At 34.7% G+C, this 57671-nt stretch carries 45 protein-coding genes (1 of these 45 running past the window's edge); 28 read left to right on the top strand and 17 right to left on the bottom strand.

What is annotated here, in order from left to right:
• Positions 1-271: the end of a mannose-6-phosphate isomerase, class I gene (manA, locus tag PL77_RS23835; protein WP_044211029.1), read on the top strand. Its footprint begins 929 nt before the window's first position; only the last 271 of its 1200 coding nucleotides appear in the window; its start codon lies off the left edge, out of view; the stop codon is at positions 269-271.
• Positions 272-347: 76 nt separating this feature from the next.
• Here the strand turns inward: manA and PL77_RS23830 are convergent, their stop codons facing one another.
• From PL77_RS23830 to PL77_RS23820, 3 genes are all read right to left on the bottom strand, one after another.
• Positions 348-1004, bottom strand: coding sequence for an outer membrane lipoprotein carrier protein LolA (locus PL77_RS23830; protein ID WP_044211028.1), 657 nt, complete (start codon positions 1002-1004; stop codon positions 348-350).
• 80 nt (positions 1005-1084) lie between these two features.
• Positions 1085-4006 (bottom strand): DNA translocase FtsK, encoded by a 2922-nt coding sequence (locus PL77_RS31595; RefSeq protein WP_082026702.1) that lies wholly within the window; start codon positions 4004-4006, stop codon positions 1085-1087.
• A 226-nt stretch (positions 4007-4232) separates the two neighbouring features.
• On the bottom strand, positions 4233-5699 hold the full coding sequence (locus PL77_RS23820; protein WP_044211027.1) for a nicotinate phosphoribosyltransferase: 1467 nt from the start codon (positions 5697-5699) through the stop codon (positions 4233-4235).
• Positions 5700-5864: 165 nt separating this feature from the next.
• Between PL77_RS23820 and PL77_RS30975 the strand changes: the two genes are divergently transcribed.
• Both PL77_RS30975 and PL77_RS23810 read left to right on the top strand, forming a co-directional pair.
• A complete protein-coding gene (locus PL77_RS30975) occupies positions 5865-7229 on the top strand; it encodes a GAF domain-containing protein (RefSeq protein WP_052444681.1) in 1365 nt (454 codons plus the stop codon).
• A 164-nt stretch (positions 7230-7393) separates the two neighbouring features.
• A complete protein-coding gene (locus PL77_RS23810; RefSeq protein ID WP_044211025.1) occupies positions 7394-7900 on the top strand; it encodes a hypothetical protein in 507 nt (168 codons plus the stop codon).
• A gap of 144 nt (positions 7901-8044) precedes the next feature.
• Here the strand turns inward: PL77_RS23810 and PL77_RS23805 are convergent, their stop codons facing one another.
• Positions 8045-8458: a hypothetical protein gene (locus PL77_RS23805; RefSeq protein WP_044211023.1), complete on the bottom strand. Its 414-nt coding sequence runs from the start codon at positions 8456-8458 to the stop codon at positions 8045-8047.
• A 204-nt stretch (positions 8459-8662) separates the two neighbouring features.
• On the opposite strand from PL77_RS23805, the gene PL77_RS23800 reads away from it, so the two are divergent.
• A complete protein-coding gene (locus PL77_RS23800) occupies positions 8663-9235 on the top strand; it encodes a cytochrome b/b6 domain-containing protein (RefSeq protein ID WP_044211021.1) in 573 nt (190 codons plus the stop codon).
• 302 nt (positions 9236-9537) lie between these two features.
• On the opposite strand, the gene PL77_RS23795 is transcribed toward PL77_RS23800, so the two are convergent.
• Positions 9538-10236, bottom strand: a complete 699-nt coding sequence (locus tag PL77_RS23795) for a hemolysin III family protein (protein ID WP_044211019.1) — start codon at positions 10234-10236, stop codon at positions 9538-9540.
• 270 nt (positions 10237-10506) lie between these two features.
• Here PL77_RS23795 and hutG point away from each other — a divergent pair, with 270 nt between their 5' ends.
• The 6 genes from hutG (at position 10507) to galE (ending at position 16550) form a co-directional block, all read left to right on the top strand.
• Positions 10507-11496: a formimidoylglutamase gene (gene hutG / locus PL77_RS23790; protein WP_044211017.1), complete on the top strand. Its 990-nt coding sequence runs from the start codon at positions 10507-10509 to the stop codon at positions 11494-11496.
• A 47-nt stretch (positions 11497-11543) separates the two neighbouring features.
• On the top strand, positions 11544-12206 hold the full coding sequence (ung, locus tag PL77_RS23785; RefSeq protein WP_044211015.1) for a uracil-DNA glycosylase: 663 nt from the start codon (positions 11544-11546) through the stop codon (positions 12204-12206).
• 166 nt (positions 12207-12372) lie between these two features.
• Positions 12373-13167, top strand: a complete 795-nt coding sequence (locus tag PL77_RS23780; RefSeq protein ID WP_156152513.1) for an ABC transporter permease — start codon at positions 12373-12375, stop codon at positions 13165-13167.
• Positions 13168-13177: 10 nt separating this feature from the next.
• Positions 13178-13543 carry a translation initiation factor gene (locus tag PL77_RS23775; protein ID WP_044211011.1) on the top strand — a complete coding sequence of 122 codons (366 nt, stop codon included), beginning with the start codon at positions 13178-13180 and terminating at the stop codon, positions 13541-13543.
• A gap of 321 nt (positions 13544-13864) precedes the next feature.
• The gene (locus PL77_RS23770; protein ID WP_044211010.1) at positions 13865-15454 is read left to right on the top strand and encodes a S8 family peptidase; all 1590 of its coding nucleotides are present in this window, start codon (positions 13865-13867) and stop codon (positions 15452-15454) included.
• 61 nt (positions 15455-15515) lie between these two features.
• On the top strand, positions 15516-16550 hold the full coding sequence (gene galE, locus PL77_RS23765) for a UDP-glucose 4-epimerase GalE (protein ID WP_044211009.1): 1035 nt from the start codon (positions 15516-15518) through the stop codon (positions 16548-16550).
• A 67-nt stretch (positions 16551-16617) separates the two neighbouring features.
• On the opposite strand, the gene PL77_RS23760 is transcribed toward galE, so the two are convergent.
• Entirely contained in the window at positions 16618-17496 is an 879-nt protein-coding gene (locus tag PL77_RS23760; protein ID WP_044211007.1) for a YicC/YloC family endoribonuclease, read from the bottom strand.
• A gap of 192 nt (positions 17497-17688) precedes the next feature.
• Here PL77_RS23760 and PL77_RS23755 point away from each other — a divergent pair, with 192 nt between their 5' ends.
• The gene (locus PL77_RS23755) at positions 17689-18525 is read left to right on the top strand and encodes an alpha/beta hydrolase (RefSeq protein WP_044211006.1); all 837 of its coding nucleotides are present in this window, start codon (positions 17689-17691) and stop codon (positions 18523-18525) included.
• Between the two features lie 63 nt (positions 18526-18588).
• Here PL77_RS23755 and PL77_RS23750 read toward each other — a convergent pair whose 3' ends face one another.
• From PL77_RS23750 to tgt, 8 genes are all read right to left on the bottom strand, one after another.
• Positions 18589-20211 (bottom strand): aspartate:alanine exchanger family transporter, encoded by a 1623-nt coding sequence (locus PL77_RS23750; RefSeq protein WP_052444678.1) that lies wholly within the window; start codon positions 20209-20211, stop codon positions 18589-18591.
• 248 nt (positions 20212-20459) lie between these two features.
• Positions 20460-21383, bottom strand: coding sequence for a universal stress protein (locus PL77_RS23745; RefSeq protein WP_044211004.1), 924 nt, complete (start codon positions 21381-21383; stop codon positions 20460-20462).
• A gap of 223 nt (positions 21384-21606) precedes the next feature.
• Positions 21607-24846: a hypothetical protein gene (locus tag PL77_RS23740; RefSeq protein ID WP_156152512.1), complete on the bottom strand. Its 3240-nt coding sequence runs from the start codon at positions 24844-24846 to the stop codon at positions 21607-21609.
• Between the two features lie 142 nt (positions 24847-24988).
• A complete protein-coding gene (locus PL77_RS23735; RefSeq protein ID WP_044211002.1) occupies positions 24989-25243 on the bottom strand; it encodes a hypothetical protein in 255 nt (84 codons plus the stop codon).
• Positions 25244-25462: 219 nt separating this feature from the next.
• Positions 25463-27151 (bottom strand): hypothetical protein, encoded by a 1689-nt coding sequence (locus PL77_RS23730; RefSeq protein WP_044211000.1) that lies wholly within the window; start codon positions 27149-27151, stop codon positions 25463-25465.
• 96 nt (positions 27152-27247) lie between these two features.
• Complete coding sequence (locus PL77_RS23725) at positions 27248-27997, bottom strand: bifunctional 2-polyprenyl-6-hydroxyphenol methylase/3-demethylubiquinol 3-O-methyltransferase UbiG (RefSeq protein WP_044210999.1); 750 nt, start codon at positions 27995-27997, stop codon at positions 27248-27250.
• Between the two features lie 96 nt (positions 27998-28093).
• Positions 28094-28660 (bottom strand): hypothetical protein, encoded by a 567-nt coding sequence (locus tag PL77_RS23720; protein ID WP_044210997.1) that lies wholly within the window; start codon positions 28658-28660, stop codon positions 28094-28096.
• Positions 28661-28871: 211 nt separating this feature from the next.
• Positions 28872-30008 carry a tRNA guanosine(34) transglycosylase Tgt gene (tgt, locus tag PL77_RS23715; RefSeq protein WP_044210995.1) on the bottom strand — a complete coding sequence of 379 codons (1137 nt, stop codon included), beginning with the start codon at positions 30006-30008 and terminating at the stop codon, positions 28872-28874.
• A 424-nt stretch (positions 30009-30432) separates the two neighbouring features.
• Between tgt and PL77_RS23710 the strand changes: the two genes are divergently transcribed.
• Positions 30433-31185, top strand: coding sequence for a hypothetical protein (locus tag PL77_RS23710; protein WP_044210993.1), 753 nt, complete (start codon positions 30433-30435; stop codon positions 31183-31185).
• 129 nt (positions 31186-31314) lie between these two features.
• On the opposite strand, the gene PL77_RS23705 is transcribed toward PL77_RS23710, so the two are convergent.
• Positions 31315-31824, bottom strand: a complete 510-nt coding sequence (locus PL77_RS23705) for a biotin/lipoyl-containing protein (RefSeq protein ID WP_044210992.1) — start codon at positions 31822-31824, stop codon at positions 31315-31317.
• A 174-nt stretch (positions 31825-31998) separates the two neighbouring features.
• Here PL77_RS23705 and PL77_RS23700 point away from each other — a divergent pair, with 174 nt between their 5' ends.
• Entirely contained in the window at positions 31999-32721 is a 723-nt protein-coding gene (locus tag PL77_RS23700) for an outer membrane beta-barrel protein (RefSeq protein WP_044210990.1), read from the top strand.
• A gap of 1 nt (position 32722) precedes the next feature.
• A complete protein-coding gene (locus PL77_RS23695; protein ID WP_044210988.1) occupies positions 32723-33223 on the top strand; it encodes a hypothetical protein in 501 nt (166 codons plus the stop codon).
• 56 nt (positions 33224-33279) lie between these two features.
• Here PL77_RS23695 and PL77_RS23690 read toward each other — a convergent pair whose 3' ends face one another.
• A complete protein-coding gene (locus PL77_RS23690) occupies positions 33280-35718 on the bottom strand; it encodes a bifunctional UDP-N-acetylmuramoyl-tripeptide:D-alanyl-D-alanine ligase/alanine racemase (protein ID WP_044211042.1) in 2439 nt (812 codons plus the stop codon).
• A 365-nt stretch (positions 35719-36083) separates the two neighbouring features.
• Between PL77_RS23690 and PL77_RS23685 the strand changes: the two genes are divergently transcribed.
• The 6 genes from PL77_RS23685 (at position 36084) to PL77_RS23660 (ending at position 47262) form a co-directional block, all read left to right on the top strand.
• Entirely contained in the window at positions 36084-37472 is a 1389-nt protein-coding gene (locus PL77_RS23685) for an MATE family efflux transporter (protein ID WP_044210987.1), read from the top strand.
• The gene (locus tag PL77_RS23680) at positions 37465-38007 is read left to right on the top strand and encodes a 5-formyltetrahydrofolate cyclo-ligase (protein ID WP_052444677.1); all 543 of its coding nucleotides are present in this window, start codon (positions 37465-37467) and stop codon (positions 38005-38007) included. Before PL77_RS23685 ends, PL77_RS23680 begins: the two co-directional genes overlap by 8 nt.
• 92 nt (positions 38008-38099) lie before the next feature.
• Positions 38100-39221 (top strand): phytase, encoded by a 1122-nt coding sequence (locus tag PL77_RS23675; RefSeq protein WP_052444676.1) that lies wholly within the window; start codon positions 38100-38102, stop codon positions 39219-39221.
• Between the two features lie 285 nt (positions 39222-39506).
• On the top strand, positions 39507-44132 hold the full coding sequence (locus tag PL77_RS23670) for a translocation/assembly module TamB domain-containing protein (RefSeq protein WP_156152511.1): 4626 nt from the start codon (positions 39507-39509) through the stop codon (positions 44130-44132).
• The gene (hemF, locus tag PL77_RS23665; RefSeq protein ID WP_044210983.1) at positions 44113-45024 is read left to right on the top strand and encodes an oxygen-dependent coproporphyrinogen oxidase; all 912 of its coding nucleotides are present in this window, start codon (positions 44113-44115) and stop codon (positions 45022-45024) included. The genes PL77_RS23670 and hemF overlap by 20 nt, the downstream gene beginning before the upstream one ends.
• Positions 45025-45465: 441 nt before the next feature.
• Entirely contained in the window at positions 45466-47262 is a 1797-nt protein-coding gene (locus PL77_RS23660) for an SUMF1/EgtB/PvdO family nonheme iron enzyme (protein ID WP_082026701.1), read from the top strand.
• Between the two features lie 261 nt (positions 47263-47523).
• Here PL77_RS23660 and PL77_RS23655 read toward each other — a convergent pair whose 3' ends face one another.
• Positions 47524-48306: a nuclear transport factor 2 family protein gene (locus PL77_RS23655; RefSeq protein ID WP_044210981.1), complete on the bottom strand. Its 783-nt coding sequence runs from the start codon at positions 48304-48306 to the stop codon at positions 47524-47526.
• Between the two features lie 274 nt (positions 48307-48580).
• Between PL77_RS23655 and PL77_RS23650 the strand changes: the two genes are divergently transcribed.
• The 8 genes from PL77_RS23650 to PL77_RS23615 all read left to right on the top strand — a co-directional run bounded on the left by PL77_RS23650 (position 48581) and on the right by PL77_RS23615 (position 57491).
• Complete coding sequence (locus PL77_RS23650) at positions 48581-49705, top strand: ATP-binding protein (protein ID WP_052444675.1); 1125 nt, start codon at positions 48581-48583, stop codon at positions 49703-49705.
• A 245-nt stretch (positions 49706-49950) separates the two neighbouring features.
• Positions 49951-50967: an ABC transporter ATP-binding protein gene (locus PL77_RS23645; RefSeq protein ID WP_052444674.1), complete on the top strand. Its 1017-nt coding sequence runs from the start codon at positions 49951-49953 to the stop codon at positions 50965-50967.
• A gap of 228 nt (positions 50968-51195) precedes the next feature.
• Positions 51196-52413, top strand: coding sequence for a peroxiredoxin (locus tag PL77_RS23640; RefSeq protein WP_044210980.1), 1218 nt, complete (start codon positions 51196-51198; stop codon positions 52411-52413).
• Positions 52414-52550: 137 nt separating this feature from the next.
• Positions 52551-53150, top strand: a complete 600-nt coding sequence (locus PL77_RS23635; RefSeq protein ID WP_044210979.1) for a ribonuclease HII — start codon at positions 52551-52553, stop codon at positions 53148-53150.
• The gene (locus tag PL77_RS23630) at positions 53150-53878 is read left to right on the top strand and encodes a carboxypeptidase-like regulatory domain-containing protein (RefSeq protein ID WP_044210978.1); all 729 of its coding nucleotides are present in this window, start codon (positions 53150-53152) and stop codon (positions 53876-53878) included. Before PL77_RS23635 ends, PL77_RS23630 begins: the two co-directional genes overlap by 1 nt.
• Positions 53879-53881: 3 nt before the next feature.
• Positions 53882-54865 carry a DUF2027 domain-containing protein gene (locus tag PL77_RS23625; protein ID WP_044210977.1) on the top strand — a complete coding sequence of 328 codons (984 nt, stop codon included), beginning with the start codon at positions 53882-53884 and terminating at the stop codon, positions 54863-54865.
• Positions 54865-55449, top strand: coding sequence for a hypothetical protein (locus tag PL77_RS23620; protein WP_044210976.1), 585 nt, complete (start codon positions 54865-54867; stop codon positions 55447-55449). Before PL77_RS23625 ends, PL77_RS23620 begins: the two co-directional genes overlap by 1 nt.
• A 176-nt stretch (positions 55450-55625) precedes the next feature.
• On the top strand, positions 55626-57491 hold the full coding sequence (locus tag PL77_RS23615; protein WP_044210974.1) for a transglutaminase family protein: 1866 nt from the start codon (positions 55626-55628) through the stop codon (positions 57489-57491).
• Positions 57492-57671: the final 180 nt, after the last annotated feature.

Genomic DNA, 57671 nt, shown 5'->3' with positions numbered 1-57671 from the left:
GCAAGCTGACGGTTTAGAGAGAATCTATAAGAGCCCTGCTCCAGATTTTGAATTGTCTAGAATCTCTTTGAAAGATGGAGATACGTATAAGCATACTGCTAAAACGGCTCAGATCATCATTGTTTCTGAAGGTGAGGCAACTATTACTGAAGGCGATGATACTTTAACTTTAACAAGAGGTGAGGTAGCATTGTTGTTAGTAGATGCGAACTATTCGATATCAACTTCAAGCGAAGCGGTATTATTCAAAGCCACTGCTCCAGTAGCATAAAGCTGAGAAATCAGGATATAAAAAAACGTATCAAGGTTACTTGATACGTTTTTTTATGCTTAATATTTTGCATCGACTATCTTAAATCAACTACTTCAACATCAGGGTGAGAAGCAACATTGAATTTGAAATCGCTATCTGAGACTGTAACATTTTTATCGAAGTTGTTAATCACGTAAACATACTTCATTAAGTTTCCTTTTTCGTACATTTCCCATTTTACCAACTCTTTCGTAGAAGACTTGATATACATTCTAATACGGAAATAATTAATATCTAAACTTTTATCAGGGCTAAGATCAATAATATCTAAACCATTCTCTTTGCCAGCATGCAAATACTTAAAGTTTTTTTGATATAAAGTATAAATTTGAGATGGTGAACCTGTTAAACTTTCATCATCTCCTTCAGCAGATTCAATCGTAACTTCTTCCATTTCTTGATCATATCTATAAACATCTTTGGTGTCACTGTAAATAGTTTGACCATCTAATTGAAGCTGATATTTATTTCCGCTGATAATTGCTTTCATATCAATATCACCTAATTTTCCTTCACTTGTACTGATGGCTTCTTGGTGAACGTCAGCACTAAATGCATTAAGTCCTTGATAAAAATTACTCATTTCATCTAATATCTTTTTTGCTTTTTCATCTTGCTGAGCGAATAAAGATTGAGTAGAAATAAATAAAAAAGAAAGTAATACGAATATATATTTTTTTGTGGTTGTCATGCTAAATTATGATTCTATTTTGTTCAGTTTTTTGTTATAGCCTATTTAAACGTAAAAAGAAGGGTAAAATGTTTCAAACTTTATTCTAATGTTCTTAAAAGAACCTCAAGATCCATTTCAGTTTTTACATTTACTTGCCTTGCTTTACTACCTTCAAATGGTCCAACAATTCCAGCTGCTTCCAATTGATCAATAATTCGGCCAGCTCTATTATATCCTAAACTTAATTTTCGTTGAATTAATGATGTACTCCCTTGCTGATGTCTTACGAGTAAACGTGCTGCTTCTTCGAAAAGATCATCTCTATCGTCAACACTTCTTCCTCCTGCATCTTTACCTGCAGGTTGTTCTTCTTCGAACTCTGGTAACATATAAGCTGTAGCGAATCCTGTTTGATCCGCAATGAAATCACAAAGCTTTTCAACCTCATCAGTATCAATAAAAGCACATTGTAAACGAGTAATATCATTACCTGTCGATAATAACATATCACCCATACCGATTAATTGATCGGCTCCTCCGGCATCTAAGATAGTTCTTGAGTCGATCTTAGAAGTTACTCTAAATGAAATTCGGGCAGGGAAGTTGGCTTTGATCATACCCGTAATGACATCTACTGAAGGACGTTGAGTGGCAACTACCAAGTGTATACCAATTGCTCTGGCTAATTGTGCTAGACGAGCAATGGGGCCTTCAATTTCCTTACCTGCTGTCATCATCAAATCTGCCAATTCATCAATTACTAATACAATGTAGGGGAGAAAACGATGTCCTTTTTTAGGGTTTAGTCTTCTACTATTGAATTTTGCATTGTATTCTTTGATATTTCTCACTCCTGCTGATTTCAACAAAGAGTAACGCATATCCATTTCTGTACATAATGAGTTCAAGATATGGATTGCCTTTTTAGTATCTGTAATAATGGCTTCTTCCGCATCAGGTAAACTAGCAAGGAAGTGTCTTTCAATTTTATTAAATAATGAAAGTTCTACCTTTTTCGGGTCTATCATTACAAACTTCAATTCAGAAGGGTGCTTCTTATAGAGTAAACTGCTCAAAAGAACATTGATACCTACTGATTTACCTTGACCTGTAGCACCTGCCATCAATACGTGAGGCATTTTTGCAAGGTCAGTCACAAAAACTTCGTTGGAGATCGTGCGGCCAAAGGCGATTGGAAGGTCCATTTTTGCTTTTGCAAATTTTTCAGTGGCCAAAACTGAAGAAATAGAAACCATCTCTCTATTACTGTTGGGTACTTCAATACCAATAGTACCCCTACCAGGAATAGGGGCAATAATACGAATACCTAAAGCAGCTAAGCTTAGTGCAATATCATCTTCGAGGTTTCGGATTTTAGAGATTTTAATGCCTACCTCAGGTACAATTTCATAAAGTGTTACTGTAGGACCAATCGTGGCACTGATAGATGAAATACCTATTTTGAAATGTCTTAAGGTATTTACAATGCGTTCTTTATTCTCTTCAAGCTCCTCTTTAGTCACCTTCGCTTTGTTTTCAACAGGAGGGTTTAAAAGCTCTAAGCTAGGGTGTCTATAATGACTTAAATCGAGCTTAGGATCATATTCATCCAAATCTTCTACTTGAATGAAATCTTCTTCCTCTTCTTCAAATTGAATATTTAAATCAGCTTTATCTACATCATCAGTGTTAGAGACATTACTCAACTGATGAGGGTCTATCGATTTGTCTACCTTAGGTGCTGGAGCAGGAGGATCTAAGGCGATAGGATCCGACTTTTTATCCTCTTTTTCTAATTCATAAGAAGGAGCAGGCTCTGGTTCTTTAGAAGTAGAAGCGGGAATTTCCTGTTTAGGAGGAACTGGAGGCAGTGGTTCTTGTTTTGACTTTTGAGTTCTATGTTCAGAATAGTTTTGTGAAGGTGGAACCGGAGTTGCTTCACCTACTTGAACATGTTCTACTTGAATATTGACATCAACAGAAATTGGATCGACCTTAATTTGTTGAGGTTCATTTTGCTCTTTTTTCTCCTCAACTACTGAAGGAGTGTTGTCCGAGTGAGGAATAATCTCAGCAGGAGGTGGAGTTGTGTTGTCTTTTTCTAAAATAGTATTGACAATCTCATTTTCTAATGCTGTATCTCTTTCTTCTGTCACTTCTTCCTCTTCAGAAGAAATTTTATCTTCTACTTCTTCTGAATCATCTTCTAAAGTATTATCAATATTGTCTTGAATCTCTTCTTCTTCTGTTTCTTCAATGCTTTCTGAAGATGGGGCTGTTGTTGAAGTAATAGGCCCTTCTACATTATTCTTAGTCACTCTTCCGATCAGAGAAGTGACTTTTTTAAACTTTGTGATATAAACTGTATGGATTAAAACCGATAAAATCAGTAAAATTACGGTTCCCCACCCAATCAAACTGTAAAGTCCGTCAGCTACAGTAAAACCAATTTTGCCACAGAGGAATCCTAGGAAATTAGGAGAATCATTGACAACTACAAAGTAGCCTAATAAAATACTGGTCCACATCATGTAGAACAAACAGATGTAGGAAAGCTTCCTGAATCGGATCAATTTTCCTTTTCCTAAAGTGAACAATTCATATCCACCAATAAAAAGCATTGGAATCAACAATGCAGTACCTATACCAAATAAATTGTAGATCAATAAATGAGATAAGGATGCCCCCAAAAGTCCAAGCCAGTTTTGGACTTCTTTACCCGATGAAATCAAGTTGCTAATCCCCCCTACATTTTCAATTACACTTTGATCAGCTTTACCCGTAAAAATAAAAGAGAATAAAGCGAGGAAGGTGTAGATCGAAAGAAACATTAAAGATAAACCAAGGCTTGTCTTCAATCGAGGATCACTAAACTTATTGTTACTGATAGATATGCTTGGCATTTTCACTCTTGAAGGCCTTTCCGTTCTTTCTTCATGTGGGGTAGCAGAAGTGGGTTGAACGGTAGCATTGGGTTTATATATGTTCTTTCTAATATTTTTTTTTGCTTCTGAAGCCATATAGTAATTTGCTTAACGCTAACAGTTAAAAAAATTAATTACAGAAATAGTGATCTCTTTCAACGCTGGATTATTAACTAAACAGTTTATCGTTAATAAAACTATTGCATTTCACTCTCCTTCCGATATCAAAAAGCAACAATGCAATGTATCTTACAAAAATCCTATCACTATCTACCCAAAATTAGGGTTTTCTACTGTTAATCGAAATTTTCTATGATGATAATTACTTTAAATTATTGATAACCTCTAATTTTAATTCATATAAGCCTTTTTCAAGCCCTACGGGGTATTCATGTGGATTATAAAAACGCTTAATACTATTGTCAAATCGACTTAATTCCGTTAACGTTTTATCTTTTGACGTATGAATACTAGGTTTTTCATAAACTAAACAGCCTTCTTTGAATATTTGTATTAATAGGTCTTCGCCTTGATCTTTTTCAGTGATTTTTTTGGATCTTATACCGTTATTAGGGTCAATTAATGTACAATTTTCACTCATGGTAAATTCTTCATTGTAAATACCATCTGCACTATATTTCCCTTTTTCATCCCTAAACCTTCGAACTTGTAATATTCCTGGAGTTGAAATTTTATTAACTTGTTCTGATAATTTCACTTTGTAATCTAAGTGACCGTCTTCATTTTCAATTGCTCCAAGCTTATAGACACCTCCTAATGCAGGTTGATCGTATGCTGTTACAAGCTTAGTGCCTACGCCCCAAACATTAATTTTTGCTTCTTGTTCTTTTTTCAAGTTGTTGATTAAATATTCATCTAAATCATTGCTGGCGACAATCTTAGCATTTGAGAATCCACCTTCATCCAAAAGCTTTCTCGCCTCAATACTCAGATATGACAAATCTCCTGAATCCAGTCGAATACCAATCATTTCGTATCCTTTTTCCCTTAATTCTAATCCCACTTTGATGGCTTTTTTAACGCCTTCTAAGGTATTATAGGTATCTACCAGAAAAATACAATTTGTAGGCATCGCTTCAGCATAAGCCTTAAACGCTTTTAGTTCATCATCATAAGACATAATCCAGGAGTGAGCGTGAGTGCCTTTAACAGGAATATCTAATAATTTTGCAGCTAATACATTTGAAGTAGCATCAAAACCACCAATATAAGCAGCTCTTGTTGCTGTAATACCTCCATCGATCCCTTGTGCTCTTCTTAGTCCAAATTCTAATAAAGTGTCATCTTGAGCTGCTATTCTTAGTCGAGCTGCCTTTGTAGCGATTAAGGTTTGAAAATTGACAATGTTTAAAATAGCAGTTTCTAATAATTGACATTCAATTAAGTTGCCTTCAATTCTGATAAAAGGCTCGTTTGGGAAAATTGCTCTACCTTCTTCAACAGCGTAAACATTGACAGATAATTTTAGGTTTGATAAATAATCCAAAAAGCCCTTTTCAAATAATGGTTTATCATTATTGTCCTTTTGTTGAGCAAGAAAAGCAATATCATCAGGAGTAAATTCAAACTGATTAATGTAATCTATCACATAACCTAATCCTGCACAAATTGCATAACCGCCTTTAAATGGTGCTTTTCTAAAATAACCATGGAAAACTGCCTTTTGTTCACCTTTATTTTGCTTCCAGTACCCATAGGCCATGGTGATTTGATAAAAATCGGTCAATAAAGTCAGTGATGTTTTGTATAAGTCTTTTGAAATATTCATTTGTGCATGATTTTTATACTAAAGAAAAATGAATTTACGTTTCTTTTTTGAGTGATAAAATAATATAAGTTTTTAAGTACATTTGTTATAAGTACTTTTTAGTTTATGAAATGAGCGGCGAGAGGAGGGGAAGCGAACTATGGCAGAGCGTTTAATTATTTATATATGAACATTTTTCAGCAGATATTTTCAATAGGTTTAGATAAAAATATTCAAGGAATTACCAGAGAAAAGGTGATTACATCCAATCAGTTTGCCTTTTACTTGACCTTTTTTCAGATGTTTTATCTTATACTTTCTATTATGAAAGTTCCTGTACTAATGCAGTGGCCTTTGATGGGTATTCTGGGGAACTTAATTGTACTGACTTTGAACCACCTTCGATTGTTTCAAGTATCAAGGGTGATTTTATGTTTAGTACCAATGAGTGTTGTAATCATTTATAATTCTTTTTTAACACCTGAAGGTGCTAATCCTCGAACATCAGGTTTTATTGTAGCAATGGTTCATTTATTGATTCCATTTTTAATTTTTGATGTTAGGGAGAAAAAATATCAATGGTCATTATTTATTCTTTTAGCTTGTTTTTTACTTTCAATGTTCAAGTTACAAGATGTGCTAAACGACCCTTTGATTGACTATGAAACGCTTTATGCACCAAACTCCACTCGTGGAGCCTATCTAGGTTTGTTAGGTATGGGGATCCTTATGCTTTTGATGCAAAGAGAAAGAATGAGGTATCGATTGGAGTCTGAAAGGTTAAACCGAGAAAGCATTGAAAGAAATATAGAGCTTGAAAAATCAGGTAGGGAACTTCGAGAGGTGTTAGAGAAAGTTCAAGTGACTAAAATTGAAGATGAACAAAGAACTTGGACCACACAAAGACTTGCAGAGTTTAATGATTTAACAAGAACTGTCGAAAATTTAGATGAGCTTATTGATCAATCCACAAGCTTCCTTGCTAAAGTTTTGGATTTAAATCAAGTTGCCGTTTTCTCAAGAGTTGAAGACAAAGAAAGAGGGGATTATCTAAGAAGGCAGTCTGTTTATGCTTATGATCGTAAAAAATATTTAAATTCAAATAAAATAGAACAAGGCGAGGGGCTCATAGGCCAATGCTTCTTGGAAAAGAAACCTATTATATTAGAAGATGTTCCATCAGGTTATTTGAATATCAGTTCTGGCCTTGGAGATATTACCGCTTCATTTGTGGCTATCTATCCTCTGAAAGCTTATGATAAGGTCGAAGGGGTCATAGAAATTGCTAGTTTTAAAGTTCTCGAAAAATATAAATTAGAATTCCTTTCTAGAGTTTGTGAAAGTTTAGCGATCACCATTTTAAATAAACTTGCATCCGAAAAACTAAAAGAATTGCTTGCGATATCACAACAGCAGGCGGAACAAATGAGGTCACAAGAGGAGGAGATGAGACAAAACCTTGAGGAGATGCAAGCAACTCAGGAGGAAATGAAGAGAAATGAGGACTTTTATCAAACTGAATTAAGTAGAATTAGAAAAGAAAATCAATAATTAAAGATACTGAAAATCAGTTACTTGTATTCTTACTTTGTAATTATTTCTTTAATACTCTTGTAAATTGGTAGAGTTTATATACTTTTGTGTTGTCAAGACGATAAAAACATACTTTTTTTTAAGTCAGACTCTTTCAATTATAATCTTTAAAAATTAATCCAATGAGCGTAAATTTATACAATGATAATTTAGTACCTGTAGGGGAAAAATTAAGAAATCAACCAATAGGAGTTGTTTACAGTTCTGAAACTTATGGAGCTGGAGAAACAAAGATGTCTTTATTCTCAAAAGAGCAAAAAGAGCAGTTAGATGCGATTTGTGATAGAATTTTGATGAATTTAACAGCTAATCCTGATCGAATGTATAGAATCTCATTGGAAGGTAGAGGTCAAGCTTCAGGTGAAGCAGATGATCGCAATTTAAAGTTGGCATCATTGAGAGGTAAGTACATGAGAGATGCAGCTTACAAGTATATGTTAAGCTATGAGAAAGGCGGTCAAACTATCGCTTCTTTCGTCTTATCAGGTCAATTGACACTTAGAGTAATTGATATTAAACCTTTCTACGATGTAGATAAAGGAAGAATTCTTTGGGCAGATGGAATTGCTGGAGATGCGACATATCAAAGATCGAAATTAAATGTATATTATGAGTCCAAGTTGAGATAACAACTGACTTGGATTTTGAAAGATTATATATAAATAGGGCTACATTCTATACTGAATGTAGCCCTATTTTTTTGCAAAAAAATGCAATGATGATACTGATACCTAGAAATTAACCATTAACAATTAAAACATCAATTATAATCACTATGATGTCATATGGTATTGTTCCCCATTCCAAATGACTGATAGTCCTCCATTATATTCTGTAATTGAAACAGATTTTTTGGTGTCGTCTTTTTTGTAAAAAGTGATTACACTAGGTGTATTCGCATTATACTTTGGTTCATAACCATGTAAAACTTCTCTGTGTTCAGAACCGCTTTTATCCATGAATTTTAAGACGAGATCTCCAGAAACTTTATCATAGGAAATACTAACGTTTACTTCAGAAGAATGTCTAAACTCGACGATATAGAGTTGAATTTTGTCCTCAAATTTTCCACCTTCAGTATAAAAGCTAGCGAGTAGGGGATAGTTGTCGTTTTGAACCTGTGCAAATGAATTGTAAGAGATGAAGAGTAAAGTAAATAGTAAACTCTTTTGTAGTAATTGTTTCATATAAGGGGTGTTTAATTGTATTGTTGTGCTGATAAAAATAGTAAATACTTATTAAAAAGACTATTAACTTTGCCTTAAGTGATGTACTGTATTTCGAAATTACTAAGAAAAATCTTCTTATTATTTTGTAGAATTGTAATTACTTACATTTTTTTAGGGACAAACTAGTATTGTCACAATATTTAATATTACACCTCAAGCACAATGACAAATAGAAACTTCAGTCTACCTCATCGCCTACTTCACTGGCTGATTGCATTTACTATGCTCTTTATTTTGATGACCATTTTCCTTCGTGAAAATTGGATGAGCAAGTACTATATGCGTGATGTAATTCTAAACTATTTAGGAACATTCGATATCGAAATCACAAAAGATCAAGCTATGAAAGTGGCCAAAGCTATTCGTGGAAACATGTGGCAGTGGCACATCAATGCGGGTTATTTATTGATTGGTCTTTATGTATTAAGACTTCTCACGAATGCAAAAGAAAAAGGAATAAAGCTAAACTTTCTGTCTTCAAATGATATGACTGGGAGAGAAAAAGTAGAAGGATGGGTTTATTTCATTTTTTATGTTTGTATTGCCGGTTCTTTGATTACAGGAATGAGCTTAATTTATGATATTGGAGATCATGAATTGATGGAGGATATGCATAAATTATCCCTTTATTATCTGGTGAGTTTTATCGTGATTCACTTCTTTGGTATTGTTGTAGGTGAATTGAGAGATAAGAAAAATATTGTCTCTAAAATGATTCATGGTAAAAACAACTAAGAATGATTTGAAAGGTGACTTTCGTCATGTATATTTGTAATACTCGAACCTAAAATATACCACTATGCAAGGAGAAGGAATAATATATAAGATACTATTTATCATTACTCTGAGTACAGTATTTCCAATGATAGGATATTACTTGGACTACAGACATAAACGTAAAATGTTTAGACAGCATCCTTCTCAAAAAGGAAAGTCTGTTCAAGAAAATAAATAGTGACGTAGTGCACACAAAACAGCCCTGTAACTATTACCAAGTTACAGGGCTGTTGTACTTTATGTCATGTATACTATTTGTTTTAGAAGATATATAGATAATATCCATAATATATTAGTCCTGCTCCTACCATTACGAAAATGTGCCATACCGCATGATTATATCTTAGCTTTCTCCATAAATAAAATGGAACGCCCAATGTATAAGCTAGACCTCCTGCTATGATCCACTGCATACCTTCTCCCAAAGCTTCCAACATTTCAGGAAATACAAAAACACCTACCCATCCCGTTAGTAAATACAAGGTAATAGAGACCCATTGGTAACGGTCTGCAACAACCATTTTGAATATAGTACCAAGAATGGCAATCACCCAAATCACAATGAAGAGTTCAGTTCCGCCTTGGTTAGGTATTTCGATCAGGCACATTGGTGTGTAAGTACCGGCAATGAGCCAATAAATAGCGGAGTGGTCTAAAATTACTAATGTTTTGGTGTAGTTATCGTCTGAGTGAAGGTGAAGAAGTGTTGAGCAAGTAAATAAAATGATCATACTTCCTCCAAAAAGGATCGCAGAGATAATGTATTTAGGATCATTGGCATCTATTTGATTGAGTAAGATTGCTAGTCCTACTGCACTTAGTAATGCCGCAATACCGTGTGTTATGCTATTGACGACTTCCTCTTCGGGGGTGTCGCGAGGTATTTCTAGTTCATCTGCGGTTGAGGCTTGGTTAAGTTCGTCGTTTTCTAAAGTGGATGTATAAGAAAGTTTTTTCATGGGATAATTATATTTATCAGAGATAGGTTCAGGGTGATGGAATTTAATGCGTCATCTATTATTATTATGACAATTATGTTAGATGAGTAGCCAAAATAATTTTTTAGTATGCACAACAGGTGAATGTTAATTAAACTTTTTGAATGGGTTAATGGAATTAATATACATAATTTTTCTATCCTAAACAACCTTTTTGTTAATTTGTGAATCGCTAAAAATTCATTTTAGTTGAATTAAAAAAAATATTAGAAAAATACAATATATAAATACATGATAGACCATAGATACCTAGCAACAAACCCTTCAATCTGGACTGGAAGAATAGATGGAGAAACATATGATGTTTTGAGATGGCATCAGAAGGTTCAAGTAGTCAACTTGGAAACGGAAGAAATGCCGACTTTGCAAGAAGGAGAATCAGGGGTTGCTATTATTGGATTCATGTGCGATGAAGGTGTTAAGAGGAATAATGGTAGAGTAGGTGCATTGGACGGCCCCTACGCGATGAGAAAAGTGAGTGCTAACTTGCCGGTTCATTTTCCTGAATCAGTACACCTTTTGGATCTTGGAAATATTCAATGTGTTGATGAGGACTTAGAAGGAGCTCAGGAAGCGTTGGGTAAAGTGATTGAAATGGTCTTGACGAAAGGTTATAGACCACTTGTATGGGGTGGCGGGCATGAAATCGCTTATGCTCACTATTTAGGGGTTAACGCGTATATGAATAAAGTACACCCAGGAAAGAGATTAGGTATCATTAATTTCGATGCTCATTTTGACTTAAGAGAACCTAACCCACTTCCTAGTTCAGGTACACCATTCTATCAAATTGCTCAAAAGCAACAAGAGCAAAATAAATCGTTCAATTATTTAGTGATTGGTATTCAGAAAAACAGCAATACCCAAAAACTTTATGATACGGCTAACGAACTCAATGTAAAGTATATTACTGGTAGAAGGTTATCAGAGGCTGACAAAGTAGGAACAACTCATAAGTTGAGTGCCTTTTTGGATAGTGTTGATTTTGTTTATCAAACTACTTGTATGGATGTGTTTGCAGCACATTATGCTCCAGGTGTAAGTGCATCAGCTTACAATGGTGTTGAGCCAAATCCTACTTTTATGAGATTATTCAAGAAAGTATACAAAAGTGGTAAAGTCATTTCATCAGATATTGCCGAATTGAACCCACGTTTAGATATTGATAAGCGTACTGCAAAACTTGCCGCAGCTTTGTCATTCGAAATCGTAAAAGCATAAAACAATTAAAAATATGGAGTTGCCGATAGGTAACTCCCTTTTCATATATGGAAGTAAGAATAGAAGCATCTTGGAAGGATAAACTAAATACGGAGTTTGAACAACCCTACTTTGCAAACCTTGTTCAGTTTGTAAAAGAAGAGTATGCCACCAAAACGATTTTCCCTCCTGCAGGTAAGATTTTTAATGCCTTTGACCACTGTTCTTTTGATAAGGTAAAAGTTGTAATTTTAGGACAAGACCCTTACCATGGAGAAGGACAAGCCAATGGTTTGTGCTTTTCTGTTAGTGATGGAATCAAACAACCTCCTTCATTGGTCAATATTTTTAAGGAAATTGAAGCTGATTTAGGTATTCCTAGACCTGCTTCTGGTAATTTAGAACGTTGGGCAGATCAAGGTGTGTTATTATTGAATGCAACACTTACTGTAGAAGCTCATAAAGCGGGATCACATCAAAACAAGGGTTGGGAACAATTTACTGATGCTGTGATTGAGAAAGTAGCCAATGAAAAAGAAGGAGTCGTATTTTTCCTTTGGGGTTCTTATGCTCAGAAAAAGGGTAAAGTGATTGATCCTAATAAGCATCTAGTTCTAAAATCAGTACATCCATCTCCTTTGTCCGCACATAGAGGCTTCTTTGGCAATCATCAATTCCAACAAGCCAATAATTACTTAGAACAACAAGGGAAGTCGCCAATTAATTGGTAAATAGACAAGAACTACTAACTTTGATCGTTTATACTTTGTAGGCTATTTAGCCCACAAGTGGAACTTATCCCCTAATTGCAAAATTTTTTATAGACCAATGAAGAAAAAAATCGTTGGAAGTTATCCTTATACTAACGTACTATTCAGTATCTCGGCGGCATTATTTATGATCGCTCTGTTTGGACTTTTTGCCATCGGAACGAAAAGATTAGCCAATAGACTTTCAAGTGGAATAGAGATGCAAGTGATTTTAGATAAGGACTTGACAGAGCTAGAACAAGAAAGCTTAGCCGCCTCGATTCAAAACTTTTCTTTTGTCTCAAAAGAGGAAGCGCCACAGTTTATCAGTAAAGAATCAGCGGCGGAAATAATGATAGAGACTACTGGTGAAGATTTTGTGCGTTTTCTTGGTGAAAACCCTTTGAGAGATGCTTTTGCTGTACGTGTTGACGTTGGGGTTGAAACAAGTGCACTGGAAGATGTTAAGCATCAATTGGGATCTTTAACAGGAGTGTATGAAGTGGTTTATACTAAAAATATGCTTCAGAATATTAGAGGTAACATGAGAACGATTGGTTTTGTTGTGATTGCTTTATCCTTGATATTTTTCTCAACGGCTATCATCTTAATCAACAATTCGATTCGATTGGCACTTTATTCTCAACGATTTTTAATTCGTTCGATGCAGCTTGTGGGAGCCACGCAAATTTTCATTAAGCAACCTTTTTTAATCAGAGGGGCAATCCAAGGAGCTATTGGCGGTGGAATCGCATCTATATGTTTGGCGTTGGTGGCGGCATCAGCAATTGCCTCCATGCCAGAATTGGTTTATCTGATCTCTTCAAAAGATATTGGGTTTATTTGTATATTAGCGGTCATTTTGGGATCTTTAGTAGTAGTCTCAAGTGTATACTTTTCAATAAGTAAATATTTAAAGTTAAAGTTAGACGACCTGTATTAATCGAACAATCATGGGGAGAAAAAATAATAATGACGGAGGCGATTGGAAAGATCGTTTAGGTGTAGTTTTCAGTACTGATCCTGATTATGAATATGAAACAGAATCAGATTTCGAGGAAGAAACATTACCACCCAACCAACAAGACTTAAGAGTAATGTTGGATCGTAAAAATAGGAAAGGAAAATCAGCCACTCTAGTGACAGGTTTTGTGGGGAGTGATGATGATTTAAAAGGTTTAGCCAAAACGCTGAAATCAAAATGTGGCGTTGGAGGAAGTGCCAAGGATGGAGAAATTATCATTCAGGGCGACTTCAGAGACAAGGTCATGGAACTGTTGAAAGCAGCAGGATACAAGGCTAAAAAATCTGGGGGTTAAAAAAACAAATATAAAGACTTGTTGTTGTAAAAAGTTGTATTTTTACACTAATAAATAAGATATGAATGGACCTCGATCTATAATTTTTGTAGAAAGAGGTTTTTTCTTATTTAATGAATTTTTTTATCTATTATCAGTTTACTAGCTTTAAATTGAGATTCCCATTATTAAAGTGCATCGTAAACCAAATTAGATCCATGATAAGTGATGATCATTTTTAAAAATCACGGTTTAAAGTGGACCTTATTTGAGTATAAGCATAACTAAGTTTACAATGCGTGCAGTACTTATCATAAAATCTGAAGATATTGACTTTTTATTATGAAAAAGACAGTTTTTACCATATTTCTATTCCATATATCTATGTTGCTCTCTGCACAAGAAACCTTCCATCTTGTACAGTTTCACGATAAAGCATCAACCACTTTTAGTCTAACGAATCCGGAAGAATATCTTTCAGCATCAGCGATCAATAGAAGAACATCAATGGATATCGCAATTGATTCTTCCGATTTACCAGTTGTACAATCTTATATCGATGATATTGCATCAACGGGAGCTAAAATATGGTATCCTTTAAAATGGTTCAATGCCGTAATTGTTAGTAATGCAGATCCTACTGAAATTGAAAAAATTGAATCTGTGTCTAAAGTCATGGACATGTCAGATAAATCGATGGGGGGCATAGAAAGAGATTTAAAATCAAAAGGGTATGACTACGGTAAATCGGAAGAACAAAATGCTCTTTTGGGAATTGATAGAATGCATGAAGATGGTTATAAAGGGGAAGGAATCCACATCGCAGTGTTAGATGCAGGATTTCGTAATTACTCTTCCAATCCATTTTTTGATGATTTGATTTTAGGAGAATCTTTTGATTTCTATAATAAAAATGCAGAGGTTGCTGATGATCATTCGCACGGAGCCGATGTTTTGTCTACAATGGCCGCTTTTGACGAAGGAAATTATGTAGGAGGAGCCCCTGAAGCCACATATTACTTATACAGAACAGAGAATACAGCGTTTGAAAGTAGAATTGAGGAATTAATGTGGGTCGCTGCAGCAGAGCGTGCGGATTCTATTGGTGTAGATATTATCCAAAGTTCCTTGGGGTATTATGATTTTGATGATGCTACCCAAAATTATACTCATGAGGATTTAACAGGAGATAAAGCATGGATTACAATAGGTGCTAACCATGCTTATTCAAAAGGTATTTTAGTCGTTTCCTCTGCCGGAAATGAAGGTGGAGGCAATTGGAAGAAAATATCATTCCCTGCTGATTCACCTTTTGTATTGACGGTAGGTTCGGTAAACAGTTCCACTCTGAAAAAAGCATTTTCAAGCTCTGTAGGTCCTTCAGCGGATGGCCGTGTAAAGCCGGATGTTATGGCAGTCGGCGAAGGAGCATGGGTAGTAAGATCAACTGGAGAGGTAAAAACCTCGAACGGGACATCATTTTCAGCACCACAAATGGCAGCGTTGTGTGCAGGTTTATTACAAGCTTTGCCAGAAGGGACAATGCCTATGGATGTTATTTCGAGGTTGAGAAGATCAGGGGATAACTATTCATCACCGGATACACTGTATGGATATGGAGTTCCCAATTATAAAAGAGCTTTACTAGTGACTGATTTAGAGGAAAATGAAAGCTTATTTAAAAAAGTAAAAATATATCCCAATCCTGTCGATGGAACAACGGTTAAAGTTGAACTTCCTTCTAAATTAAAAAGGGTAGAATTAGAGTTTGTATGGTATACAATGGCAGGGCAACTCATAGAGAAATTGGAACGTAAGAACGATTCCGCTGTCATTTCACTAGACCTACCTTCAGGCTATAGAGGACAATACTTATTATTAAGAGTATCTACCGAAGAATATTATAAGACCTATAAAGTGAAAGTGAATTAATTTGATTTCTTTAGAGTTAGAACTATAGGTCAAATCATCTCAAGATTAATTTTTAAATAAAATGTCAAAAAATCAAGTATTAGTAACAGGAGGAACTGGCTACATCGGTTCTCATACAGTTGTTGAACTTCAGAATCAAGGTTATGAAGTAATAATAGTTGATGATTTATCCAACTCAGAAATAGAAGTTGTTGATAGAATAGAAAAAATAACAGGCCAAAGACCCTTTTTTGAAGAACTCAATTTAGTCAACGAAAGTGGTGTTGAAGCTTTGTTTGAAAAATATCCAAATATCGGTTCTGTAATTCATTTTGCCGCTTTTAAAGCAGTAGGTGAATCCGTAAAAGAGCCATTGAAATATTACCAAAATAATATCTGTTCTTTGATCAATTTATTGAACAGCATGAAGAAGTACAAGGTGGAAAATATGGTATTTTCGTCTTCTTGTACGGTTTATGGTCAGCCTGATGATTTGCCTGTAACTGAGTCGGCAAAAGTGCAACCTGCTGAATCTCCATATGGTAATACAAAACAGATCTGCGAAGAGATTTTGAGAGATACGGTCAAAGCTTTCCCTGAGATAAAAGCCATAGCACTCCGTTATTTTAACCCTGTAGGAGCACATTCTTCAGCATTGATTGGAGAGTTACCAAAAGGAGTTCCTCAAAACTTGGTGCCGTTTATTACGCAAACAGCCATTGGCCTTAGAGAGCAATTATCTGTTTTCGGTGATAATTACAATACACCTGACGGTTCAGCAATTCGTGATTACATTCATGTAGTTGATTTGGCCAAAGCTCATATTATTGCAGCAGAACGTTTGATAGAGAAGAAGAACGAAGAAGGATATGAATTCTTTAACTTGGGTACAGGAACAGGTTCTTCAGTGTTAGAAGTGATCAATGCTTTTGAAAAAATAAATGACATTCCTGTCAACTATAAAATTGTAGACCGTAGGGAAGGAGATGTTGAGCAAATTTGGGCAGATACTACGATTGCCAATGAAATTTTAGGCTGGAAGGCTCAAAGTGGAATTGATGAGATGATGGAATCTGCTTGGAAATGGGAACAAGCAATTAGAAAAGGAAATGCATAAGCTGCATTAATCACCTGAGTTCGATAAAAAAGGCATTATTCTGATTGTTGAATAATGCCTTTTCTTTTTATAGAATATTTAGATTCTGTTCTTTAATTTTTTCCAACTCGTCTTTCATATTCACCACAATTTTTTGAATATCGACATCGTTAGCTTTAGAACCTATTGTATTAATTTCTCTACCGATCTCCTGTGCAATAAAACCAAGTTTTTTACCGTTTGATTTTGGTTGCTCTAAAGTCTGAATAAAGTATTTTAAGTGTTGAGAAAGTCTTACTTTTTCCTCGTTGATATCTAATTTTTCAATGTAGAAAATCAATTCTTGCTCAAATCTATTGGCATCAAAGTTTTCGTTGTTCTCAAACTCAGCAATTTGATTTCTCAATCGCTCTTTTAATCGCTCAATTCTTTGAGGGTCTAACTCTACTACTTTCTCAAGGTATTCAGTAATCTTCACTATGGCACCTCTCAGTGCTTGTTCTAAAGCATTACCTTCCTCTGTTCTAAATTCTATTGTTTTAGAAATTGCCTCTAAAATAGCATCATTGATAATTGGCCAATCTTCTTTGGTAATATCCTCTTGGTTTTCCTTCGAAAAAACCTCAGGCATGTTCATAACTATTTCCAAAAGATTATTAGAGTCCGTATCTAAATCTTCAGAAATGCTCTTTAAGCTATTGTAATAACTTTTGATCACTTCTGTATTTAGCGAAGCCGTTAAACTTTCAGAGCGTTTAGAAACATAATTCAATATCAGAAGAATTTTACCTCTTTGAAGTTTTGAACTTAATAAATTTCTTAACTCAATTTCCTTGTCTGAAAAAGTTGATGACATTTTAATATTGCAATCAGCATTCTTAGAATTAAGAGTTTTAATTTCTATTGAAGCACTGAAATGCTCGTTTTCTATTGCTACTTGGCCGAAGCCAGTCATCGATTGTATCATAGGTGAGTTTTATACTTTAAAAAAAACTTCTGTAAATATACTCTATTCTCCTTACCTTATTATTATACAAAAGAATAATATTACTAATTATAACTTTTAAACCATGAAAAAGGATTGGTTAGGCTAGAAATCATCAAAAATTATTATCTTTTACTAATTTTTTGAAATACAAATAATCACTAAATCATTAAAATGAAATCTTTTGAATACTCTTGGCAAACAGTAGATAATATAGATATATACGGGAAATGTTGGTTACCTGAAGATGAAAAGCCCAAAGCTATAATTGCTATGATTCATGGTTTTGGAGAACATATTGAAAGATATGCTCATGTTGCTGCTTTTTTTTCAGAAAATAATTACGGTTTTATAGGTTATGACCAAAGAGGACATGGGAAGACGCCTGGTAAAAGAGGGGTTGTACCAAGTTATGATGCCGTGTTGTATAATGTAACCGAGCTGCTCTCTTTAATTAAAGAAAAGTTTCCAGATGTACCTGTCTTTCTTTATGGCCATAGTATGGGTGGAAATATTGTTTCTTCTTATCTTTTGAAAGAAAACCCTTCTTTTCTAAAAGGAGCTATCGTGACAAGTCCTTGGTTGAGATTGGCAGTTGATCCTCCGGCTTGGCAAGAGAAAATAGGGAAGTTTATAGGAGGTATTTTTAAAGATTTTGTGATTCCATCAAAGTTAAATCCAGCAGACTTATCAACTGATTTGACAGTGGGAGAGGTGTATGTAAAAGACCCTTTGGTTCACAATAAGATTTGTACGGCACTCTATTTTGGTGTAAAAGAAGCCGGTGAATGGGCGATCGAAAATGCAGGACAATTGAAAGTAAATACTTTATTGATGCATGGAGATGATGATAATATCACATCATATAAAGCTTCTGAAGAATTTGCAAATAAGGCACCTTCTGAAAATATTACCTTCAAAATATGGGAAGGTTTAAGGCATGAAATGCACAATGAGAAAATCAAAGCAGAGGTGTTGTCAGAGATCCTCAGTTTTATTGAAAAGAGATAAATAGAAATAGCCTCAACCACTAAATAATGTAGTTGAGGCTATTTTTATTTATATGGTTATTATTTATAATCCTCCGATAATCTGAGCAACAATAATGATTGCTACTAAGGCAAAAGGATAAACCGTCGCATATGCAACTTGTGGGGCGTCACTTTCCGTCATATTATCCATAGCACTAAGACCAGGAGTAGACGTCATGCCTCCAGTTAAGGCACCCATTAACGATAAGAAATTAACCTTAAAGAATACGTGACCTACAATTGTAACAATTAGCATAGGGATTAAAGTAATTAATGCTCCAATGCCAAATAGTTGGAATCCATACTCACTGATGGTAGAGACAAGTTTAGTACCTGCTCCCACACCAACAGGTGTAAGGAATAATAGTAGTCCAAATTGTCTTAATAACGCATTAGCATTACTCGGTAAGTGCCATATTACAGGTCCTGTCTTACCTAATCTACTTAGTCCTAAAGCAGCCATTAAAACACCGCCTGTAAGACCTAGTGAGAAAGACGAGCCACCCGGAAGTGGTACTTCGAGTTTACCTAATAAAACACCGATAATGATACCCAAAGCAACAGGCAGGAAGCTTGGTGTTTGGACGATTTTAATACTATCTCCGAAAAGCTCAGTAAGTCCAACAATGTTTCCTTTTGTAGACGAGATTAGTAATTTGTCTCCAAATCGTAAACGAGTAGAAGGTCTTGGCGATAAATCTAGTCCTGCTCTTCTGACTCTTGTAATCGTTGCTAAGTAGTTATTGTGTAAATCAAGTTCACCTAAAGTTTTGCCTACTATGTTTCTTGACGATACAACAAACCAACGAATTTCATGTATACCTGATCGAGGTATTTTCTGATCAGTCGGTTCACCAAGCAACAGTTCTACTCTTTTTAAAGCCTCTTGCGTACCAACTGCTTTTACTAAATCTCCTTTATGGAGAATTGTATCTTTCATTGGTGGCTTACTCTCAGTGTTAGGTTCCATCACACGTGAGATGTTGGCTTTTGTCATAAAACGAATATTCAGCTCACCGATAGTTTTACCATGAACGTTATCGTTGGTGACAATAAAGTTTTTATTGACAAGGTCAGGTGTATCAGCTGTTGCTTCCTCTTCGTATTTTTTCTCCGCTTCTTCGACACTGACGCCAAAGAATTTAGGTGCTAATTTTACGAAAAGAATAACACCGATTACCCCAAAAGGATATGCAATACCATAACCAATAGAAGCTAGAGGCGATTGTGAGCTTTCTATGGCTGCGGCAAGACCTGGCGTTGAAGTAAGAGCTCCTGTCAATAGACCTACTGCGATTTTAAAGTCTATATCAAAGGTAATCCCTAAGATAAAAGTGACAAGGCCTCCAGATACAACTGAAAGTGTTGCTAAAATGATTAGTTTGCTGCCTTGCGATTTGAAGGCTTCGAAAAACGAAGGCCCAGCCTGCATACCAATCGTAAAAATGAATAATAATAAACCTATTTTTTGAATGATACCGGGTATGGCAAAATCTTCAAAACCCAATGCATTCATAAGGTAACCATAAAACATGGCCACAAAAATCACTGCAGATAATCCAAAGGATACACCTTTGACACTGATTTTACCTAATAAAATACCAAATGCAATAATTGCGAATAATGCTACGTAGTCTGACTGTAGTAGCGTTAGAAACATCTCCATATTATGAAAGAATGTTTTGTGTGTGAGATAATGAATAATTTGATATTACAAAAGAACAACCTTTTATCAATAAAGTTGCTATTTAGATTTCTATAATTATGATGATCTTTTTCATCCTTTTTATTCGGAAAATGTACTAATATATATAAGTGTAAAAAATACTATGTAACATTATATAAACAAAAAAGGTGAGTAGTCATCAATACTACTCACCTTTTAGGAATTTTGCAATTATAAATATTATTTAATTAAATTCTGTCAAAGAAGTTGAAAATATCCAAGGTTTGATTTTTATTTTTATAAATAAGGATAGGGATGTTGATATTGGAAAGTAGCAGTTTCTCTGCTGTACTTCCAAGTACCATTGAAGCCATAAATGTTCTACTCTTAGAACCAATTATAATCATATCGGCATTTTCATCTTTTGCTGCTTTGTAGATTGCATCTGCAGTAGTTTCGTCTTCCTCAATCAATATTGGTTTTGTTTCAATATTATGATCATCAATTGCACTGTTAACAAAATGATCTAGTTTCTTTTGAGCAACACCTTTTAATATATCAACCATTTCATCATAGCTTTTTCCTGTTGAACTATATCCATGGGGTATACGGAAGCAGTTGATAGCTAATGATTTGAGATCGTGAATGTGTGCCGCAATTTCTTCAACTTGTTGTAAAGTATCTTTACTTGTTTCAGAAAAATTGATTGGGATCAGTGCCTTAGGTTCTGTGTCGTATTGTAGTAATTCTGGAGCAAAAAGAATAGAACAAGGTGCAAAACTTGCAATCTTTCTTGCAACAGAACCCGTTCCTTTTCCTTGGCCGTCTTTACCTAGAATAACAATATCAGCTTGTTTCCTTTTGACAAGCTTAATGATTGTTTCAGCGGGGTTACCCTCTTCAATTAAAAGCTCGTGATTAATGTTATCTATGTTTGGGATATGTTCATGAATGAGCTTATCCATGCTTACTCTAATAGATTCATCTAACGGACTAAGCATATTGGGGTATTTATCTGTGACCTCTTTAGGAAGGTCTAAAGACTCTTGCACATGAACGAAGTAAATTTTTTCAGCTTCAGATTCATTGATGTATTTATTGGCATGTTTTAGTAAAGGAACGTCCTTTTTAGATGCATCTAACGCTACGAATATTCTATTTAGTAATCCCATAATATTGATCTTTTTTGGTTAAGTTAATTCACTTTCACTTCCTATTATTAAATACGTTTTCTAGTGATTTTGTATACATAATTTTCATAAATATTTATTAATATCCAATGATGGTGATCAGTAAATTTAATCTTTAATGAAACTTATATTTTTTAACAAAAAGTAAGGCCTTGCTTCGAAAGAAACAAGGCCTTATTTATAATGAGTAACGTATTGATACTGATTATTCTAGCTTTCCAAGTCGCATCATTGCGGCAGCATAGTAATTTCCAAGAGGATATTTTCTGATATATGTTTTATATCCTTCAATAGTATCTATTTCTTGTGCACGGTTCCAATCGTCTTCCTCTTTGGCTTGAGAATCATTTTTTAAGGAACTAATTTTATCTTTGGCTTCTTTCCAGTATTTCTTCTGGGTTGTAAGGTTAAGGTAGTTAAAGTATGCCCCTAACGTATTTTCCTCACATGTATTTTTCCAAAGATCTTCTTCGTCCTCATTTACCTCAAATTCATCGTTTTCTAATGATAAACTGTCAACTGGAGATTGGATTTCGATTTCAGGCTGAGTTTCTGTTTCAATGTCTACTTGAGGAGCAGTGTCGGTAACAGATGAAATTTCACTGTTATCAAAACCGTTTAAAGTACTAGGTTCTTCATTGATGATTGAATCAATACCTTCCTGTAACGTCTCGTTAGAATCCGTCTCATTAGATGTAATTTCTTCAATTTCGAAAGTTGGTACTTCTGCCTCAGGTGTATCTACTGAAGATGAATCAGCACTGTCACTGTCATCAACTGTATCAAATGAAGTAGGAGTGAAGTCTATCGTTTCAAACTCTTCGCTTGCTGAATTGTCTACAGTATCGCCATTTTGAATGGTATTGATATTAGAATAAGCATCTGCCAAGTAATCATTAGCTTCAGTACGGTTCAGATATTCTTTGTAAGCGTCTATTGTATTAATAGAAAGTGCTGTGTTCCAAAGTGTCTCTTCATCCATTCCATCTATAAATACGGAATTATTTACTGGCGTTTCTTCAATTTCGCTTTGAGGTGCTTCAATCTCTGGTTCTGTTTGAACAGGTTCTTCAACTGCCTCAGGCTCTTCAATAACTGTTTCTTCAATTGTTGGAGGTGCTACCTCATTGAAAGTGATTTCAGGAGTTTCACCTTGGTCAATCTTATTGATTCTGTAATAAGCCTCTGCAATTTGATCAGCAGTTTTTGTGAAGTTGATGTATTCTAAATACCCGTCTTTGGTATTCAATTTTTCAGCACGACTCCATAATTCTTCTTCACCTAATTCTTCAAGTGCATTACTTTCAGTAGGAGTTGATGATACAACCGATGAAGATGTAGTATCAGAAAGCTCTACAACTTCTTCCGTAATCAAATCATCTGTGACATCATCAGCATTTTTCTGAGCAGCTTCGGATAACTGTTGTGCTTCTTCGAGTGAGAAAGAATCTGATGAAACTTCATTGATTTCTGTTTCAGCAAAAGTGACTTCAGTTTCCTCTGCTTGAACAACTGTTTCAGTATCTGTTTCAATTTCTACTTTATCCGAAGGTGTTGTTTCTTCTTCTTCCTCCAACTCTTTGATCGCCTCATTCATCACCTCATCTAGTTCAGAAATGACAGGAGAGGGAATTGGTGCAACGTATTCATTTTCTTCTTCATTTCTTTCAAGCAGAATACGTTCGTTGTCTTTCCAAAGCAACACTTCACCTTTTAGGCCTCTTGCTTCTTCAATTTTGGCTAGAATATCTTCTATTGGTTCCATTCTAAGGTCCATTAGAAGTGCTCTATCTATATTAAGTTCTTCTTTCTTTGTTTCCTTTTTATCAATGACTTGAACAGGGGGAATAGGAGTGATTTCCTCCATTTTCTTTGCTAAAGTCTTCTTGTGAATTTGATCAATTCGTTGGTTAGCTTTATCGATAAAGTGTCCTTCTGGGAACATAGAAAGATAGAATTGATACCCCTCTATACTATTCCAAATAGCTGTTTTTTTCCAGATTGTGGTTTCCAGCTCTTGTGTTACTTCATCTTTTGCTTTAGGCATTAAGGAAGAAGAAAGCTCGTTTTCAATTTGAGATCTTAATTGTTCTTTTAATTCTGTCTCTTTGTTTTTGATTTGCTCTTCTACTTCTTTATCAAGGTCTTTCTTGATTTCTTCTTGAAGTTCAGCCTTAATCTCTTCTCTCAGTTTTTCCTCACGAGATAAGATTTTATCACATTCTTCTTTTCTACGGAGTACTACAGGGTCTTTTCTATATTTTAAAGCTTTACTGTAATGCTCTTTTGCGATGGTAAATTTATTTTCAAAATAAGCTTTATCTCCCAAGTCAATATGAGAGGTAAACTTCAATTCATTATCGCAGTAATTGACTTTATCGTTGTATAATCCATTTGTTGAATCATACTTCAATAATTCAGTATATGTTTGTTTAGAAGCTTCAAAGTCTTCATTGTCATATTGAATATCAGCTATTTTTTCTAATGACTTAATGATCCCTTTGTAAGCAGTGTCTTCATTAATAATTTCCCAAGCTGCTTGGTACCTGTTCTTTGCCGCATCATAACTTTCATTCGTAAACATTTGATCAGCTTGATGCAACGTTTCGATGAAAGTAGCCATATTATTGAACTCATCGTCATTTTCAAAGAGTTCAATACCTTCTTTTAGTAAAGGTAAAGCTTCCTCGAACTTCTTATCATTGAATTTATCTTCAATTTCTGTTCTTAGCTTTTTTGCTTTAGAAAATCTCTTATTTAAACATATTGGAATATCACCTTCTTCGTTGGTGATAAATAATACTTCACGAAGAGATGATTCCTTACTAAAATGCTTTTTGACATCATTGAGCGTCAATACTTCTCTTTCTTCCTCAATTCCTGTTTGGAATAGGTCCGTTAATTCAGAAGCGATAGTTTGGTTAGAATTAACATTTCCGAATTCAGATACAATATATGTTTTCTTTGGGCCTGTTGGCAGAAGTTCTTTTATCGTAGAAGGGTCAGTATTTTGATCTGACTTTTTAGCTCTTCTGTAGTCAGCATCTAAAATTAAGAAGACACGTTTAGCTTCAGATTCATCAATGATCTCCAACACTTCGCTTAATGGTATACCATTAATATGGCATTGATTAATAGTAGTATGTGGAGAAGAAAGAATCAATTTACCTTTTCTTTCAATGAGGTATCCGGAGTAAAATAAAATCAATGTATCCTGAGTAGCATCGGCTACTTCAGCAATACGTTCTTTAATCATTGTATTTCCTTCTGAATCAACCAAAGAAACAATATCTCTTTCGTGAATTCCAAGAATCTGAGTGTCGGTTAATGTATCTCTTAATAAGCTGATATCTTTATAAACATGCTCACGTCTATGAAGATCATCGTCTTTTAAGAAAGTACCTATACCTATGAGTATAGCTCGAGATTTTGATGAATCAAACATCAATGGCATATTAGAGTATTAATGAAAGTGATTTCTAAAGTAAAAATAGCCTTCCTAATTAAGTGATTATTGGGATAAAAGGAAGCCTTTAAAAAAACAACGTGATATTGTTATCTGTATTGTACAAGAAAGTTTATAATTATCACTCTTCCAAGTCGTTTTCTTGAAAATCGTTGTTTTTTTGTTCCTGATCGTATTCTTTTCTTATAATATTTATATCTGCAAGGAAATCATCTGGATAAGGACTGAACTTTTCTTCATTCGAAAGTAGTTTCTTTTCTTCCTCAATTTTATCAACATCTACTTTTTCTTCTTTAGAAACTTCATTTGCTTTGTCTTCAGCTTCTAACGCTTCCCAGTCAATTTCTTGATTCTGTTCTGATTTATCTTTACTCATAACTACCTTATTTTACATTTAATGATGTATTTTCAGTCAAAACCTGCTTACTTACAGTTGCAGTTTAAACACAAAAATAGCAAATACTGAAGACAATTTTGTCTGAGTTTACAACAAATTATCATATAAAATAATTGCACAATAAAAGATAAATTTCTCTCATTGTGCAATGACTGTAAAAAATATTTAGATAAACACCTTTTCGATGTGATCTTAAAGCTAATTATTGAATATTTTTTCCAGTATTTTTAAAGTGATATAATAAGTTGGTTTTACACCTGTTAATCCTAAACTTCCGTTGGCTAAAGTACTTCCGGTAATAAGAGGGTTATCCGAGGCGTAATAAGCATACCTTACTTTTACATCTTTACTAATATTATTTCTAATTTTTGATGCTCCTTGAATCGCTTTTTGGTAGTGGGCACCTTCCATTTCAAGTCCCATTACGCCCCATGAAGAATTCTTGAAGTACGTTAAGATATCTTTGTTTTGTAATGAGGTCCCTAATACAGTTACCATTGGGCCATCTACAAACTTAAGGTCCTTGATATCTTTAAAATCTTCTGGCGTAAGGTCATTTTCTACAGGATAATTGTCTGCAGTACCTTCAAAAATGTGAGCCGTTGGTGTCATCACATCACCTTTTCCTCCTTTCAGAATACCAGCTTTTCCCATAATAGAAACACTTTGAACATCAAGGTTGATTTGTTCATTTTCTGATTCGTATGGTTTCAACAGCTCATCCATTGTTTCAAAGGCCTGTTCACCAAAAGCATAATCCATTACTACAATCACTGGAGCATTTTCAGCATCAATACTTTCAGGCATTTTGATGTTAGATGGAAGAGAAGCGGGTAGAGTTTTAGCGGTATCAAAAATCTGAACAGAAATATTTGTTCCTGAATCTTCCTGTACCTGAATCATTCCCTTTTCAATGGCAGAGTGATAAATTTTATCTCTCAAGTGACCATTATCTCCTTGACTAACTTCTTCCATCAAATTAAGAAAGTCTGTATTCTTGCCTTTTTTACCCAATGCATCACATGCATAAAACGTGTTCATAACACTATGCAGGTTTGAGCTGATGATGTGGATTGGTCGCTGAATAAGTCCGTTGTGTAGTAAAGCTCTTTTGATTTTATTGGCCCATCTTTCACCATAAATGTGGTGTCCAATTCTTTCACGAAGTGTTGGACTGAAACTGATGATACGATCTTCACTTTTTAATTCTTCATTGATGGCTAATTTTCCTAACCAATAAACAATGTGGAAGAGGCCGTTATTCTTTTTAGAATGTTTAATAAATCTGTGGTGAGCATCTCTAGTCTCTTGGTAAGTTCTTCCCAAAATAGTCGCAAGGTAAGTAAATGCTACTTCCTCGTTTTCCTTTGTAAGTGCTTGTTCACCTGTTACAATTTTTTCTAGTTGTTCCCATTCTCTCAGTGCATTTCCTTTTTTATCTTGAGCATGCTGTTTGATTTTTTCAGCCTCAATATAAATAAAGGTCAAGTGCGTAAGGATGTCATAGATTTCACTTCTACCACGAGTGATTTCTATAAACATTTGTTCTTCGTCAATACGATAGCAATTTCTTCGTCTTGCTTGAGGAATAATCTTAGTAAATGAAGATTTCTCGTACCCTTCTTCAGATGTCAATTTAATATATCGTGTTTCTTCAATTCCTTTAGGAAGACGATCAAAAACATAGACAAGTCCGTTAAGGTCGACTTTTTGAGGATCAGCGAGTGAACCATAAATTTCTGGCTCAAGGATTAATAAATCTTGCATGATGGCATGGCCAGAAGCCCCACCAGGTTTGTAATATCCTCTGATGAAGAGATGTCTCATCACTACATACATTCTTTCAATTGCTGCTCTCGACGCCTGTGCTCTTGTTAATTCTATCATATAATCTATTTAAATTTGAAAAATAATTGATTTAGTGTGCGTAAAATACTTATTTCGATGGTCTTAGGTCTTTGATAATGGATTGAATCGCCAATCTTAATCATTACTTAAAGTTAAGGAAACAAGATAGTGGTTTAAATCACCAACGTGAATTAAGTTGACCTTATAACCTGCTACCGCTGCATATTCTTCCAATACAGGGTAACTTACATAAAGCCAGTCAAATTTATCACCTTTTAAATCGCCAAATTCCATCCAATATTGGATTTGGCCATAGTATTCTGCTGTAAGGTCAATAAGGTATGAACCATCCTCATCTTCAAAAAGATGGATGATATCTGAAGAGTCAAAAATGATTTGACCGTCTTTCTGAATGAAATTTTTAGCTTTTACTAAAAACTCTGCTAATCCTTCAAGAGTGCCTACAAGCCCAATTCCGTTCATGAGCATTAGTAGGGTATCAAACTTTTGACCATCATAATCATAGATGTTACCTGCAATGACGTTTTGTATACCTCTCTTTTTCATGGTATCAACAGCCAATGAAGAAATATCCATGGCAGTAACGTCTTTTCCTCTTTTTTGCAGTGCTAAAGCATGAGATCCAGCACCAGCCCCAACGTCAAGAATTTTCCCTTTACATTGGTCTAAAGCTAATTTTTCTATCTCAGGCATATCCTTCTCTTCTCTAAATAAGAGTGGGACAGGAATATCATCAGGTTCACTAAAATCAGAGTATACTTTTACACAGTAATCCTCATTTCTATCTTCTTCATAGGCCGCAATTGCAGCTCCCATTGCATCTTTTGCTGTATCTAATGTTCTCCCGTATGTGATATGAGACATGACCTTAAAATATGGTTAAAATACTAAAGTGTAAAATTTATGCAAGTAACCACAATTTTTCTGAATGGGCAATTGATTAGTGTTAATAACTGTGATTTATAGAAGGGTAACTAAGCGATAAAAATCAATCATTGTAATTCTGAAAGCATTTTTTTCTTCAACAGTATCAAGAAATGGAACTCTTTTATTTCCAAATTCGACTTCAAAAGTGACTTCGTCTTTGTTGAGCAGGTTGTAGATTTCAGAGCAAAACAGGAACTGATCGGCCATACCACCCTGTTTATATCTAATTTCTCCTTTAAAATCATCTTTGTGATCTACCCAATGCACTCTAAAGTGTTGGTATCCTTTAAAGAATTCATTAGGCGCTAACATGATAAAGGCATTGTCATTATTATCAACAGTGACTAGATGTAAATTAATGATGGCCTGTGTTGAATCTTGAACCGCTTTATCATATAGTAGTACATTCATGTGTGTAGTAGTGTCAGTTTGGGGAAGACTGACCTTGTTGTAATAGCTTGCTCTCACATTTTTAAAATACATTCTAGTTTGGTCAAACGTTACAAACTTTGGTGCAAAAGGATCAATGACGACATCTTTGTAAGGTTGACAAGCAATAGTAATTGTGATGAGAGTTAGTACAATTAATAGTTTTTTCATGAAAACAAAATAAAAAATATGATTCATTTAGATAACTGAAATCCATAGCTTTTCAGTATACATTGTAAAAGAATCTTTGTGTTGTGAAACGTGTATAGTATGATAACTTGCTGGGTTTAAAATAGTTATTTTTTTAAGTAAAAAAGTACCAGAACAAACCAAAATCAATGATTTATCCTAGTACTTATTGTAATCGAAAAATGGGATTAGATTATAAACGTTGCATTAATTTTGGTGTAATGCTATTTTTCCATTCTCTAAAATCACCATCTAAAATATGTTGACGGGCCTCTCTTACCAACCAAAGATAGAAAGTAAGGTTATGTACACTTGCAACCATTCCTGCTAAAGCTTCATTGGCTTTGAACATGTGACGCAAGTAACCCTTTGAGTAGAATGTACTCACATATCCACCTAATTCAGCGTCTAATGGAGTAAAGTCATCTTCCCATTTTTTATTTTTTAAGTTCATGATCCCTTGTGTAGTGAAAACATGACCATGTCTTGCTTGACGTGTTGGCATTACACAGTCAAACATATCGACACCTAAAGCGATATTTTCAAGGATGTTTGCAGGAGTACCTACCCCCATCAAATATCTTGGTTTGTCTTCAGGAAGAATATCACAACAAAGTTCAGTGAATTCATACATCATTTCAGCAGGTTCACCTACTGATAAACCACCAATAGCATTGCCTTCTCTTTCAAAACTAGCAATTGTTTCAGCGGACTGTGTTCTTAAATCTTTGTATGTACTACCTTGAACAATAGGGAACAATGATTGATGATAACCGTATAAAGGTTCCGTTTCTGCTAATCGATCTACACATCTCTGTAACCAACGGTGGGTCATGTGCATAGAGTTTTTAGCGTATGAATAGTCAGAAGGATAAGGAGGACATTCATCAAATGCCATAATGATATCGGCACCAATTGAACGTTCAATGTCCATTACTTTTTCAGGTGTGAAAAGGTGTTTTGATCCATCGATATGAGATCTGAAAGTAACACCTTCCTCTTTGATTTTACGATTGTTGGCCAATGAGAATACTTGGTACCCTCCAGAGTCTGTTAGAATAGGACGATCCCAACCATTGAATTTATGAAGACCACCTGCTTTTTCAAGAATTTCTGTACCAGGTCTTAAGTAAAGGTGATAGGTGTTACCAAGAATAATCTCAGCGTTAATATCTTCCTTTAATTCTCTTTGGTGAACTGCTTTTACTGTACCTGCCGTTCCTACAGGCATGAAAATAGGTGTAAGGATTTCTCCGTGAGCAGTAGTGATTTTACCTGCACGTGCCTTTGTTTGAGGATCCTTTTGTTTTATTTCAAATGTTAATGCCATATTACTTTTTCCGTCCTTTAAAAATATAGGAGCTTAGTGAAGAAATGGAATCTATTGATACAAACCATCACTTACACTTAAGATATAATCTAAACCTATGCTTCAATAAGCTAGTTGCAAAGGTAAACAAAGACATTTAGATTTTCATTCCATTAAAAATACATTAAGAGTCATTATATTGATAAAAATTGAGTAAATTTGATTGATAATGAAACCTTTTTAATAATTTCATAGCAAAGTTGCTAGAATAATGTATTTTATTAATTAATATTGTTATAGAGTAAATTTCTCTTCATAACTATTATTTTAATTAGTATATTATTTGATAACAAAATTACTGACTAGTTACTTTTAATTATCCATATTATAAATGAAACAAATTAGCTTTTTTAGAGCGATAAGGATTTATAATTTATTTCTTCTCATGCTGTTTCCAATCTTAAGCTTTGGCCAAGATGGAGAAATGATTATTTCTGGCGTTTACAAAGGAACCAATTTATATATTGAAAATCCATTACTGTCAGATGGTACATTTTGTGTGAAAAAAGTATTGATCAACCATAGCGAAATGCAACGTCTTCCTCTTGCAAGTGCTTTTGAATTGGAAATGAATCACTTAAGCAAAGGAGATGAAATCAGTATCGTCATATTTCACTCTAACGATTGTACTCCTCGAGTTCTTAACCCTAATGCGATTCGTGATAAAGGACATTTTCAATTTGTAGAGTTAGATATTACTGAAGATGGTCTTGAGTGGATCACTTCAGGTGAAGCAGCCGAGGGAAATTTTGTTGTATTACGAATGGAACATAATTCTTGGAAAGAAGAAAAAATTATTCAGGGGACATCAAAACCAAAACAAAACAAATATTACTACAAAGTACTTCACCATTCTGGTGAAAATCAATATAAAATTAAATACTTAGAAGTGACAGGAAAGGTTTATTACTCAAGCATTTTAGAGCATACTTCTAAGTCGGAACAGGTGAAATTTTATCCTAATAGAGTTTCAAAAACATTGTCCTTTACAAGACCGATCAAGTATGAAATTTTAGATCAATATGGTAAAGTAATTTTATCAGGTAATTCAAAAGAGGTGAATTGTTCAAAACTTGTGGGAGGAAGATACTACTTTGTTAATTACGATAATAAGACCGAAAGATTTTTCAAAAAATAGGCGTCTTGTCTCATAAAAAAAGCCTTCTTTAGTTCTGTAAAACTGAAGAAGGCTTTTTTATAACGTAATACCTTTAAAGCTTGCTAAAATAGCTCTTGATAGTTGACGTAAAATGTAGTTGAAATGTATTTATTTGTCTATCTGTTCTATTTCAATAAGTACATGTCCTTTGTCCACAGAGTTCCCTTCAACAGTATCAATCTTCTTGATGAGACCTGACATGGGTGCTTTTAGAATATTTTCCATTTTCATGGCTTCTAAAATAATTAAGCTGTCATTTTCTTCAATTTGATCACCTTCTTTGCAAAGTAATTCCAGTACCTTTCCTGGCATTGGTGCTTTGATTATATTTTCTTGATTTCCTTTCTTAGAATTCATACCCAACTGATCTAATAATTGATCAAGTTTGGTTTTAGCTTCAAAAGAAACTTTCTTTCCATTAATTTTTAGTGTTACATTTTTGAAAGAAGTATCTGAAGCAATGACTTCAATATCAAAACGTTGTCCGTTATGATTTACGCTAAATACATTTGGATGAGTTTCTTTATAGTCAATATTGTAATTTTTATTGTCTATTACCACGGATTGTTTGTCCTTTAGAATAGAATATACTTTGTCATTTACTGAAATATTGAGCATTGTGTTGTGTTTAATTTGGTGTTGATATTCAAAGTATGTTTCTGGTGTTTTATAATTGAATTAAATAAAACGTCAGAGGCTGTATCTGATTGTTGAGATACATTATTTTTGGTATTTTATGTTCTTTAAATATATAAAAAAGGATTTAGAGATAACTATTTTATTTTGCTTATTATGAAAAAAAACTACCTTAAGATTTTAGGTTCCTTTTCCTTGATATTTGTCTTGGGATTAATAAATAGCAGTTTTGCTCAGGAATATAAAAATCAAGATTCCCTTTCTAACTACCAATCTAAATATTATGCACCTGAAAAGAAAACCGTAGAATGGGGATTCTTTATGGGACCATCATGGTCAATTCCATCAGGTAGTGCTCCACAATTAGAAACTGGGGCTCAATTCAGTAACGTTAGAGAAAGAGCAAGAACAACATTCTATTTTGGTTTTAAAGCTAACTTTTTTATTGAAGACCGTCTTTCTGTAGAATTTGATGCCTTATTTAATTCAATGGGTCAGAAAACTGAATTTAGTGGTTTTAATCATGAGTTAGGTCAGTCTAATGAGACCGTAAAATACACTGAGGTATTAAGTTATTTTGTATTTCCTTTGACTTTAAACTATTATCTAAACGAAAATATTTACATCAAAGGAGGTCTTTATGGTGCTACTTTAGCAGGTGCTCAAAGAAGAGAAGGAGGTCTTTTTGGAGATTATCTTGATGTAAACCACTTGTATAGAGGAGGAGATTTTGGATTTACAGCCGGAATTGGAGCTGAAGCCAAAGTGTTATTTGTTGAGTGGAGATATAGCAGAGGTTTAGTTGACGTTACTTTTGATGACGAAAAGTATTTTAACCAAAATATTCAATTAGTTGTAGGTTTTAAATTTGGAGGATAAGATGTATAAAAAATTACTATTTGTTATTGTAGCAGCATTATTTTTTAGCTGTGGTACTGAGCTCGATAATCCGATTAATAATATACCTGATAATAGCAACTATGTTTACACTTCACAAGTGAAGTATTATAAAGTACCTGGAGGTGAACCTGAGCAAGAACAGAGTTTTCAAGGTTATCTTTCAATGAGTATTAACGAAGGAAGTGGAAATGGTAGTATTGAAATTCAGCCTGAGTATGGTGTAAATTGGACGCTAAGCATTGATAATTTATTGACCATTGATGGTGATTCTAGTGTATTGATGATTCCTGAGCAAAACGTGATGATCAATAATGGCAATTATTCAGTGATTGGTATGGAGGTTTATCAAACGAATAATACAGTTTTTCATGTATTGAAAACGGCCGATTCTATTTTTGTCAATTATAACTCTTTTTACTTAGGTAACGATTCGGATTATAAATATACTGAAGGCGAAATCAAAGGAAGGAGATTTAGATAAACAAATAAGGGCTTGTGAGTGAACAAGCCCTTATTTTTTGGAGAAGAAGATATTATTTATCCTTCCATATAGTAAATCCTTTTGACTCTTGAACTGACAGAAGTAAGAATTTCGTATGGTATGGTTCCAATCTCTTTTGCAATGGTAGATATTGAACGTTTTTCACCAAAGACGATTACTTCGTCACCAACATTGGCTGGAATATCTGAAATATCTACCATTGTCATATCCATACATACATTACCAATTACTGGTGCTAATTGACCATTGATTACTACTTTCCCAACTCCATTACTGAGCCTTCTGTCAAAGCCGTCAGCATAGCCAATTCCTATAGTTGCAATTTTCTTAGGAGTATCAACTTTTCCTTTTCGGCTATAACCCACTGTTTGCCCCGCTTTCATTTCTTTGATCTGAGCAATAACTGTTTTTAAAGTGGCGACAGGCTGCAAATCATCTTGTTTAAGGTTATTGACTTCAACACCGTGTAATCCAATTCCAAGTCGGACCATATCCATTTGAGCTTCTGGGTAACGAACAATTCCAGCAGAGTTAAGACAATGTTTGATTATCGTGTAACCTAAAGCGTTTTCAAGCTGAGAAGTGAGTAATTGAAACTCTTGAATTTGCTCTTTACTATAGGTGTCGTGTACGCTTTCATCCGCACCTGCTAAATGAGTAAAGGCACCTTTAACCTCTATTTTATTACCCAATTTTAAGAGCCGCTCTTCAAGCTCTTTATAATTTTCAGTGGTGAACCCCAAACGATGCATGCCTGTATCAAAGTTGATTTGAATAGCAAAAGGTTCATCATGGTTCTCCTCTGCAATAAACTCCTCCAATGCAGTTAGCATTTCAAGGTTGTAGATTTCCGGTTCTAATTGATGCATACGCATCATTTCAAAAGAGTCTGGAGATGGCGTCAATACCATAATAGGAGTTCTAATCCCATTTTGCCTTAATTCTACTCCTTCGTCAGCAAAGGCTACTCCCAGATAATCGACCAAGTGATATTGTAATATATTAGCCAATTCACTTTTACCACTGCCATAGCCCAATGCTTTCACCATTACCATCACTTTAGTTTGTGGTGAAAGTTGAGACCTGTAGAACATGAGGTTATGTACAACAGCATCGAGATTGATTTCTAGCTGTGTGCTATGAATTTTCTTTTGAAGTAAAGTGGCAATTTTTTCAAATTCAAACTGTCTAGCTCCTTTCAGTAGAATTAATTCTTTATTGAATTGTAGAGTTGAATTTTTGATAGCCGTTCTTACTTCGTTAGTATTATTAAAGAAATATTTTTCTTTGATACTGAATACTTCTTCGTAAGATTTCAGTTGTTTACCCACTCCAATGAACTTGTCAATATTGTATTCTTTACAAAGTTGATTGACCCTTTCATACAATGCTTTTTTATCTTTATCGCCTTGCAGAAGGTCGGAGAAGATAAGAGTTCGTGGATACGTTTCTTGATTCTGATTTAGAAATGATAAAGCAATTTGGAGCCCTCCTAAATCATTATTGTAAAAGTCGTTGATGAGAACCGTATTATTGATGCCTTCCTTACGTTCCAAGCGCATCGGAATCCTTTTTAGCTTATTGATTCTACTTTGGATCGTTTCAAAAGGGTATTCCAAACAAACTAACATGGCCACACAATGCATTGCATTTTCAAAAGAAGCATCGTCTAAAAATGGAATGTTCATTGGGAACGTTTCACCTTCGTAGTTGACCATGATTTCATAATCAGCCACTTTCATGATGATAAGGTCAGCATCTGGATGTTCACCCCATGAGAATGTTGGGACGTCTAATGCCGATAATTTTTCATCAATCAACGGGTGGTCTTTGCAGTAAACGACAATTTCACAATTTTGGAAGAGTTTTGCTTTCTCATCAATTTTTTGCTCTATGGAATCAAAATCTTTATCATGTGCAGTTCCAATATTAGTAAATAAACCTATGTTGGGTTGTATGATTTCTTCCAACTTGTGCATTTCATTAGGTTGGGAAATGCCGGCTTCAAAAATGCCTAAATCATGTTTTTCATTAATCTGCCATATAGAAAGTGGTACTCCAATTTGTGAATTGTAACTCTTAGGGCTCTTGACCACGTTGTAATCCATTTCTAATAGAAAATATAGCCATTCTTTTACTATAGTTTTCGCATTGGAACCTGTTATGCTGATCGTAGGCAATTGTTGATGTAGTTGTCTATGCCATGCCGTGAGTGCTTGTAGCGTCGCTAAAGTGTTGTCAGTATATACGAAAGTGGCTTCTTTATAAAGATATGCTTTGTCAAATGAACTTGTTACTACAAATTTACGCACTCCTTTTTCATAAAGTTCAGGGATGAAAGATTGTCCTGTCCTTTTCTTTCCCTCCAATGCAAAAAAAATAGTGTTTGAAGGTGCCGAAAGCTGTCTGCTGTCAATCAGCAAATATTCGGCATTCCAAAATGAGGTAGAAAAATCAAGGTTCGAATTAGGCATATCTTCCTTATTGTTTTTTATTAATATGAAATGAAAATTAAAGATAAGTTTCAGATTTTTACTTTTAAAGGGCATTAGTCAGTAAATTTTGAAGCATTTAAATGTTTGTTTTAAAGTGATTGATATACAGTGTTTTAAAAGGTGGGTTAATGATTTGGTATTTGATTTAATATTGGTTAACCAAATCATTAATTTATCAAAGAATTGAAAAACAACACGTATGTTTGTAAAACTTTTACAATCGATACATTTTAGCTCATAATAATCAATCATTTCAAAAATCACCTAATCACAAGCACGCATAACTTTCACCTATTGGCTTTGGGTATTTTGATTGAGATAAGAGCGAGAAGAGAACACTATAAATGAGAAATCTGTTAAATACATATAAAACGCATTACAAAGATACTATTCGAATAGCAACACCTGTTGTGATTTCCCAGGCTGGTCAAAACCTCACCAACATTGTAGATAACATGATGGTAGGGCACTATAACACTGTTGACTTAGCAGGTGCCGGTTTTGCGAATAGCTTATTTGCCATATTCTTGGTATTCGGAATTGGTTTTGCCGTAGGTGTGACTCCTTTGGTGGGGAAAGCTTATGGCCAAAGGGACTTCAAAGAAATGGGAAGCTTATTCAAACATAGTATGACTTTGAATGCTTTGTTTTGTGTATTCCTTGTGGTGGTATTGTTGACTTTATCCACGTTGATGGATTACATGGGGCAAACGCCTGAAGTAGTAGACGCTGCTAGACCTTATTTATTGATTAATACATTTTCATTAGTGCCATTGATGCTGTTTTTTACAGCAAAACAATTTGCAGAGGGAGTGAAATACACCAAAGTAGCCATGTATTTTACGCTTTCCGCTAATATTATCAACTTCTGTTTAAACTATGTATTAATATATGGAAAGTTCGGTGCACCGGAATTAGGTTTAACGGGTGCCGGTATTGGTACTTTAGTTTCAAGAATTGTTGGTGGTGTTGGTATGATGATTTATGTACTGAACAGTAAACATTTTCATCGATATTTAGAGAATTTCAAGACAACAAAAATACACGCAAGTAAGTTGTTGCAACAGCTGAAAATGAGTCTTCCTATTGGTTTACAAGCACTAATGGAAGTAGGAGCATTTGCAGTTGGAGCCATGATTGTGGGATCTGTTGGAACACAGCCAATGGCAGCACATCAAATTGTGATGAGCATGATCTCGCTTACCTTCATGATGGTGAGTGGTGTAGCATCTGCAGTTTCTGTAAGGGTGAGCAATTTTTATGGAGAAGGCAACTGGCAGCAAGCTCGATTGGCAGGGTTTACAGGAATGCAATTCGCATTATTAGCCATGTCTATTTCGGCCGTTACATTTTTGGTGTTCAATGAATTTCTACCATCCTTATTTACCGAAGACGTTGAAGTAATACAATTTGCTGCATCGATGCTGTTTTTTGCCGCATTGTTCCAGTTGTCAGATGGTGCACAAGTGATTATGACGGGAGCTTTAAGAGGAATTTCAGATGTAAAAGTGCCAACTTTCATCTGTTTTATTTCTTACTGGGTAGTATCATTACCTTTAGGTTTTGTACTGACACATTATACAGAATGGAGCTTTTTAGGGGTTTGGATTGGTCTTTCTACAGGTTTGACTTTGTCTGCTATTTTATTGTTTTCTAGATTTACATTAAGAACAAATCAAGAACTCAATAAAAAGAAGGTAGACCAAGAAGCCTTAGTAAAAAGCAATGCATAATCAAAAGGAGACTTTAAGGAAAAAAATTATACAACAGCGAAACCTCTTATCTAAAGCACAAGTGGACCAAGCTGAAAAAGAAATAGCAGCAACTTTTTGGGGAAATCACACTCAAGAAGTTGCTGTTTTGCATACTTATATTCCCATCAATAATGAAGCATCAACATTATTGATTATTCAAAAAGCACTTTCACTAGGTTGGACGGTTGTAGTGCCTAAAACACTTCCAAAACGCCAATTAAAACATTTGGTCTTGAGTGATCTCTCACAACTGAAAGAAGGAAAGTTTGGTACTCTTTTGCCTTCGGAAGAAATTGAATACAAAGGTGAAATAAACTATGTTTTAGTGCCTGGTGTTGGATTTTCAGAAGAAAAAGGTAGAATGGGATATGGGGGAGGTTACTACGATACTTTCCTTTCAGAATATCCTAATGCCATCAAAATCGGAATTGGATATGACTTTCAAGTTATCCCAAAGTTACCCATAGAAGAACATGATGTACCTATGGACCGACTCATTATAGCAAAGTTGTAAACTTAAAGTAAATTATCCTTTAACCTTTTTTGGATTACAAAAAATAATAAACGGAAAAAGTATGTTTGCCCTAACAATTTAACAGACATACGATGAAGTTTATTACAAATCTTACATTTATTACAATAGCAGTTTTAGCATTGGGTTGCGAAACATCTCAAAAGAAATATAAAGATCCTCGTGAGCATGATTCAGCGATGAAATCGGCTTATGATATGCAATCTAAAATACCTCATGCAGTTACTGCAGATGTTGAAACGGTTCCGGTAAATTCTCCAGTGGATGCCGATGCAGCAGATGACCCTGCTATTTGGTATAATGCTGAGCGTCCAGAGCAATCAATTATTATCGGTACTGATAAAAAAGCGGGATTATATACTTATAATCTAAAAGGTGAGCAACTTGATTATGTTGCAGTAGGTAAAGTAAATAACGTAGATGTACGCCGTCAATCTATTGTCAACGGTGATACGTTAACGTTAGTAGCAGCTTCAAACAGAACACATCATAATGTGAGCATCTTTACGATGGATAGCCTTGGTAAGTTATCAGAAATTAAGATGCCTCAGGAGGTTTTATTGGATGACTCTTACGGCTTCTGCATGTATCAAGATACAGCCTCAACTCCTTATTTTATCATGAATTCTAAGGACGGAACGATCAAACAATTCGCTTTGACATTGAAGGAAGATCAATTAGGTGAGCTTTCTTTAGTAAGAGATTTTTCGGTTCCTTCTCAACCTGAAGGAATGGTAGCAGACGATGCTACAGGTATTTTATATGTAGGTGAAGAAGCAAAAGGAGTTTGGAAAGTAGATTTGACAAATGCGGATTCTAAAATGGAATTTATCGCTGCAACTTCCATTGAAAACAATGATGCATTGGTGGCGGATATTGAAGGAATAGCGATTTATAAAACGGGTGAGAAAACGGGGTATCTTATTGCCTCTAGCCAAGGAAACTTCTCTTATGCTTTATTTTCATTGGAGACAGAGGAATACTTAAAAAGTTTCAAAATTATTGATGGTGTAGTTGATGGTGTAGAGGAAACAGACGGTTTGGAGGTTTGTAATATGCCAATCGGTGACCAATACAAAAAAGGAATTTTAGTAGTGCAAGACGGCTTCAATTATGATGGAGATTCATTAAGAGCACAAAACTTCAAAATTATCTCTTGGGAAAAGATTCAAAATATCATAGATCAAGCTATTTAATTTAAAAATTACGTATTGAAACAGAAGTAATTGCGTCTTTTCTCCATACAATTTGATTACAGCAAGGTCGCTTTCCTCGGGAAGTGGCCTTTTTTGTTTGTATTTTATTTACCAATTAATAAAAAGTGTCAATTGAAACTATTATTTTTGTGGGTTAATAAAGTTCTTCGTTTGATGAATGGAGAATAATACAATCTAGCAATATTCTTCAGGTTGAGTAAAACAGAAACAAAGAAAAAAGAAAGCAGATGGGTAAGACTTAGGAAACTTTTTTTAGTGAAAAAAGTGCTGAGACTTTTGCGTGTTTGGTTTTTCAGATTTGCTACGCTTTTACTTTTTCTTTGGATTAGTTTAATTAGTCTTTCTCAACTCTCTTCAGTACAAACTTATCTTACGCATCAAGTGGCTTCGGTGGTGACAGAAAAGACATCACACCCTACCACAGTTTCTTCTGTAAAGTTTGACTGGTTTGATAAATGGCGTTTGGAAGAGGTGAAAATCCTTGACCTTGATAGTATCCCTTTGATTGAAGTGGAATCTGTAGTGTTGGATTTTTCATTTATATCCATGCTCTACAATGAGGATGAGTACATTCATATAGAAGAAACAATCTTAAATTCTCCTAGAGTAGAAATGATCATGGATTCTGGTTTAGATTCTATGAACAGCATGACGAAATGGATTCGTTATATGGCTGGAGATCCCACCGGAGTACACCGTTTTGATTACAAAGAACCTGGAAATATTCACCTGCTTTTTGAAAAGGTGAAATTAAATAATGGTACCTATATCATGCTTAATCCTGACGCGAATTTTCGTGAAAAAGGAAAGTTTGATGTCTACGATATGGAGTTTAGTGGCATCTATGCCGATATTACTCAATTTAAAATCGTTCGAGACACCATTGCAATGGACATTCAAAACCTGAGTGCCATTGAACGAAGAACACAGCTCAAAGTGTTTGATATTGATACCTATTTTGCCATTTCTACCACAGGTTTGTCATTGCATGATTTGGATGGTGATATAGGTTCAAGTACCTTAAAAGGAAGAATTGATTTCATATACGATGATTATGGAGACTATAATGATTTTTACCATTGTATCGGTTTAGATGTGAAATTAAAGCAGTCAACATTACATACGGATGATCTTGCGAGCTTCTTTACTTATTTTGATTCCCTTCATGATTATGTAGTGGGAGATTTCCACCTGAAAGGAACCGTCAATGATTTTGTGGTAAAGAATACTAACCTCCGTTTTGGTAGTGGTAGTACTGTCAAAGGCGATTTCCAATTTAATAAAGTCATTGCAGAAGAAAGGACAGAAATGGATCTGGTATTCCATGATTCATATTATTTTACGGAAGATTTGATACCCTATGTTCCTGATTTTATGCGTGAGTACATCAATATGTTTGGTGCAGTCGCTCTAGATGGAACATTCAAAGGAACCCTTGAAGATTTTGAGTTAGACGGCGTTTTGAATTCTGATTATGGCGTCATTACTCCCAAAATGGATATTTCCATCCCCGAAGAATCGTATGTAGGCTATTTGAGAACGGATAGCTTAAACCTTGGGAAAGTGTTTGATACACCAATTTTGGGGAATTTTGATTTTGAAGGAGACGTAGTAGGAAAAGGTTTTAGTGTCGATGAGTTGGCCCTTAACCTTAATGCTTCCATTAAAAGACTTGGAATAAATGGGTATGACTATACCAATATTTATCTTGATAGTACTTATATGAAAGAAGGGTATTTCAATGGTGAATTAGTCGTCAAGGATCCTAATATTAAGTTTTACTTGAAAGGGCTTCTGGATTTCAATGATAGTACTTTTAAATTCCAGTCAGGAGTGGATATTCCCAACTTCAAAAAAATCAATTTATCCTCAAAAAATGTAGGCTTATTTACAAAAATGGAAGCCTCATTTGATAGAGTAATTGATAATGGTGTGTCTGGAGGTTTATCATTTTATGATACTAAAATCTTCAATAGAAAAAGGGAAATCAATATTGATCAACTGATGGGTGTAACGAACATTATGCCTTCAGGCCTGAGGTTAGTTAATATAGAATCAGATTTTATGAGCTTTAATATGGCAGGCTTTTTTGACTTGCCAATGCTCACAAATGATATTATTGATGCTATTGATGAAAGTTATTTGTCTCTTTTTGGTGATGAATCAACACAAAATCAATATTACACAAAAAAGAAAAAGAGAAAGGAAGTCTATGGTGAACAAAACTATTCTGTAGATGCAGAACTTAGTTTTAAAAATATCAATGATGTAATATCAATCTTTACGGATAGTATACAAATTGCTGATAATACAAAGTTGATTTTGGAGGCTTCTTTTGGGAAAAATGTAGGTTTTCATTCCAAATTATTTAGTGATCACTTGCATTTCTATGGCGTCAATTTGGATTCCAATTATGTCAATTATTTTGCAGAGAAAGACGGTTATTCGAGTGATTATAATACCTCTTTGGAGGTGAAATCAAAGGCACAAGATATCAATGGCTTCTTATCAAAAGATTTTAATTTTTCAGCTTTCACCGTCGATGAACATTTAGTATTTGATACTAAAATTGATGTCTATAATTATGATTTGGCATTAAAACTAAGAGGAGATATCTTATTAGCTAAAGATAGTGTGGTGTTTAGGCTGCCTCAATCAAACATTTTTTGGGAAAAAGAAACATGGACCACCGAGAGTTCCGAACCTTCAAAAATCGTAGTTTATCAAGATGGTGTCTATTTTCATAATTTTAATGTAAGCAATAAGCAAGAAACGATTTACTTGAATGGGTGGGCTAAAAAGAATGTTGATAAATACCTTCATCTAAAATCACAAAACTTAAACTTATCTTCCTTTCAGAAATACCTTGAGCAAGACGTAAATGGTAAGGTAGACTCTTTAGACCTTTACCTTGAAGACCTATTTATTTCACCGAGGGTGTACGGTCATGTTGCTGTAGATTCATTGAGTATTGATGATTATTTTCTTGGAGATTTAAAAGGGGAATCAGAGTGGACAAAGGAAAAATTAAATGTCGATCTTCAGATATTAGACAATACAGCGAAGCGTTTTAACTTATCCGGAAATTATTATCCTGAGAATAAGAATAATCAATTGGATATGAAATTGGAAGTCAATGATCTTCCGTTAGGTATTTTTCAACCATTCATTTCTGAAGTTGTCGAAAAGCTTGAAGGACAAACGACAGGTTGGGTCAAAATTTCTGGTAATACCGATAAGCCAAAACTTTGGGGAAGTGTCTACGCCAAAGAAGGATTAATACGTTTAGTATACCTTGGGGTAGATTATATTTTTGGGGACACGCAAGATCTACCAAGAATTCTTATTCGTCCTAATAAAATTTATACTGAAAACCTAAGGGCAGTAGACGAGTACGGACATTATGCTTACATCAATGGAGGAATTAATTTCAAAGAAGGGTTTGATGAAATGAACGTAGGACTTGACGTTGATTTTGATGATTTCTTCATTATGAAAAAAAATGAAAAAGGAAATGATCTATTTTATGGAACGGCTTTCGGTACTGGAAACGTAAACGTATCAGGTCCTTTTGATGATATTATTATTGATGTCAATGCAACGACAAATAAAAGAACCAAGATCTACATTCCTTTAAATGAAATAGACTATTCAGAAACAGATCCTTACATTGTTTATGTACAGCGCGATACTTCTCAGAATAACACAGATAAAGAGGAAGTAGAGGAGTCCACAAGTGCAGCAACAAAACAGGCGAACTTTCAAATGAAAATGAACCTTGATATTACGCCTGACGCTTATTGTGAATTGATTTTCGATAAAAAAACGGGTGATATTATCAGAGGTAATGGCTTAGGGAAAATTCAAATGAACATTGACAAGAACAGAGAGTTCGAAATGTATGGCAATGTTGAAATTGTAAAAGGAGCCTATAATTTTACCATGAAAGTGGCGGAGTTTAATTTAGTGGATAAAAAGTTTGTCATTGACAAAGGTTCTACGCTTTCGTGGAATGGAGATCCTTATGAAGCTCAGATGAATATTATTGCAAAATATGAGCAAAGAGTGAGTTTACTCCCCTTAATAGACATTCAGGATAGTACAGTGAGAAATGCCCCGGAAATTGTGAAAAGGTATCCTGCCGATGTGGATTTGATGATCAAAGGAGATCTTTCTAATCCTCAACTTGCCTTTGATATAGATATCCACGATTATCCTGCCACCGTAGTCACCCAAGCAGGGCCTGTCTCTTTGGAAAGTTACGTAGCCGCTTTTGAAGAGCGTATCCATAGAGACGAACAGGAACTGAACCGTCAGGTATTTGGCTTGATTGTAATGCGTCAATTGCTTTCTAATGATTCTTATGGCGGTTTTGGGCAGACAGCCTCTAGTAGTGTGAGTGAATTATTGACCAATCAGCTCAGTTATATACTTTCTCAGGTGGACGATAATTTTGAGATAGACCTTGATATGAGTGGTTTGGACCGGGAAGCATTACAAAATTTACAGATGCGTCTGTCGTATACTTTTGCACAAGGAAAAGTGAGGGTGACAAGGGATGGAGGATTTACGGATAATCAAAACCAAACAACCGCCGCCTCAGTGTTGGGAGATTGGACTGTTGAAGTAGTAATTTCTCAAGATGGAGCATTAAGAGCAAAATTCTATCAGAAATACAGACAGGATGTTTATTATACAACGGCAAATCAGGATAATACATCTCTAACAGGGGCAAGTGTTATGCACACCAAAAGCTTTGATAATTTTAAACAGATTACTTCCGATAAAAATAAACTGGAAAAAACGAAGCGCCCTAAACACTATAGAAGACACCTTAGAAAACTTAAAAAAGAAGAAAAGCGAAAAAAAGATGAAGCAAATACAGAGTAGCGAAATCACGGCCTGGTTCAAAGGGTTACAAAACGATATATGTAGAGATCTGGAATTAATTGACGGTAAAGCTAAATTCCAAGAAGATTTGTGGGAACGTCCTGGCGGCGGTGGCGGCAGAACAAGAGTGATCAAAGATGGTAATATCATTGCAAAAGGGGGAGTTAACTTTTCTTTGGTGGAAGGACCTTTATCCGCTCAAATGGCCAAGGCTTTAAAAGTAGAAGCGGCAGAAACATTTAAAGCAACGGGGGTTTCTATTGTATTGCATCCTCAAAGCCCAATGGTTCCCATTATTCATATGAACGTACGTTACTTTGAGCTTTCTAATGGTGAATATTGGTTTGGGGGAGGTATTGATTTGACTCCTCATTACGTTGATCAATCCGCTGCAGCCGATTTCCATCAACACCTGTTCGAAGCATGTGAGAATACCAAAATAGGCTATTATGACCGCTTTAAAGAATGGGCAGATAACTATTTCTTTATTCCTCATAGAGATGAAACAAGGGGAATCGGAGGTATTTTCTTTGATCGATTAAAACCAGATGTGGAGGGATTAAACCCTGACCAATTATGGCACTTTGTTCAAGATGTCGGAGAATCTTTCATACCTGCTTATAAGGAACAAGTAGAGAAATTTAAAGATGTGCCTTTTGGTGAAAAAGAGTTGAATTGGCAGAAATTAAGAAGAGGTAGATACGCAGAATTTAACTTGGTATGGGATAGAGGAACTAAATTTGGGCTTGAAAGTAATGGTCGAACAGAATCAATTCTGATGAGTTTACCTCCACAAGCCAATTGGGAATATGATTATAAACCAAAGGCAGGATCTAAAGAAGAAGAAACTTTAGGTTTACTAAAGAAAGGAGTGAATTGGTTAAATCAATAAAGACAAATTAATCACCATATTTACTACACTGTAAACTAAGTTTTCGAATATTTATGATTTTTAGAAATCAGGAGATTTCTGTTGATCTGTAGGACACGAATGCCGCTAACGCTTAACATTCGCGCCAGTGGCATTCTACCCAATTCGTTTGGCAGTACTTTCCTCGGCCTTGAAGGGAAAAGCGTTAAGAATTTAGCTTTTGACTTCAAAGCCTATTTTTTTTGTTCGTTTTTCATCAATGGAAAAATGAAGAAGAAGGAATCTTGAAAGTAGAATATAAAAGCCTAAGGAATAATTGATTGAAAGTTTACAATGTATTTAGTATAGCCTTCCTTATTCATTTAAAGGTATAAGGAAGGGTTTTTGCGTCGTAAAATAGAAGATAATCTAGTTTATCAACTAGATAATAGTTATAACTATCTTAAAGAATAACAAACTATAATGTACAAACTATTACTATTCTTTTTCTTATTGCCATCAATGGTTCATGCTCAAGTGAATTTGAGTGAATTTTTAGACAAGTATTCAGATCTATGTCCTGGTACTGTAAATTTAGTCATCAATGATAGTGTAATTATTGATGAAGCTGAAATAACACATATAGATTGGTTGTTATATGTCCATTCTCAGTCTTTTAATAGGAGGTATTATAAATCTCTTTTACCTGATACTGTTTGTTGGATGAATAATGGTAATTCCGGTATTGAGTTAACAAAACACTATTTAAGGTATCCAGGCTTTAGGTATTATCCCATGGTAGGGATTTCTTATGATCAAGCGGTCAATTTTTGTAAGTGGAGAACAGAAGTGGTCAATAATTACACTTTACCAAGAAAAAAAGAGAAATATAAAAAGCTAAGAGATTATACTGTCGAGATAGAATACCGTTTGCCTACAAAGGAAGAGTGGGAAATAGCAGCTTCAGGAGGTTTAGACCTCGAACAGTTTCCTCATGGAGTTCGTCGCCCTTATGATCCAGACTTTATTTCTAAGGAGACGAACAGAAAACATAAAAAAGCAAAAGCGAAATGGTATAAAGATCAAATCAACAAAATAGAGCAAGCATCTAACAAAGATCTTTTTTTATCAAAAGAGTTGATACCAATGGAGTTTAATGTATTTGAAAACTATTATTCTCCAGACATGCAGGCGTATAGGTTGGAGTTTCAAAAAGAAGGAACAGACCCTCGAACCGCATGGGTTTATGAAGGTAATCCAAACAAATATGGTATTTATCAAATGATAGGTAACGTTTCAGAATTAACGCTTGAAAAGGGGATCGCCAAAGGAGGTTCTTACAAAGACAAGATTAATGACTTTACCATAAAAACAGATTTTAAGTATACAAGGCCTTCCGAAACTATAGGTTTTAGGTGTGTAGGAGTTTTGAAAGTATATAAAAAGGTAGAGAAGGCTCCTACAGTTACTATTCCTATAAAAAAGCAAATTGCTCTAGATCTTAATTACGAGTTAGTGAATAATTATTTGACAAAGATTGAGAGTGAAGAAAAAGAGTATTCTGTAATCAGGAAATTAGGTCATGATAAATTAGATAAGTATTCGGATGGAATTACTGCATCACATGATTCTTCAAGTATCATAAAACAAAAAGTTCGTCTGATGTTAGAGGCTTACTCTAAAGCTAATAAACTCTTTCCTACTGAATGGATTCCTAAAAGTGATTTGGAAGAATTGAAAAGAGAAAGAATAGCACTTTCGGTTGATACTTTAACTGTAGAGCAACTTTTAGAGATGAATGTGCCGGAGTGGGTTGAAATTAAGATTGGCCTTTTAAAACTTGAAATGAATTACGAGTTAGTCAATAATTACTTAAGGCTTATTGAAACTGATAAAGCGTCTGATTCTCTCCTTCAAAAAATTGACTCTAGTATTCGAATACCATATGCCAATAATTTATTGATTCAATATTATAACAATGCTTATAAGAAAGCTTTATACAATTTAGAAACTTTCCGAAATGAAAATTCACATTATGGGGATTTGAGAGAGAAGTTTCCAACAGTCTATCCTAAACTAATAAGAGAAAAAGCAAGAACTCATAGAGACTATTGGGAGTCATCTGTAAGGTATTTTTTGGAAGACTATTATTTAAAAGGGAAACTGTTTCCAGAGAATTGGATTCCAATTCATGAAAAAAATAAGCTTATGAATGAGTTTTATTATCTAGAATTGAAAAGGCAATTACATGAATTGGAAATGAAAAGCAGTTTATTTTAATGGAGAATGAAAACACACTGTAAACTAAGCTTTCAGCTATTTGTAGTTTTTAGAAATCAGGAGATTTCTGATGATTAACAGGACACAAATGACGCTTCGCTTAACATGCACGCCAGTGAATTTACTGCCCAATTCGTTTGGAAGTTTCATTCCTCAGCCTTGAAGGAAAATATTATAACTGCTACTGTACATGCATTGAATGAAGAACAGTATGAATAAATATGAACGCTACCTCATAATTATGAGGTAGCTAATTTTATATTAAAATTTACCAGAGTTATTCCAGGTATCTTGAGGACCAATTTTTTCCATCACATCCCAATGCTCGACAATTTTTCCATCTTTCACTCTAAAGATATCAATCACACACCAATCCTCATCTCCCAATTTTACATGAGATAAAGACGCTGCAAAATTACCTTGAACCAAAACCTTGTGCACCTTTTCATATTTCATAGGTGTACCTGCTTCCACTAATTCTTGTGCGAACTTTCCAAAACCTTCCAATCCATCACCAACAGCAGGGTTATGTTGCAAATATTCTTCTGTAGAAATGTAAGTGGTTACTTGGTCAAAATCACCACCAATGAGTACGTTATTGACAAAGCCAGTGATGACTTTACGGTTGTCTTCTGTCTTATCTAAGTCTTCGATTTCAGTGGTTCCATCTACCATTGTTTTCCCAGAAACCGTTTCTTTTACCTCTTCTTGGATCACATCCCAATGCTCAATGATCTTGTCGTTACTATCTGTATCAAAAATATCTGCTGTAACATAGTACCACTCACCGTTATTCAAGCTTTGGTGTACATGAACAAAGACATATTGCCCATCTTCAATCGTTCTTATGACTTGAATGTCTCTTACGGGGTTTCTTTTTAAGAAAGGTATAAAAAATTCTAGAAACCCCTCTTTTCCGTCTGCAACACCTGTAGAATGTTGAGTGTAGCGATCTCCGATGTATTTATCGAGTGCTTCATGAGGTTTTCCTTGATTGATACCTTCCATGTACAATCCGACAGCATTGTTTAATTTTTGTCCCATAGTTTTTGGATTATTAATAAATGAATAATGAACTGAGAGGAGATATTAAATAAAAATTAACTTTTTGTGTTTAACGTTTTTGTTTTAAAATTTTACATTTTATTTAAACTTCTGCGTCAGTAACGTGTTTTGTAGAAGTGCAAAATAGAATAATCAACTCACTTTTGTTTTTAATTATATATGATTTTGTTGCAATATTTTAATAAGTGTAAACAACTTGGTAATCATATTCTTAAATTAGATAAGATGAACACGCCGATTTAATTAAAGTAGCATGAATTTACATGAATTAGAGAAAACTAACATACGTGACCCTTATAATTCTCATGAAGTCTTATACCATGAGTCTCCTGAGATGTTCATGTCAATTTGTCCTAAAACTGCAAAATTAATCACTTGTAATATTACTTTGTGTAAAGCCTTAGGTTACACCTCAAAAGAAATTATTGGAAAAAATATTTTTGAACTTTATGACGAAAGTTGCCACGATAGAGTAAGAACACTTTTTAAAGGCTTTTTGAAAGGCAATATCGTTGAGAATGAAGAATTGGTTGTTCGTAAAAAAGATGGTAATGTATTTCCGGTCTTACTCAGTGCAAAGGCTGTAAGAAATAACAAAGGAGAAATTCTCTTTAGTAACTCTTGTTGGAGAGACATTACTAAAATTAAAGAACTAGAATCTTCATTAAAAAAGTCCAATCAACTGTTGAATCAAAAAGTAAAAGAGCTTGCACAAAAGAATAAAGAACTTGAACAATTCGCCTATATCGTTTCTCATGATTTAAATACACCACTCCGAAATATAAAAGGAGTATTAAACCTAATACAAGAGGACAGTGAAAGTGATGTCCCTCCAACTTGGAATACTTATTTTGGTTATATCAATCAAAGTGTGGCTAGAATGGAACGTTTAATTGATACCATTTTAGAATTTAGTAAGCTTGGAGTGAAAAGTGAAAAACAACTTGTTGACCCTTCATTAATTCTCAATGAGGTATTGGAAGATTTTGCTCTTGAAGTCAAAGAACAAAATGTAATGGTTTGCAAAGAAAAATTGCCAAAGGTTAATGGTTATTCAGTTGAATTTCATATGCTTTTACAAAACCTTATTGGCAATGCAATTAAATTTCAAAATAAAGAGAGAACGCCAAAAATAGAGGTAGGGGCTATTGATCAAGAAGGAGAGTGGATGTTTTATGTGAAAGACAATGGAATAGGGATTAACCTTGAGTACAAGCATAAAATATTTTCTTTCTTCAAGAGAGTAAATGAAGATTTTAAAGGGACAGGAATTGGCTTAGCACAGTGCAAAAAAATTGTAGAACTTCATGGAGGACGAATTTGGGTAGAAAGAAATAAAGATGTCGGAAGTTGTTTTTATTTTACCATTCCAAAATGAAAAAACACGGTTACGTATATTAAAAGGCGAAAGGTACTACTACTTTTCGCCTTTTTCATTATCAAAATATTGCTACTGCCATCTCCTTTAGTACATTAGTGGCAGAAAGAGAAGCCATATTTTATATTTTTTACTTTAGTTTTTAAAAATCAGAAATCAAAAACACTAATCGAAAACTTTTATGAACAAACCCTGTTACTCTTTCTAAATATTCGGTTATTTTTGTGGCAGAATACGAAAATTATATGTCAAGAAGAAAAACTATACTAAGAGTAGAAAACTTTTCAAAATCTTACGAAGAAGGAAAATTAGCGGTGAATCAGCTATCCTTTGACGTGAAAGAAGGGGAAGTTTTTGCACTGATTGGACGAAGCGGTTGTGGAAAAACAACAACTTTAAAACTACTTTCAGGACAAATGAGACCTGATGATGGCGCAGCCTATGTACATGGAGAAAGGATTTTAGGTCCCCATGAAAGACTGTTGGCAGGGCATGATAAAATTGCTTTAGTAGAGCAAGATTACAACCTGTTTAACCATCAAACAGTTGCAGATAATATCAAATACCCTATCCGAAGAACAACCAAAGAATATCAGGAATATAGATTAAATGAGCTATTGCGTATTTGTCAGCTAGAGGAATACCGTGATACTCGTCCTAAAGAGTTATCGGGAGGTCAAAAGCAGAGAGTAGCCATTGCCAGAGCGATTGCCAATGAACCGCCTATTCTATTATTGGATGAACCTTTTTCTCATCTTGATATGGCACTTCGTAGTGATTTGAGAAGAATGGTAAAAAATATTGCGGTTGAAGCGAATATTTCAGTGGTCTTTGTAACGCATGATACGCATGATGCCTTGGCAATGTCAGATAGAATTGGTGTGATGTCAAGAGGTAAATTGATTCAGATCGCAACTCCTGAGGAAATTTATAGACAGCCAAAAAATAAATATGCCGCACACTTTTTCCCACATTGTAATGTGATCGAAGCAGATGAACTAAAAAAGTTAGGCATCGACAAGTCTTCTGGAAAATATATGGCGAGACCAGAGTGGTTGGAAATGATCGACGAAAAAAGTGCAGAACATACAGCAGTTCTTCGTCATGTAGATTATTTTGGTAATGCAAGTTATGGTGAGTGGGAAGTAGACGAAGGAAGCAAATTATGGGTGCACCATGATAGCTTTGCTACGTATCATATTGGCGATAAAAAAGGAATTGCTTTGAAATCAAATGCAGATTGGTGGGCTTTGGAAGATTAGGATTGTATTTGAGCAAAACCATTTAATACTTAATAATTCTTAATGTCTTATTTTTTGCATTAAGTTGAAGTATATTTAATAATGAAGTACTAGGTTATTGAAATGATGCCTAGTACTTCAATTTTTTTAATATTCTACACTCAATCAAAATTAACTTTTTACTTGCGAATAGGTGCATTTAATAATTTTGATTTAGAACTTACAACCTATTAAAGAGCCAATCAGTTTATGATTTTAAGAAATACGTTATTCCTCTTAATCGCTATAAAATGTATTCTCTTTTCATGTGAAAAAGAAAATAACAAGGCAGACAAAGGGGAAGAAAAACCAATGACAAAATGGAGAGCTGCCATTACTAATACACATCAGAAAGAAGTTCCTTTTTATCTTACAATTGAAGGAGATGGTGATCAGCAGGTCTGGACAGTGATCAACGGCGAAGAGCGAATGGTATTGGATGAGGTTTTTTATGAAGGAGATTCATTACATATACCATTGTTGATTTATGAAGCAGAGCTGATTGTAAAAGAAGGAAAAGACGTTATAAATGGACAATTTGTAAGAAATGGAGCTTACCGCCTACCCTTCTCCGCTGTAAAAGGTGGCGATAAACGTTTTTCGAAAGGGGCGGAACCTACAGTTGACTTTACTGGTAACTATGCCGTAAAACTTGGAAAAACGGATGCCATAGGACTTTTCAAACAAAATGAAGATTACTTGACCGGAACTTTCCTCACGGCTACAGGTGATTATAGATTTTTAGAAGGAACAGTGAAAGGTAATAAGATGTTTTTATCTTCTTTTGATGGAGTACATATTTTACGTTTCGAAGCAGAATTGCAAGGCAATAAGATTGTCAACGGTAAAATGTGGTCAGGAAAATCAAGGACAGAAGTATGGGAAGGTGTGAATGATCCCAAAGCGGCTTTGCCTGACCCAAAGACGTTGACTTACCTTAAAGACGGCTATGATAAATTTACTTTCTCATTTAAAAACCAAGAAGGGAAAGAGGTAACATTAGAAGATCCGAAATATCAAGGCAAGGTAGTGATTATTCAGATTATGGGCTCTTGGTGTCCAAATTGCTTGGATGAAGCCAACTTTTTTGTGCCTTTGTATGATCGCTATAAAGAGAAGGGATTGGAGATAATAGGCCTTTCTTTTGAGAGAGCTTTAGAAGCAGAGAAAGCCTACAAACGTATCAATAGAATGAAAGAGAAATTGCATATTGACTATGAGGTTGTATATGCAGGTACGCCCAAACAAACGGCTCAAGCCTTGCCAATGTTGAATAAAGTCATGTCTTTCCCTACATCAATTGTGTTAAGACGAAATGGTGAAGTAGCTGAAATCCATACAGGTTTTTCAGGCCCTTCCACCGGAAGATATTATGAGGAACATGTGAGTGAATTTACCTCATTGATTGAAGAATTGATCGAGGAATAATAAATACAGCATACGGTATCTAAAAAAGAGTGAAACGAAAGGTTTGTTTCACTCTTTTTTTATCCTTAAATAGCATTAAAATTCCGTAGTGATAATATTTGAAGGTTATCACTCGATTAAAATTAGTCGTATAGTAGATGTTAGCATCAAGTTTTACAGAAGATAAGATAGAAGCAGGCTTGGATGAAGCAGGCAGAGGTTGTTTGGCAGGGCCCGTAGTGGCCGCTGCAGTGATTTTGCCAAAGGACTTTTCACATCCAGACTTGAATGATTCAAAAAAATTGACCGCAAAGAAAAGAGAGTTTTTGAGGGAAGTGATCATGAAAGAAGCCTTGGCTTATAAAGTAATAGAGGTACAAGCAGAAGAAATAGATAAAATCAATATTTTACAGGCATCATTCACTGCAATGCACCGATGCATTGATGGAATAGAAATAAAACCTGAATTATTATTGATTGACGGCAACAGGTTTAGACCTTACAAAGGTATAGAGCACGAGTGTATTGTAAAAGGAGACGGGAAGTACTTGAGCATTGCGGCCGCTTCTATTCTTGCCAAAACTCATCGTGATGAATTAATGACGCAACTTTCTGAAGAGTACCCAGAATACGGTTGGGAAAAAAATGCGGGTTATCCTACCAAAAAACATAGGGAGGCCATCGCCAAACATGGTACTACACCTTGGCATCGCAACTCGTTTAAATTATTGCCAGAACAAAAAACAATAGATTTTTAATGAGGTACATCAAAGCATTTCTCTTCTTTCTTGTAATCGCATTCAGTTTACAATGTGAGGTGCCAAACCCTTACGGGGACTTGTATGTTTTGATAAGAGATGAATCCGGAAATTTGGTGGAAAATTGCTCGGTAACCTTGTATGGAAGTTATGAAGGTTTTATTAATGAAACGGACACCATACAAGGACCCAACGTGACGGACGAAAATGGGAGAGCATTTTTCTTGAATTTATCGGAAGGAACATACTACATCGCCGCTAAATACATTAATGAAAGCGAAAATGTGGAAAAGAATAATTTGTTAGTGGCAACGCAAACAGATGTTCAAGCATCAGAAATTGGATTTAGAAACTCGATAACAGTTATTATTTGGGATTCTTTTATTGGCAATATGTCTTCTACGGAAGGTAAAAGGTGGGCCTACAGTCAATTCATTGATGTGACGACCGGAGTGAGTAGACCTGTTCCAGACTGTTTACAAGATGATGAACTGGTTTTCTTTAGAAATGGCCAATTTGAATATGTCAGTCAAGAACTGAATTGTGATGAAGGGGTAGACGATAACTTTACAGGGACTTTTGCTCCAGTAAGTAATGGATCATTTATTCTTATAAAAGATTCTTTAGAACAAACCCGTTATGGACTTTATATAGTATCGGCGACTCAAACACAGATGATAGCTCAATACGGTCCTGATTTTATTGTATATGACAACGTAAGTAATTAGAAAATGAATATTGGAGATAAAGTAAGAAGTTTACACGATGATATTGAAGGCATTGTAGTGGCTTTAAAAGGTGGAATTGTTGAAATTGAAGATACAGATGGTTTTAGAATGGATTTTATTCCAAATGACCTTGCCGTTGTATCTACAGTGGAGTCAGAGGAGTTTGGAAGTGTTGAAGAAGAGGACAGAATTGTATCTACTTCTCAAAAGAAGAAGCATAGAGATAGACCAAAAGCAGCATTACCGTTGATTTCAGAGAGAGGTGTGTTTATCGCTTTTGTACATCAAAATGATCAGATTTTAGATGTGTATGTTTGTAATAATTCTGATTTGACAATTCCGTTTGTATTAGGTTCTGATCGTAAAGGAGAGTACAAGGGTATTTTCACCTCGACCTTAATGCCAAGAACTCAGGTTAAAGCAGATCAGGTAACACTTCAAAATTTTGAAGAATGGCCTGCTTATATTTTCCAAGCTTTATTCTTTTATCCAGGAAGAAGCGTAAACCATGAGCCTTTGGTAAAGAAACTTCGTTTTAAAGCCTCAACTTTCTTTAATAACAAACAGGAAGTGCCAGGAATGAATAAAGACGGTTATGTCTTCCAATTGGATATTAAAGCATTGACGGAGGTTGATGTAGCGAAGATCAAAGATGGTTTGGTGGAGTCTGGAACAAAATCAGGTCAAAAAGTAGAGAAGGTAGTTCAAAAACCTGCGTCTGAAGTGGACCTTCATGCAGAGAAATTAGGGTTGGATCCAAACATGGGGAATAGCACATTGAGTATGCAGATTCTTCACTTTGAAAAAGAGTTGGATGCAGCAATTGTTAGTGGAATGGATCATATCACGTTCATTCATGGTGTAGGTTCAGGTAAGTTGAAAACAGAGATTCAAAAGCGTCTTTCGAAACATGCTGATGTTGAATATTTTGAAGATGCTAGAAAAGAGAAGTTTGGTTATGGTGCCACTTATGTAAAATTAAAATAATGAACTTTAGAGTTGTAATTGGAATTTTACTAACGGGTATTGCATTGACACTGTATGGTGTTGGTAAGCCAAGACTTTCAAAAGAACAAACCTATTTAGAGGAGGCACTTGAAAACAAGAATAACAAAGTCTTTTTAGAAGGAAGAGTTTCTACTCAAAATGATACCCTTCAGGACTTTTTTGTTTTAGCTTCTAAAGAAGAGTTTACAGGTGCCGGAAAACATAGAGGTTTTAAGCCCGTGCAGCAAAAGTTGCAAACCCTTAAATTGGAGACTTCTTCTGGAATTCAACTTTTAGAGTTTGAAGAAGCACCGTTTAGGGGAGAGGAAGTAGCACATGTACTCTTGGAAGAAACAACTTCTTCTAACGCACCCATTCAATGGCAAGGGGTTAAACAAAATTCTCGTTTATTGGTATTGGGAGAACAAGAAGGAAATAAAGTAATGGTCAAATACAGTTATGCTGGAGAAAAAGAAAATTACTTTCAATTGTTAGACGAAGGCATCAAATTACTGACTCAGATTTGTACAGGGTTAGGGTTACTTGGTATTCCACTATTAATATGGGGATTGGTTAGGAAGTAATATTTTTCATCAAACTCAGGTTTAAAAATGATTTAATATTAATTCTCAAATAATTTTTAAATGAAGGTGTTAGCGTAGGTTAGCACCTTTATTTTTTTCAATTATATTTGTGTCTAATTACTGAAATCAGAATAGCAAACTCTTGATGAGGTATCAATGTTACTTGAAGGAATAACATGAGCAAACTAAAAATATTTTTTCTATTACTAATTACGTATTTAGCTTACCTACCTGTTTCTTTCGCACAATCTACAGCTGTATTGTCGTATGATAAAGAAGCATTTTTTGATGGTAAAAAAAAGAAAACTACTTATACCTATAAGGTACTGATTGGAGAAAAAGAAAATCACGAATTAGGAGATCTTTCAATTTACTACTCTTTAGGAGAAGATGTGGCCATTCATGAGGCGTCAATTTATACATTGAATGGTCAGAAAATAAGAACACTGAAGAAAAAAGATTTTCAGAAAAAAAACGCGGTGAGCGATGGAGCCTTTCATGATGATACCTATAAAATGTATGCCTCTTTAAAAACCAATCAATATCCTCATGTTCTTCATTTTTCATATACCATTACTTCCAAAGAGATGCTTTACCTCGCAGGGTGGTATCCAAAGGTATATGCACATATTCCGACTTTGAAGGCAAGTTTGACGGTGAAATATCCTAAAGATTTCCCCGTGAGAATTAAAGAAGATGCATGTTTTGAATATGAAGAATTTAATGATGAAGCGTACAACATTCAAAAATGGTCTGTCAAAGAAAATTTGGAATACAATCCGGAGCGGAATAGCCCACATATAAGAAATATATTTCCCGTAGTTGAAATTTTACCAGAAACGATTTCATATGGTGTGGATCATAAAGTAAATAGTTGGACTGAGTTTGGGGAGTGGATTCGAATTCTTAATGCAGGTTTGGATGACTTGACCGAACAAGAAAAGGTGAAAATACATGCACTTACGGATACGCTGACAAACCCTCGTGAAAAGGTAAAAGTGCTTTACAATTACCTTCAAGATAATACACGCTACATCAATGTCTCATTGGGGATTGGAGGTTTAAAATCTCATCCTGCAAGTTATGTTTGCGAAAATAAATATGGAGATTGTAAAGCGTTGACAAATTATATGCAATCGATGTTGAGTGAGATTGGAATTCCTTCCTTTATGGTAGATGTGTATGCAGGAAAACAGATCAAATCAATAGATACAGAATTTCCTTCTCAGCAGTTTAATCATGTGATTTTAGGTGTTGTCGTAGATACCGATACTATATTTTTAGAAAATACATCTAAAGTTCATCCTTTTAATTATTTAGGCAGTTTTACTCAAAATAGAAAGGCATTGTGGGTAGAGCAAGGCAAAAGTAGACTGGTTGATTTGCCCGCCTTAAACAAAGAAAATACAGTTGATAGTATAGCCTATACTTTTTCTCTAGCAGATGAGAATGAAATAAGAAAGGTAAAAGTTGATTTCACTTCCACTGGGGGGCAGTTATTTGAGGCATTGAACAGTTATAAAAACTCCTCTGATAAGAAACAAGAAAAGGTCTTTAGAAGTCATCTATTACCTTTTGCAATTGGAGTGATGGATAGTATGCAAATTGTAAAAGAAGACAGAAATTCAACTTTTATTTCAGGCAGTTTTCAGGGTGAGTGTAAAAGGTTAGAAAAGAAAATAGCGAGTTTTAGGGTGATCACTCTACCAAGAATTATCAATACTGAAATAGAAAAACCTTCGGAAAGAGAACATCCTTATTGGGTCAATTTAGTGATTCATAAAAAAGAACACTTTGAATTTTCGATTGACAAAATAGATCAGGTGAAAGTAGAACTCCCTAAAGATTTTGAATTAAAATCGGAATATGGAGAATACAAAGACCATTACTATATCAAAGAAGGTAAAGTCTGTTTGGATCGAAGCATCTATATCAAACCTAATCAAATAAGTTTGGAAGACTATCCAACGTTTTATGACTTCTATAAAGCAATTCATTCACGAAGCCGAAAAACTTCAATTATTATAAAACAACAATCTTAAATAATGAAATATCTATTCATCCTAAAGTGTATCCTAATTTTTTCAACCCTAGGTTATACTCAAAAGTTATCACGTGAGTACGGAAAAGTAACAGACGCGGATTACAACTATCAGTCTAAAGATAAAAAGGCTGAGGCCGTGGTTTTACATGATTATAGTTACCCCATCAAAACGGACTGC

Origin of the sequence: Flammeovirga sp. OC4, from assembly GCF_000812565.1 — a bacterium.
GTDB lineage: Bacteria > Bacteroidota > Bacteroidia > Cytophagales > Flammeovirgaceae > Flammeovirga.
This window is presented reverse-complemented; position numbering and strand designations above follow the sequence as displayed.

Coding starts and splice junctions, on each gene's coding strand:
- PL77_RS23830 (WP_044211028.1), bottom strand. CDS start 1,004: ATGACAACCACAAAAAAATATATATTCGTATTACTTTCTTTTTTATTT.
- PL77_RS31595 (WP_082026702.1), bottom strand. CDS start 4,006: ATGGCTTCAGAAGCAAAAAAAAATATTAGAAAGAACATATATAAACCC.
- PL77_RS23820 (WP_044211027.1), bottom strand. CDS start 5,699: ATGAATATTTCAAAAGACTTATACAAAACATCACTGACTTTATTGACC.
- PL77_RS30975 (WP_052444681.1), top strand. CDS start 5,865: ATGAACATTTTTCAGCAGATATTTTCAATAGGTTTAGATAAAAATATT.
- PL77_RS23810 (WP_044211025.1), top strand. CDS start 7,394: ATGAGCGTAAATTTATACAATGATAATTTAGTACCTGTAGGGGAAAAA.
- PL77_RS23805 (WP_044211023.1), bottom strand. CDS start 8,458: ATGAAACAATTACTACAAAAGAGTTTACTATTTACTTTACTCTTCATC.
- PL77_RS23800 (WP_044211021.1), top strand. CDS start 8,663: ATGACAAATAGAAACTTCAGTCTACCTCATCGCCTACTTCACTGGCTG.
- PL77_RS23795 (WP_044211019.1), bottom strand. CDS start 10,236: ATGAAAAAACTTTCTTATACATCCACTTTAGAAAACGACGAACTTAAC.
- hutG (WP_044211017.1), top strand. CDS start 10,507: ATGATAGACCATAGATACCTAGCAACAAACCCTTCAATCTGGACTGGA.
- ung (WP_044211015.1), top strand. CDS start 11,544: ATGGAAGTAAGAATAGAAGCATCTTGGAAGGATAAACTAAATACGGAG.
- PL77_RS23780 (WP_156152513.1), top strand. CDS start 12,373: ATGATCGCTCTGTTTGGACTTTTTGCCATCGGAACGAAAAGATTAGCC.
- PL77_RS23775 (WP_044211011.1), top strand. CDS start 13,178: ATGGGGAGAAAAAATAATAATGACGGAGGCGATTGGAAAGATCGTTTA.
- PL77_RS23770 (WP_044211010.1), top strand. CDS start 13,865: ATGAAAAAGACAGTTTTTACCATATTTCTATTCCATATATCTATGTTG.
- galE (WP_044211009.1), top strand. CDS start 15,516: ATGTCAAAAAATCAAGTATTAGTAACAGGAGGAACTGGCTACATCGGT.
- PL77_RS23760 (WP_044211007.1), bottom strand. CDS start 17,496: ATGATACAATCGATGACTGGCTTCGGCCAAGTAGCAATAGAAAACGAG.
- PL77_RS23755 (WP_044211006.1), top strand. CDS start 17,689: ATGAAATCTTTTGAATACTCTTGGCAAACAGTAGATAATATAGATATA.
- PL77_RS23750 (WP_052444678.1), bottom strand. CDS start 20,211: ATGGAGATGTTTCTAACGCTACTACAGTCAGACTACGTAGCATTATTC.
- PL77_RS23745 (WP_044211004.1), bottom strand. CDS start 21,383: ATGGGATTACTAAATAGAATATTCGTAGCGTTAGATGCATCTAAAAAG.
- PL77_RS23740 (WP_156152512.1), bottom strand. CDS start 24,846: ATGTTTGATTCATCAAAATCTCGAGCTATACTCATAGGTATAGGTACT.
- PL77_RS23735 (WP_044211002.1), bottom strand. CDS start 25,243: ATGAGTAAAGATAAATCAGAACAGAATCAAGAAATTGACTGGGAAGCG.
- PL77_RS23730 (WP_044211000.1), bottom strand. CDS start 27,151: ATGATAGAATTAACAAGAGCACAGGCGTCGAGAGCAGCAATTGAAAGA.
- PL77_RS23725 (WP_044210999.1), bottom strand. CDS start 27,997: ATGTCTCATATCACATACGGGAGAACATTAGATACAGCAAAAGATGCA.
- PL77_RS23720 (WP_044210997.1), bottom strand. CDS start 28,660: ATGAAAAAACTATTAATTGTACTAACTCTCATCACAATTACTATTGCT.
- tgt (WP_044210995.1), bottom strand. CDS start 30,008: ATGGCATTAACATTTGAAATAAAACAAAAGGATCCTCAAACAAAGGCA.
- PL77_RS23710 (WP_044210993.1), top strand. CDS start 30,433: ATGCTGTTTCCAATCTTAAGCTTTGGCCAAGATGGAGAAATGATTATT.
- PL77_RS23705 (WP_044210992.1), bottom strand. CDS start 31,824: ATGCTCAATATTTCAGTAAATGACAAAGTATATTCTATTCTAAAGGAC.
- PL77_RS23700 (WP_044210990.1), top strand. CDS start 31,999: ATGAAAAAAAACTACCTTAAGATTTTAGGTTCCTTTTCCTTGATATTT.
- PL77_RS23695 (WP_044210988.1), top strand. CDS start 32,723: ATGTATAAAAAATTACTATTTGTTATTGTAGCAGCATTATTTTTTAGC.
- PL77_RS23690 (WP_044211042.1), bottom strand. CDS start 35,718: ATGCCTAATTCGAACCTTGATTTTTCTACCTCATTTTGGAATGCCGAA.
- PL77_RS23685 (WP_044210987.1), top strand. CDS start 36,084: ATGAGAAATCTGTTAAATACATATAAAACGCATTACAAAGATACTATT.
- PL77_RS23680 (WP_052444677.1), top strand. CDS start 37,465: ATGCATAATCAAAAGGAGACTTTAAGGAAAAAAATTATACAACAGCGA.
- PL77_RS23675 (WP_052444676.1), top strand. CDS start 38,100: ATGAAGTTTATTACAAATCTTACATTTATTACAATAGCAGTTTTAGCA.
- hemF (WP_044210983.1), top strand. CDS start 44,113: ATGAAGCAAATACAGAGTAGCGAAATCACGGCCTGGTTCAAAGGGTTA.
- PL77_RS23660 (WP_082026701.1), top strand. CDS start 45,466: ATGTACAAACTATTACTATTCTTTTTCTTATTGCCATCAATGGTTCAT.
- PL77_RS23655 (WP_044210981.1), bottom strand. CDS start 48,306: ATGGGACAAAAATTAAACAATGCTGTCGGATTGTACATGGAAGGTATC.
- PL77_RS23650 (WP_052444675.1), top strand. CDS start 48,581: ATGAATTTACATGAATTAGAGAAAACTAACATACGTGACCCTTATAAT.
- PL77_RS23645 (WP_052444674.1), top strand. CDS start 49,951: ATGTCAAGAAGAAAAACTATACTAAGAGTAGAAAACTTTTCAAAATCT.
- PL77_RS23640 (WP_044210980.1), top strand. CDS start 51,196: ATGATTTTAAGAAATACGTTATTCCTCTTAATCGCTATAAAATGTATT.
- PL77_RS23635 (WP_044210979.1), top strand. CDS start 52,551: ATGTTAGCATCAAGTTTTACAGAAGATAAGATAGAAGCAGGCTTGGAT.
- PL77_RS23630 (WP_044210978.1), top strand. CDS start 53,150: ATGAGGTACATCAAAGCATTTCTCTTCTTTCTTGTAATCGCATTCAGT.
- PL77_RS23625 (WP_044210977.1), top strand. CDS start 53,882: ATGAATATTGGAGATAAAGTAAGAAGTTTACACGATGATATTGAAGGC.
- PL77_RS23620 (WP_044210976.1), top strand. CDS start 54,865: ATGAACTTTAGAGTTGTAATTGGAATTTTACTAACGGGTATTGCATTG.
- PL77_RS23615 (WP_044210974.1), top strand. CDS start 55,626: ATGAGCAAACTAAAAATATTTTTTCTATTACTAATTACGTATTTAGCT.